Here is a 41,652-nt window from a genome sequence, read left to right as displayed (position 1 = left end):
CCACTTTCATTAGCTAAAGCATTAGCAAAGTCTGAACTTTGTTTTAGCATTTTAACTATTTCATCACCTAAAGCATTAGTAGTTAATTCAACACTTCCTGAAGCATTAGAGATTTTATTTCTAAAATCTAAGCTTTTGTATTCTTCAAATATTTTATGAATAACATTCATATCAGAACCTACTCTAGCTTGTAAAACATCAAGAAGTTTATTTAGAACATTTTTAAGTTCAATCAGTTGTGGGTTTCTTGGATTAGCGGTAATTCTTGCTGTTAGATTACCACCTTCTACAACTGATACGGTTTGAACTGATTCTTTAACGGCTTGATTGTCTTGTTCTAAACCTTTTTTAGTAGCAAGGATGTTTTCGTTGATAGCACTTGAGATTTGTCCAAATTCATCATTGCTTTTTACCTCTATAGTAGAAACATTTTTTGTTTTATGATTGATGAAGTCAAAGAATGAAGTTAAACCTGTTTGGATAGCTGCAAGTGGAGAGAGGTATTTTGATACGATGAAATAAAGGAGAATGACGCTAATAATAACCACAATAATGACAACAATAGCTTGAATAAATGCGACTTTATGAATAGGTCCATTTATAATATCAGCGCTTTCGGTAATACAAGCTGTATAAGTAAAAATTTTGGCACAAGTTCCAAGTCTTTCTTGTCCTTCTAATCCATAGGTGAAAAAATTATAATCTCCGTTAGCTTTATATGCATTTAAAACAGGAGAATGATCAATGGATGGATTTAATAATTCTTTATTGGTTGCTGCAAATATTTTATTTTCTCCATCAAATAAAAATGTATTTCCAGGAGTTGCTGCAAATGCCTCTTGTAAATTTTCTGATAGTATATCTACAGCTACTACCCCTATAAATTTACCATCTTTATAAAGAGCTTTAGAATAAGTGAGCACATGTTTATTACTCACAGGATCTAAGTATACAGGATTAATATAGATCTGATTCGTTTTTAAGGCTTCTTGATACCATTTTCTTTCTCTTGCATCATAATTATTAGCTTTGCCATTAATTATTGCATTTACTTTCTTATCGTCACTTTCTTTTTGGCTGACTATACTATTTCCATTATTTAGTCCAATATAAACAGCTAATGCATCTGAGCTATGGCGATAATTTTTTAGTATAGGTGCAACATTATTAAAAATTTCTTCTTGCGTTTCTAATGAAGACATAGGTAAACTTTGAATATCTTGCACTAAATTATTAAGAGTTGATAAATTTTCGGTTCTAAAATCTTTAACCGTTGATTGTGCAACTCGAAGCAAGTTTGATTGATTAATGAGTGTACTTTCATATAAAGACTGTTTTGTAAAGTAGAAGCTCACAATACCTAAAATAATTAAGGCAAAAATTGCAATTAAATTTGCAATAAGTGAAAGTTTGATTTTTATACTATTCATTCTTTTCCTTTTTTTGTATTTATTTTTAATTTAGAATTAAATCTAGTATTATTCTATCAAAAAATATAAAATATTTTTTGATTTTTATCTTGAAAATTTAAAAATTTAATTATATTAATTGAGAACCATATCAAAAAGTAGCATTTAGTATAAAATAATAAAATATTTAGTTAAAAATTGAATTGTATGAAATTTATATTTATAAAGGATTAGAATGGCTTATACGATCATAGAGGTAGAAAGAAAAACAGGAGTTTCTAGTAGAACACTTAGGTTTTGGCTAGATAAAGGTTTATTTCCCTTTGTGGAAAAAGATAAAAATGGAGTGCGTTATTTTAGTGAAAAAGATTTAGAATGGGTGATTTGGGTGGATTGTTATAGACAAATTGGCATGAGTATCGAGGATCTTAAAAGATATATTTTTTTATGTGCTAAGGGTAAAGATACGGCAAAAGAGAGATTAGAGATTATTTTAAAATTAAAAGAAAAAACACTAAAGGATATGAAAAAATTGGAGAATATTATAAAAAAACTTGATTTTAAAATAGATTATTATGAAAAAATGGTTATGGAAAATAAAGATGAGCTAAATCCTTTAAGTAAAGATTATATTAAACGAAAAAAACGAGTAAAAATTTAAAAATATTTAATTTTATTCTTGACTTACACCAGATGTTAGGTTTTATACTTTTAATTAACATGTATAGAAAAATGTTTTTAATAGTTAAGAACTATTAGTTTTTAATAAAAAATAAAAAAGGAAAAACAAATGCAAAAAAGAAAATTAAGAAATTTGGAAGTGAGCGTCTTAGGACTTGGTTGTATGGGTATGAGCTTTGGTTATGGAGAAGCTAAAGATGAAAAAGAGATGATAACACTCATTCATAAGGCAAAGGATCTTGGTATTGATTTTTTTGATACAGCCGAAGTTTATGGTCCTTTTATTAATGAAGAATTAGTAGGCAAAGCAATAAAACCTTTTAGAAATGAAGTGATATTAGCGACAAAATTTGGCGTTAGGATTGAGGGTGCTAAGCAAATTGTTGATAGCACACTTAGTAAAATCAGACAAAGTTTAGAAGGTAGTTTGAAGCGTTTGCAAACAGATTGTATAGATCTTTATTATCAACACAGGGTTGATACAAATGTTCCAGTTGAAGAAGTTGCTAATTTAATGAGCGGGTTTTACAAAGAAGGAAAAATTAAGGCTTGGGGTATGAGTGAAGCAGGGGTGCAAAGTATTAAAAAAGCTCACGCAGTATTTCCGCTTAGTGCGGTTCAAAGTGAGTATTCTTTATGGTGGAGAGAACCAGAAAAAGAACTTTTAAAAGTTTTGGAAGAATTAAATATAGGTTTTGTTCCTTTTTCTCCTTTAGGAAAAGGATTTTTAGCAGGTAAATTTGATGCAAATTCTACTTTTGAAAATAATGACTTTAGATCACAAGTTCCACGTTTTAAAAGCGAGAATTTAAAAGCTAATTTGGATTTAGTTTATGCATTAGAAGATATAGCAAAAGCTAAAAATGCTACTTTAGCACAAATTGCTCTTGCTTGGGTTTTGGTGCAAAAAACATTTATTGTGCCTATTTTTGGAACAACAAATTTACGAAGGTTAGAAGAAAATATTAATGCTGTTAATATTGATTTTACTCAAGAAGAATTAAATCATTTAAAGAGTATTTTAGAAAAAATAATAATCAAAGGGGATCGGTATGCCGGTGAAGCAGCTCTTAGAGTTGGGAAATAAAAAGTTTGGTTTATTTCTTATTGTAATGGTTTTATGTAGTTTTGTTAAAGGAGTGTAAATGCAAGAACTTGAAAGTAAAGGAATTCATGGAAGTTTTAAAGGCGATAGTAAATTTTTTAGCAAAAATGTAAAAGTTTCTATGATGTTTAAATCAAATCAGTGGAGAAATTTTAGTGGAGCTTTGGTTGAATTTGAAGCCAGTGCTAGAAGTGTATGGCATACTCATCCTCAAGGACAAACCTTAATCGTAACAGAGGGTGAAATCATCACAAAAGTTCCAGGTCAAAAAGCCTTTATAGCCAAAAAAGGCGATGTGATAAGCTGTCCTATAGGAGTAAAGCATTTTCATGGTGCGACTAATACAAGTAGTGGAGCACACATAGCACTTACAGGCGAGAAAGAAGGTAAAAATGTAGAATGGCTTGAGCTTGTAAGTGATGAAGAATATGAAAATGCCTTAAAAGAAGCAAGAGAGTAAAGAAATTTGTAAATAAAACGCAAAAATTTTATAAAAACTTTTATGTTTTTTGGAGTATTTTAAATGCTCTTTTTTCGCAAATTTTAAAAACCACAAAGGATAAAACCATGCAATTAAGACAAAAAGCAAGAGAAATTTTTGAAAAACTCTTAGGAGGAGCAAAAAAGGATCAATTTTTTGCAAGTGATAAAGAGTATTTTATCAATCACATAAATTTTACTTTTGACGAGAGTTTTGTAAAAGCAAATTTGGATACACAAAAATATTTTTTAATCACCCTTGCTTCTACTTTAGCAGTAGGTGGAAAAATAGAGTTTAAAGCTTTACTTCAAGGTGCAATCAAGAATGATATAAGTCCTATTGTCATCAAAGAAGTGATTTATCAAGCTACGCCTTATGTGGGTTTTGCTAGAGTATGTGATTTTTTAAGTCTTTGTAATAAAGCATTTAAAAAACTAAATATTGCCTTATCTTTGACTTCACAAGACACCACTACGCAAGAAAATCGCAAAATAAAAGGCAGGGAAATACAAAATGCTATTTTTGGTGAAGCCAATATCACTAAAATGATAGAATCTACCCCAGAAGATAAAGCTTTTATAAATGATTTTTTGAGTGCGAATTGTTTTGGAGACTACTATACACGCACAGGACTTGATCTAAAAACTAGGGAGCTTTTAACCCTTGTATATCTTATCTCACTTGGTGGGCTAGACAATCAAGTAAAAGCTCACATACAAGGCAATCTTAACATGGGGCAAAGTAGAAAAGATTTGCTAAATATCATTGCAGCTCTTATTCCATATATTGGCTATCCAAGGGCTTTAAATGCAATTGCTGTGTTAGATAGCTTGACTTTATAATTTTTTATGTTAAAAATTTATGTTGCATTTTTATTGAATGAAAGGATTAAAAAATGGAATTTAAAACTTTATTAAATATAAAAGAAAAAAGATTACAAGAATGTCAAGAATTGATAAAAAAACTTGAAAAGGAAAGAAGCAATTATGAAATTACAAATTGTAAAAATATAAAAGAAATAAATATAAAATTAGAAAAATTGATAAAAAAAGAAATTTTATTTTTTGAAAATTTAGAATATGAAAAATTTAAAAATAATCCCCAAGAATTTGATGATTTAGAAGATGAAATTTATTTTTATTTTGATTTATATATGATAAATATTTCCAAGCCAGAGTTAAAAGAGCTTGAGTTTAACTCTAAAGTTGAATTTAAAAAATATGAGGAACGTTATGAAATAAGAAAAGATAAAAAAGATTTTATTAAACTTTCAAAATCAATTTTGCAAACTTCAAAAGATTTATTTCAAGTTGCAATTTTGGCTGGATTTTCCATAATTATTTTTATACTCATTCTACATTTTTTGCAAACAAAAACCATTCCTTTTTTGGATAGCCAAAAGGCAACTGCTTTGGCAATTACAGGAGTTTTATTTGGAGGAATTTTTAGTTTTTTCTACACGGGAATATTTTCTTTTTCAAGAGAACTATATAAACAATATTTTAAAATACCAAAAAGAATCCCTTTTATAATTTATATCACTTCATCCATTATCACTTTTATCACATTACAGAAACCTAATATATTATTATTAATATCTATTGTTATTGTATTTATAGTTGCAAATGGTGCATTATATTTTTTTGGAAAAAAATATAGAATTTCATCAAATAACTTTGAAATTTTTGCAACACAAACAATGTTAATATTTGTAATATATATAGCTATTGCTATTATTAGTGTTTTTATCATCATTAAATCTCAAGAAATTAACTATCGTTATCTTGGTTTTGGTTGTTTCATTATCTTTATATTTTTTAGTCTTCAATTGTGTTTTAAAGACTTTAAAAGTTTTAATTTTTTTGCTTTTATTAATACTGTTATCTTATTTTTATCTATTATATTTTTAAATGAAAATATTACTTCTTATTTGAAAATAGGCAATTTTAAGGCAGAAGAAATGACACTAAGTAAAAATAAAATTGTAAAAAATAAATTATTAGATAATAACATCAGCTTTATTGAAAATGAAGAAGGTTTAAAAGTAAAAGATTTATATATTCTTTCAGATGCAAAAGATGTATATTATATACAAAGCAAAAAAGAAGAAAATAAGAAACTAAAAAAGTCATTTCTAATAGATAAAAAATATGTTTTAGATAAAGATTTTTGATAAAAAAGGAAAGTTAAAGTGCAAAGTATAAGTTAAAATATTTTACTTTAGTATAAATTGCACTTATTTTTAAATATATCAGTTTAAAAAAACTTAAAGACTATAAAAATGCGAAATAAAAGTAGTTTTTATTAAAGAAGAATAAAATAACTTTACAATTTTCTTAAAATTTTGCAATATTTTTTTACATTTTTTCGATAAGAAAAAAGCTTAAAGTCATTCTTTTTTGCTACAAATTTGGTGTTTTTGTGAAATAAATTTTCAAGCTTTTTTCTTGTTTTTTTAATTTGTTCAAGTGAAGTAGTATTAAAAGAATTTAAGATAATTTTTATTTCTTTTTGCTTTAAAAAGTTTAGAATATCAGTATTTTGTTTACCTAGCCAAATTTCAAAACCAAATTTAAGTCCGACTTTAAAACTAAGCATATCAAAAAGTGTTTCACGCATAGAATTTAACAAATAATTTGACATTATAAATTGTTTTCTTAAAAGAGCTTTTTCTAATTTTGTAAAAGTAAAATAAAACTCATTGCATATTTCATCAAAATCTTTTTCTGTTGGTTTCTTAATGCAAAAAGCATTCTCATTTTGAGTTTTCTTAAATCTTTGATCTTTATCTATAAGCGCTTTGCTTAAAGGTTCAAATTTATAATAATGTTTCAATGATTTTAAGGGGATAAATTTAAAGTCTATTCTCACTCCATTTTTAAAAATTACCAAAAAACTCACCCAATTTTTAGGCAAATCAGCTTTATAGAATTCAAAGCTTTCAGGCGCTTGATAAAATAAAATTTTTCCAAAATTTTTAATAAATTTAGGTAATTTTGCTTTTTTGATATCTTTGCTTTTGTTTAGGTTTAATAATTTTCTCAAATTTTTAGATTTTAGAAAAAATGAAATATCATAATCTTGATATTTATCCTTTTTAGCTTTCTTATTTACTCTTGAACCTTCAAGTGTTATAAGACGAATTTGTTTATAAATAAAAGCAATATTTTTAATTTTTTCTAAAATTCTTTTTTCGCTTTGCATCTAAAAATTCCTTTTTTTAAAAATCTTAAAAGTTTTATATTTATATAATAATGATTTTTATCCATTTTGATATATTTTAAAAATATTAAATTTTCATAAATTCTTTTATATTTTAAAATTTCTAAAGATTTTTATCATTATAAAAAAATACGTTAAAAAATCAAAAAATTTTAACACATCAAGTATTTTTCTAATTTTTAAAAAATTATTTTCTCTCTTGACTTATAGCTACTCTAATGTTTTATAATTATAAAAAATCAAAAAAGGAGCAAAAATGCAATACAAAATTTTAGAAAACAATCGCATCGCAAGTAAAGGTTATGCAATGCTTAGCAAGGATGCGAAATTTACACCCTTTGAATTTAGCCGCCACGCTATTGGCGATAATGATATTTTGATTAAAATCCTATATGCAGGCATTTGTCATAGCGATATTCACACCGCAAGAAGCGAGTGGGGAGAAGCTACTTATCCTTGTGTACCTGGGCATGAAATAGCAGGAGAAGTTATCGCTGTGGGTAAAAATGTGAGTAAATTTAAAGTAGGAGATTACGCAGGGGTTGGTTGCATGGTAAATTCATGCGGTGAATGCGATGCTTGCAAACGCTCACAAGAGCAGTTTTGCGAAAATGGCAAAACCATCTTTACTTACAATAGTTGCGATGTATTTCATGGCAATGAAAACACTTATGGGGGCTACTCAAACAACATAGTTGTAAGTGAAAAATTTGCCATTTGTGTGCCAAAAAATGCACCGATGGATAAGGTTGCACCTTTGCTTTGTGCGGGCATTACCACTTACTCGCCTTTAAGATTTTCTAAGATAAAAGAAGGTTCAAGCGTTGCTATAGCAGGATTTGGCGGACTTGGTATGATGGCTGTAAAATACGCTGTTAAAATGGGTGCAAAGGTTAGCGTTTTTGCTAGAAATGAAAACAAAAAAGCCGATGCTTTGGCTATGGGTGTAAGCTCATTTTACACAAGCTGCGATAAAAACGCCGTAAAAGAACGCTTTGATTTAATCATCTCAACTATTCCAACGCCTTATAATCCTGCAATTTATTTGGATTTACTTAAATTTGGTGGCGAAATGGCTATAGTTGGCTTACCTCCTGTGGAAGATAAGGTAAATATAGGCATAAACGAGCTTGTACATAAGGCAGGTAAGAAGGTTTATGGTTCGTTAATTGGCGGTATTACTGAAACTCAAGAAATGCTTGATTTTTCTTTAAAACATGGAATTTATCCAGAAACCGAGCTTATTACCCCACAAGAAATCGATAAAGCTTATGAAAATCTAACCTCAGGAAAGGCTAAATTTCGCTATGTTATTGATATGACAAAAGAATAATTTAATACTTATCAAAAACTACATCGCTAATGTCAAATCCTCTTTGCTTAGCGATGTCTAAAAGCTCTTTTGTGCTTTTTTCATCTATTATATTTCTTGCTAAAATCCAAAGATATTTTTTATCAGGACTACCCACAATGGCAACTTTATACTCGCTATCAATAAAAATGATTTCATAATTTACTCTATTAAAAAGGTTCATAAAGATATTAAATCTCACTGCTAATTGTCTATTTGAAACGATTTTTGCCTTACCTTTTATGCTTGAAATTTCATTTTCTTTACTGCAAAAATTTTCAATTTCTACATAAGGAATGCCATTTTTATATTTAAGCTCGTATTTTGCCTTTGAATTTAGGCAAGATTTTTGAAAAAAAGCAGGTTTTCTAGCCATTTCAAGCCATTCTCCCATATAATTTTGTAAAGAAAGTTCGCCAATTAATTCAAGCATTTTTTTCCTTTTTGTCTTTCTCGCCCCATTTGCACATAGCTTGTAAGATAGGAATTAAACTTTGTCCGCGTTTGGATAAGCTATATTCTACCTTGGGTGGAATTTGAGCGTATTCTTTTCTGATAATTAAACCATCGTTTTCTAGTTCTCTTAAGGTATTGGTTAAAGTTTTAAAAGATATGGAGCTTAAAAAGCGTTTGAGTTCATTATAACGCACGATTTCATAGCGAAATAAGCAGTATAAAATACTCATTTTATATTTTCCATTAATTAATGCTAGAGTATAGTTAAATCCACATTCTTCGAAATTGCACTGAGAATTCTCTTTAGTCATTTAACATTCCTTTAGTATAGTATCTTACTTTATTTTCTGTATTGAAAATGATATTATGCTAAGTTATAATTGTATCATAAAATTTAAAAAAGGATAAAAATGAAAAATATACTCTTGCTTAATGGTGCTAAAGAATTTGGAAGTTCAAAAGGACAGCTTAATTTAACATTGCATAATCATGCTTTAGAAATTTTAAAAACATTAGGATACGAAGTAGATCAAACTCACATAGATCAAGGATATGATCCTAAAGAAGAGATACAAAAATTTATAAAAGCTGATGCTGTGATCTATCAAATGCCAGCTTGGTGGATGGGCGAGCCTTGGATAGTTAAAAAATATATCGATGAAGTGTTTGGTTTGGGTGCTGGAGTGCTTTTTAAAAATGATGGAAGAACTCATGAAAATCCTAGTAAAAACTACGGAAAAGGTGGTTTAGATCATGGTAAAAAATACATGTTTTCTCTCACTTGGAATGCACCTCTTGAAGCCTTTAATGATAAAAATGAATTTTTTGAAGGAAAGGGTGTAGATATGGTGTATTGGCATTTGCATAAGGCTCATGAATTTATAGGTATGAAAGCTTTACCAACTTTTATGTGTAATGATGTGGTAAAAAATCCTCAAGTGGAAAAATATCTAAACGAGTATGAACTACACTTGAAAAAAATTTTTTAAAAAATTTGACTTAAAAATTTCAAGGTGTAACATTGACTCGAACAAAGTATTTGTATATCTTGCTTGTTTTAGCTATGTTTTTATGGGGCTCATCTTGGCCTACTTCTAAGATTTTATCAGCTTATGCTGATACTTCTGTGATTACTTTTTGGCGTTTTTTCTTTGTTTTGCTAGGTTCTTTGATGGTATTAGGCTTTTTAAGAATTCCTTTAAGGCTTGAAAAATCTATTTTAAAATGTGTGCTGATAGCAGGAATTTTAAATGGGCTTTATACTTTTGTATTTTTTATTGCCATTAAGCATGGTTTAGCTGGAAAAGGCGGTGTTTTGGTTACAACTATGATTCCTATTTTTTCTTATTTGATATTTATGATAGCAATATTATTTCAAAAAGATAAAAAATCAACTCACAAGATCACAAAGAGTGAAATTCTAGGCTTATTTTTAGGTTTATTATCTGGATTTTGTTTGTTAAATTTAGGGAGTTTAGAAGATTTATTTGGTAAATTTAATATTTTGTTTTTAACTTGTTCTTTTATTTGGGCTTTGATAGCAGTGTTTAATCATAAAGCCAAAGGAGCTCACCCTTTGGCGATTAACTTTTATATTAATCTCATTTCTGTTTTAATGTTTTCTTGGGTATTGTTTGATGTAAAAAGTTATGAAATTTTTCATTTTGAATTTAAATTTTGGATCAGTATGTTTGTCGTGGCTTTTTTATCAACTATTATAGGTACTAGTATTTATTATTATGGGATTCACATTTTAGGGAGTGTTAAGGCAAATTCTTTTGTTTTAATCACTCCTGCTAGTGCTTTAATTTGTAGTTATTTTATACTAGATGAGGTGCCAAATGCACTTACCTTGTTAGGTTGTGCCTTGGCTATAGGTGCTATATATTTTATCAATATTTATGGTAAAAAAGCTTAAATCAAATTTTCAAAATCAAGATTGATTTTTTGATCCATAGCTTTAAATTTCATTTCTCTTTGTTTATAAAGCTCTAAAGCTTCTTGCATACTAATGCTTTGAAATTTAAAGCTAGAGCCTAACTTAGCTTGTGCGAGTAAGCTTAGATCATTTTCTATAACCGTGGCTATTTTTGTATAACCTCCTGTGCTTTGTCTTCCTGCCATTAAAATGATAGGAATACCACTTTTTGGCACTTGTATGCTTCCAAAAACCGCAGGATCTGAGATGATATCTGCTGAGTTTTTATGCTCTATACTTTCGCTAGATTCTGCATAAATTGCCATTCTATCGCTTTTTAAACCTACTTTATAGCTAGTATTTAAAAAAGTATCTATGCCTTTTTGAGTAAAAGCATCTTCATTTGTTCCTAAAATAACGCGTATAATAGGCTCTTTAGAGCTTTTAAAAATAGGATTTTCACATTCTCTAGCTTCTAAATTAAAAGGTATAAAAGTATCATTAGTTTTTAAAATATCATCTTTTTGTAAAACCCTTCCTTTAAAAATTCCAACTCCCATTTTAGCATCGCTGGATTTAGAGTTTAAAAAACTTTTTACTTCAAAACCACCTGCTATACATAAATATCCACGAAAACCTATTTTTGCTAAACCGAGTTCTAAAATATCGCCTTTATTTGCTTTATATACCTTGTAAGTTTTGATTTTTTCCTTATTAAGCTTTGCCTCAAATTCAGCTCCACTTAAAACAAAATAATTCTCATCTAAAAATTCGTATTTTCCACCTTTTAAACAAAGCTCAATTCCTGCTTCATTTTGTTTGTTTCCAAGTAAGATATTTGCTATTCTTAAAGCATCTTCATCCATAGCTCCACTTCTTGCTATGCCAAATTTAGCAAATTTTTTTCTACCAAAGTCTTGCAAACTTGAATTTATAGATGCTTCAATGATTTTTATACTCATAAATTTCCTTTTGATAGACTTTTTTAGCAACTTGCTCTTGGATATCGAAAAATTCATCTTTTGAAATGGCTTTAAATTTTAAAAACATACCCGCTTTTAAAAGAGTGGGATTTTTTTCATCTTCTTTATCAAAAAGTTCCAAAGGTGTTCTAGCAATGATTTGCCAACCCCCTGGGCTTGATATAGGATAAACTCCTGTTTGCTTATCAGCTATGCCTACACTTCCAGCTTCTATTTTTGCTCTAGGGCTTGAAAGGCGTGGGGTAAAAAGCCTTTCGTTCAAACCTCCAAGATAAGGAAAACCTGCCATAAAACCTAGCATAAAAACAAGATAATAAGGCTTAGTGTGAAGAGATACAAGCTCTTCTTTTGAAATTTGATTGTGTTTGCACACAAATTCTAAATCCAGTCCAAATTCTTCATCATAACAAAGTGGAACTTCTATACAAAGACTTGAGTTTTGCTCCGTAAGTTTAATATCCTTTTTAATTTTTTCTAAAAAATCAAGCAAAGAATTTAAAGAAAGTATACAAGGATTAAAATATATAAGCAAGCTTGCATAAGCACTTACTAACTCATCAATCCCATAAATTTCACCTTCTTTTAGGGCTTTTTGTATCCTTTGTTCCGTGCTTAAAACATAAGCATTGATTTGAGGTGAAATTTCTTGCTCAAAACGTAAAATCAAAGCCTTGCTTCCGCTAAAATGCACACTAAACATTGCTAAAACCTATATAAAATTTTCCAAAGCACAAATTTGAATTTGTTCTTTTTCTAAATTTTCTTTGATTTTTTTAACAAATTCTAAAGCTTTTACATTATCCCCATGAACACAAATGCTATCCGCTTTTAAATCAATTTCTTTGCCATTTATGCTTGTAACTTTGCTTTCTTTTATCATTTTTATCACGCGTTTGATAGCTAAATTTTCATCGTGTATTAATGCCCCTTCTAATTTTCTTGAAACTAAAGTGCCATCATCATTATAAGCACGATCTGCAAAAACTTCATTAGCATATCTTAAACCTTTTTTCTTAGCCGCTTCATTCATAGCAGAATTACTAAGCCCTAGAAAAATAATATTTTCATCAAAACTCGCCACTGCCTCACAAAGTGCTAAGGCTAAATTTTCATCAATAGCTGCCATATTATAAAGTGCACCATGGGCTTTAAAATGCTGTATTTTCATACCTTTTGCCTTGGCAAAGCCAAATAAAGCTCCTAGTTGATACAAGGCATAGTTTTTAGCCTCTTCAAAGCTTATTTGCATATTGCGTCTTCCAAAACCCAAAAGATCAGGATAAGATGGGTGTGCTCCTATGCAAACACCATTTTGCTTGGCTAAAATTAAGGTTTTATCCATCACACAAGGATCACCCGCATGAAAGCCACAAGCGACATTTACTGAACTTACAAATTTTAAAATTTCTTCATCCATTCCCATTTTATAGGCGCCAAAACTTTCCCCTAAATCACTATTTAAATCCACTTTGAACATTATTTGACCTTGTATATTTAATTATTGATTTTATTATATCTAAAGAAGAAATTTAAATAAGCTAAAAGTATTGAAAAATAAATAAAAAAGTTACAATAAGTAAAAATAATATTTTAAGCAGGCTAAAACCTGCTTAATTTTAATCCTTCCTTGTTTTTGCATCAACTACGAATAAAGGTTTATAGAGCAATTTAAATCCGCTAATAAAACTTAAAGTATCGTCACTTGTAAGCCAATTGATAAATTTTTTAGCTTCAGTATAATTGACATTTTTGCAATGCTTAGGATTTGTTGCTATAACAGAATAAAAATTTTTAAGGCTATCATCACCTTCATTTACAATGACTAAACTTGGATTTCCTTTTTCACTGGCTTCATATTTGATATAAGTGCCACGATCAGTTAAAATCACACCTTTTTTTTCTTCAGCGATTTTAATGCTTGCTAGCATACCTTGTCCACTTTGTTGATACCAGTTTTCTTTTTCAGGCACACCACCAAGATCTTTCCAAAGACTTTTTTCTTTATTATCAGTACCTGATTTATCGCCTCTTGAGATGAAAGTGAGTTTTTCATTTTTGATAAGTTCTAAGCTTTCTTTTAAATTTTTACCTTTAAATTTAGAAGCTAAAGATTTATCTGCGATGATGATAAAATCATTATACATCACAGGCGTTCTATCCACACCAAAACCTTTTTTCATAAATTCTTTTTCAGCTTTTGGAGAATGCACAAAAAGCACATCAGCATTGCAATCTTCACCCATTTTTAAAGCCGCACCCGTTCCTACTGCAACCCATTTTAAGGTATTGCCGCTTTCTTGTTCATAAAGAGGCTTTAGAGCATCTAAAAGTCCTGTATTGTCAGTGCTTGTTGTGGTTGCCATTTTAAGTTCTGCTGCACTTGCACTTAAAGTTAAAGCAAGAGCTAAAGAAATGATTTTTTTCATTTTTTCTCCTTATAAATTTACATAAAAAAATATTTTAGCATAATTATGCTAAAATTACTTATTTTAAAAAGGATATTTTTGGATTATATTTTTGATGGTTTTAAACAAGCTTTATTTTTACTTTTTAATGCTGATGAAAGTGTAATTTCAGCTATAAAAACTACACTTTTAAGCTCAAGTATTTCTATAGTTTTAGCTTTGCTTATAGGTTTTCCTTTAGGATTTATCTTAGGTTTTTTTGATTTTAAATTCAAACGCTTTATAAAACTTATCATAGATACTAGCCTTTCTTTTCCAACAGTTGCAGTAGGACTTATACTTTATGCACTGATTTCAAGTCGAGGACCTTTGGGAGAATTTGGATTGCTTTTTACTATAAAGGCTTTAATTTTAGGGCAGTTTATTTTAGCACTTCCTATAGTGATCGCACTTTTTTCAAATTTGATAGAAAATATGAATAAAAAACATTTTTTACTTATAAAATCTTTTCACCTAAGTCCTTTAAAACTTGTTTTAATGATGATTTATGAATTACGTTTTGCCTTAATTAGCGTCGTTGCGCTAGCTTATGGACGCATTGTAGCAGAAGTAGGAGTAGCGATGATAGTGGGTGGAAATATCAAATACGACACTAGAACCATAACCACAGCTATTTCACTTGAAACCAACAAAGGCGAATTTGCTAGCGGTATAGCTTTGGCTTTGGTTTTAATTCTCATTGCCTTTTGTTTAAATTTCATCACACATAAACTCAAAAGAACATAAAATGATAGAAATTTCTAATCTTTTTTTCAACTATCAAAACAAAGAAGTTTTAAAAATTAAAAATTTAAAACTTGATACTAGTAAAATTAGCATCTTAATGGGAACGAATGGAAGTGGAAAATCTACATTTTTAAGAATATTAAAATTTTTAGAAGGAGATTTTTCAAAAAATATTTCTTATTTTGGAAATTTTAAACTTAATAATAAACAAAAGCGTGAAATTTATTTGCTTTTTCCAGAGCCTATTTTGTTAAATCGTAGCGTAAGGGCAAATTTTTTATTTACTTTAAAAACTTATGGGATTAAAGAAGATATCGAAGAACGTATAAAAGAAAGTTTGATGTTTTTAAATTTAGATGAAAGTCTTTTAAGTAAATATCCTAATGAACTTTCATCAGGACAAAGTCAAAAAATAGCTTTTGCTATAGCTTTAAGCGTAAGAGCGAAGTATTATTTACTTGATGAACCGAGTGCTTTTTTGGATAAAAATACTACGCTTTTATTTAAAAAAGCTATTCTTAAAATGCACGAAAATTTCAATACAGGTTTTTTAATCGCAAGTCATGATAAACATTTTTTAGATTCTTTGGCTCAAAAAAAACTTTATTTACACAGTGGAGAAATTTTAGAATTTGAAAATACTAATGTTTTTGAGCTAGAAAATCAAGGTGTGAAATTTTGTAATTTTATAGATTTTAGTAATTGTAAAAAATATAAAGATTTTAAAAAACCTCCAAGTAAAATTGCTATTGATCCTTATAAAATTTCTTTTTTTAATTCTAAAAATATCCCAAAAAATAATTATGAGTTTATTTTAGAAAAATGTTATATTATAGCACTTAGAAGTAGGAAAAGTGATGTTTTTATAAGGGTAAGTTGTATGGATAAAATTTTAGAATTTGCTTTAGAAAAACAAGAATTTTTAAAATTCGATTTAAAATTATACGAAGAACTCAGTCTTTATTTTTATGAAGATGCAATATGTTTCTTAAATTAACATACATTATAAAATTTAAATAAAATATTACAAATATTCCCATTTTTTATAAAATTTATCTTAATTATTTTTTAAATTTGTATTTAATATAAATAAACTCTTATATAATGTTTAAAAATAACCATAAAGGAGTTTTTATGCTTAATCAAAATAATCAAGAGCTTTTTAAGCCAAGTAAAGAATTTTCTCGTAATGCTCGTATAAAAAATTTATGTGAATACTATGATTTATGCGATGAAGCCAAAGAAGATTTTGAAGGTTTTTGGAAAAGACAAGCACTTGAGAAGATCGAGTGGTTTTCGCCTTTTTCAAGAGTGCTAAATGAGGATAAAGCTCCATTTTATAAATGGTTTGAAGGTGGAACTTTAAATGTAAGCTATCAATGTCTTGATCGTCATATGAAAACAAGACGCAATAAAGCTGCTTTGATTTTTGAAGGTGAAATGGGGGATTATGAAGTTTATACTTATAGAAGATTATTGCATGAAACTTGCAAGGCAGCCAATTTGCTTAAAAAATTCGGAGTAAAAAAAGGCGATAGGGTTGTAATTTATATGCCTATGATTCCTCAAACAGCTATAGTAATGTTAGCTTGTGCAAGGATTGGGGCTATTCATAGTGTGGTATTTGGAGGGTTTTCTCCTGAAGCCTTAAGAGATAGAATTATAGATGCAGGAGCTAAACTTGTAGTAACGGCTGATGGTGCTTTTCGTCGTGGCAAACCTTATATGTTAAAACCTGCAGTAGATAAGGCTTTAAGTGAAGGGTGTGAAAGTGTAGAAAAAGTACTTATAGTTATACGCAATAATGAGCCTATAGAATATATTAAAGGAAGGGACTATGTTTATAACGAACTTGTGAAAAATGAGTCTTATAAGTGTGAACCCGAAATCATGGATAGCGAGGATTTGTTGTTTTTGCTTTACACTTCAGGATCAACGGGCAAGCCAAAAGGAGTTATGCATGCAAGTGCAGGATATATACTTTGGGCACAAATGACTATGGAATGGGTTTTTGATATTAAAGATTATGATAATTATTGGTGTAGTGCTGATGTGGGTTGGATTACAGGACATACTTATGTAGTTTATGGGCCTTTAGCATGTGGAGCAACGACTATAATGCATGAAGGAACTCCTACTTATCCAAATTCTGGGCGTTGGTGGAGAATGATAGAAGAGTATCAAATAAGCAAATTCTACACTTCGCCAACTGCCATAAGAATGCTTCATGCTGATGCGCCTGATGAGCCAAGAAAATATGATTTAAGTACGCTTGAAGTGCTTGGAACGGTTGGAGAGCCTATAAATCCTAGTGCTTGGAAGTGGTTTTATGATGAAATAGGGGGAGCTAAAAGTCCTATAGTCGATACTTGGTGGCAAACAGAAACAGGTGGACATATGATTACGCCTTTACCAGGCGCTACTCCTTTAAAACCAAGTTGTGCTACCTTGCCTTTGCCAGGAATTTTTGCAGAAGTTATTGATGAAGAAGGCAATAAAAAAGATGAAGGTGAAGATGGATTGCTTTGTATAACCAAACCTTGGCCTTCGATGATTCGTGGAATTTGGGGTAATGATGAACGCTATATAGAAAGTTATTTTTCTCAAGCTAGAAAAGATGGAAAAGCTGTATATTTTAGTGGCGATGGTGCTTTTTATGATAAAAATGGTTATATTACCATCACAGGAAGAACAGATGATGTGGTTAATGTTGCAGGACATCGTATAGGAACGGCTGAAATTGAAAGTGCTATTGCTAAACATCCAAGTGTAGCAGAATCAGCTGTAGTGAGTATTTTGGATGCGATTAAGGGCGAGTCACTGTTTGCTTTTGTGGTTTTAAGTCCTGCATCCAGTTGTGATCTTGGCGGAGCTATAGAAACTTTAAAGGAACTTAATGACATTTTAAGAGTAGAGATAGGACCTATAGCTAAAATAGAAAAAATTCTTTATACTCCAGGTTTGCCAAAAACTAGAAGTGGTAAAATAATGAGAAGAATTTTAAGAACTATAGCAAGAGGTGAAGAAATCAAACAAGATATTTCAACACTTGAAGATTCTGGAGTAGTAGAAACCATTGTTAAATTGGCTAAGGCCGAGTTTGAATAACCAAGGTAAAAAGAACTTTGCCTTGTTTTGTTGCATAAAAATTCATAAAAATAAGCTATAATGATAAAAAAATAAAAGGAAATTTTTATGCTTCAAACTTGTATTTTCCCTGCGGCAGGTTATGGGACGAGATTTTTACCTGCAACAAAAACTTTACCTAAAGAGATGTTGCCTATCTTAACTAAACCTTTGATTCATTATGGAGTTGATGAAGCTTTGGAAGCAGGAATGGAAAATATGGGCTTTGTCACAGGGCGTGGAAAAAGAGCTTTAGAAGATTATTTTGATATTTCTTATGAACTTGAGCATCAAATTTCAGGTACAAAAAAAGAATACTTACTTGATGAAATTCGTTCTTTAATCAATCGTTGTACCTTTACTTTTACAAGACAAAATCAAATGAAAGGTTTAGGTGATGCGGTTTTAAAAGGTAAACCTTTAGTTGGCGATGAAGCTTTTGGCGTAATTTTGGCCGATGATTTGTGTGTTAATGAAGAAGGCTTAAATGTTATGGCTCAAATGGTAAAAATTTATGAAAAATATCGCTGCACCATCATAGCTGTGATGGAGGTACCAAAAGAACAAGTTTCAAATTATGGAGTAATTTCTGGAAATTTTGTAGAAGAAAATCTTATTATGGTTAATTCTATGATAGAAAAACCAAGTCCTGATGAAGCTCCAAGTAATCTTGCTATCATAGGAAGATATATTTTAACTCCTGATATTTTTGGAATTTTAGAAAATACTAAAGCAGGAAAAAATGGCGAAATTCAACTTACCGACGCGCTTTTAACTCAAGCAACCAATGGTATGGTTTTAGCTTATAAATTTCAAGGGAAACGCTTTGATTGTGGAAGCGTAGAAGGCTTTGTAGAGGCGACAAATTATTTTTACGAGAAAAGTAAATGTTAAACAATACACTTTTTTTTAAGCAAAGTGAAATTCACACTATAAGTTCTTATGCAAATCGTATTAATGATGAGGTAAAAAGTGGAGATATAGGGTATTATCATCTTATTGACACAAGTTTGAATTTAATCGATAAGAGCTTGAAATTTATTCAAGATAAAGAATATGTAAAAAATGTCGTTTTAGTTGGAATGGGAGGTTCAAGTTGCGGTGTAAAAGCCTTGCGCGATATGCTTTTTAATGAAAAAAGTAACCAAAGAGAGCTTTTTATACTCGATAACACAAGCTCACATTCTTTTAATAAGACTTTAGAAAAAATCAAGCTTGAAGAAAGTTTGTTTTTAATCATCAGTAAAACAGGTAGCACTATAGAAGTCGTATCACTTTTTAAACTTCTTATTGAACATTTTAAACTTGATATGCAAGAATTAAAAAAATACTTTGTTTTTATTACTGATAAGGATTCAAAACTTCATAAAGAAGGTGAAAATTTAGGTATTAAATGCTTTTTTATCCCTGCAAATGTAGGAGGTCGTTTTAGCATACTTTCAGCTGTGGGTATAGTTCCACTTTGTTTTTGTGGCTATAATGCCAAAGCTCTTTTAGAAGGAGCTAAAGCTTGTTTTGAAGATTTTTTTACTCGCAAAAAAGATGAAATTTTACAAAAGGCTTATCATTATTGCACACACAAAAATGCCAATATCAATGTGCTTTTTTCATATAGTGATGCTTTTAAAGGCTTTAACGAATGGTATATCCAGCTTATTGCTGAAAGTTTAGGTAAAAAGCAAGGCTATAAACGCATAGGTTTAACTCCTGTTGCACTCATTGGAGCAAGAGATCAGCATAGTTTTTTACAACTCATCATGGATGGACCTAAAAATAAAACTGTAACTTTTTTAAAAATCAAAGACGCTCAAAAAGCACCTATTATCCCTGATATTCATTTTAAATTTTTAGATTCTTTAAGTAATAAAGTCAATCTTCACGAACTTTTAAACGCCCAATGTGATGCAACTATGCATGCTTTAATCGCCGAAAATTTGAGTGTTGATGTGATAGAACTTGAAAAACTTGACGCTTGGCATGCGGGATATTTGATGTATTATTATGAACTTTTTACTTCAACTTGCGGTGTTATGCTAGGGATTAACACTTATGATCAACCTGGTGTGGAAGTTGGAAAGTTGATCTTAAAAAATATATTAATTTCTTAATCAAAATTCATTAAAAAAAGAGTATAATAATTTTAAGTTAAAATTATAATAAAAATTTTTAATTAATAATAATTATTATTTAAGAATTTTATACTATAATTTTAAAAATCAAAAAAAGGAGTCAATCATGTCAGTTACAAAACAATTATTACAAATGCAAGCAGATGCTCATCATCTATGGGTTAAATTTCATAATTATCACTGGAATGTAAAAGGTTTGCAATTTTTTTCTATACACGAGTACACAGAAAAAGCTTATGAAGAAATGGCAGAACTTTTTGATAGTTGTGCTGAAAGAGTTTTACAACTTGGCGAAAAAGCTATCATTTGCCAAAAAGTTTTAATGGAAAATGCAAAAAGTCCAAAAGTTGCAAAAGATTGCTTTACTCCGCTTGAAGTCATAGAACTGATCAAACAAGATTATGAATATCTTTTAGCAGAATTTAAAAAACTCAATGAAGCAGCAGAAAAAGAAAGTGATACCACAACAGCTGCTTTTGCGCAAGAAAATATCGCAAAATATGAAAAAAGTCTTTGGATGATAGGCGCTACTTTACAAGGTGCTTGCAAAATGTAATTTAAGGGGCTTTATGCCCCAATTATACAAACTAGGTTATAATATCCTTTTTTAAAGGATAAAATTGAAAGTACTTAATTTTTTTTATGAAAATCACCCTAAATTTGAAGTAAGTTATGAAAGAAAAAATCAAATTTCAAAACCAAATATTATCATAAAAGGCCCACGATTTTGTGGTAAAAAAACGCTTATTTTTAATTTTTTATCTCAATTTAAAGCAAGTGAAATTTTGTTTTTAGATTTATATGATACACGTTTTGAAAAACAAAGTTTAGAAAGACTTTCTGATTTTCTGAATGAAAATTTACAAATTAAAATTCTTTGCCTTTATAATTTGGATTTTATTCCTAATTTAGAAAAAATTAAAATTCCCATCATCTTAAGTACAAATATAAAAGATTTAAATGTAAATGGGTTTGAAGAACTTGAACTTGATTATTTTGATTTTGAAGAATTTATTAGTGTAAGTAAGAAAAATTTACCTATAAATAATTTAGTAGGTCTTTTTTTGCAAAGTGGACGGAGTAAATTTGGAGAAAAAAACATACTTTTAAGACAAAGCTTTACTCTTTTAGAATTAGAAATTTTAAAGTATTTAGCTTTAAATTTGGGTCAGCAAATCAGTATTTCTAAGATATTTATAGAACTCAAAAAAAGATTAAAAACTTCAAAAGATAGTGTTTATCAAGCTATAAAAAAATTAGAAAATACTTATGTGATTTATACTTTAAAACATGATGAAAAAAAACTTCAAAAGATTTATTTTAAAGATTTTGGCCTAAGAAATAATCTTTGTATTTCAAAGGATTTTTCACATTTATTTGAAAATTTAGTTTTAAGCGAGTTGTTTAAATTTAAAGAAGAATTTTTTTATAACAAATACTTTAACTTTTATAGTCAAATATCTAAAATTGCTTATATTTCAAGTCCAACTTTAGATATTGATTTGATTAAATTACGTGCTAAGAAAATTTTACCAAAGGCTTTAGAACTTGGAATTTTTCATGTGATTTTTATCACTCTTTCAAGTGAGAATAGTTTTTTTGAGCAAGGGGTTAAATTTGAAATCATATCTTTTGATAAATTTTCACTTGGATTTTAGGCGTTGTTTGATTTTGTATCGTATTTTTCAAGGTTGTATCTTTTGATGATTTTTGTAATAAGATTGATATAATATCCCTTGTGTTCAGAATAAGAATCTAAAGTTTTAATAGCCTCTAGCCCTGTTATCTCTTTGCCTTCGCTTTCAAATTTAGCTCTTACATCGCGAAACTTTTCATAAGCAAAATGACGATTTAAATTTAAAACATAAGAGTCAACACTATCTTGCAGACTATCAAAAATTTTAATTTTGTGTTTTTTATCTGGATGTCTTAAATCAGGAATTAAACCTTTCTCACCCCAAGTCCATTCTCCAAAAAGATTGTTTGCTTCTCTTGCGAAGCGACTGGTACCTGTAGCACTTTCAACTAAAGCTTGGGCTATACCCATGGATTTTGGAATTTTTTGAATACGTTTTTTATATTCTGCAAAATCATAAAGATTTTCAATACGATATTTGTTTTTTATCATGATAAGTTTTTCAAGATTTGTTTGGTTTGAAGTCCTAAAGCCTGTTTTGTAAGCATCTTTAAAAAAGGCTTCGATAAAGGACCTTTCTTGTTCAATTTTTTTAAAGCTTTGATCAAACATTTCATTCATTTTTATAAAAAAAATTTGTCTTTTTTGATCTATATCAAGTTTGTAATATTCCTCTCCAAATCCATTCTTTAGATCATCAGCAGCAAAAAGTGGGATTAGAAAAAGACTAAGAAAAATTATAATTGGCTTCAAAACAATACTTTACCTTTCCTTTAAAAAACAATTCTTCATTTTTATATGCAAACCCTACCTCTTCACCACTTTTAGGAGTTATTTTAACTTTATTTTGTACTTTTTTATTTAAAAATGCCAGATAAAAACAAGCCCCCATTCCTGTGCCACAAGCTAAGGTTTCATCTTCAACTCCGCGTTCATAGGTGCGAACTTTTAAATGATTTTCATCTAAAATTTTTACAAAATTAACATTGGCATTATATTTTTGTCTCATTTTTTGACAAAGCATTGTATCAAATTCATCTAAATTTTGACAAAAATGTACTAGATGTGGAACTCCAGTGTCGCAAAGTTGCCAAGTTTTTCCTAATTCTTCAAAAGTATTTTGCACGCTTTTTATTTTGCCTAAAGATACTTCAACTTTATCTTGATTTACCTTTGCTTTTATTACTCCTGCACCGGTTAAAAAACTCATGTTAGGATTTATTTTGTTGATATGATGTGCAAAATGTGCCGCAGCCCTTGAGCCATTGCCACACATAGCAGCCCTTGAGCCATCGTTATTATAAAATTCCCATTCAAAGTCGTATTTTTCATGAGGTAATATCACGATAAAGCCATCCGCACCTATACCCTCATAACGATTACAAAGTTCTTTAGCTAAAGCACTTCTATCTTCTTTTCTATCAGCATTTGTTATGACAAAATCATTCCCACTTGCACAATATTTATAAAATTTCACATTTTTCCTTTAGAAATTTCTTGTATTACTTTAACACATTCTTGCATAAAATCGGCATAAGAATTAGTATTTTTAATGATAAAATCTGCTTTTTTAAGTTTTTCTTCAATATCTATTTGAGAATCAAGTCTTGCTTTTGCAGCTTCTAAGCTGAGCTTATCTCTTTGCATAATTCTTTTAAGGCTTAATTCTTTAGGTGTGTAAATTACAATGACTTTGCCTAAATTTTCATAAGCACCGCTTTCAAAAAAAAGAGGAATTTCTACAAAAAAAGCTTTATTTTCCTTATCTAGAATTTGCATTTGTTCTAAAATTTTAGCTCGAATTTTAGGATGAGTGAAATTTTCTAAGATTTTTTTAGCTTCTTTATTGTTAAAAACAATTTCTCCAAGGATTTTTCTATCGATTTTCTTTTCTTTTGTGAGCAAATTTTTTAAGCTAAAGGGAGAAAAAATCTTTTCAAGTTCTAAAGCATTTTCATCTAAAATTTTATGAGCGATTTTGTCTGCGCTAATGCTTTTAAAGCCTAAAGAATTCGCTATTTCTATAAAAGTGCTTTTACCACAAGCAATTGAAGCGGTTACAAAAAAAGCATTTTTCATCTTATGCCTTATTAAAACTTTTTTCGTTAAAATACCTTTTTAGTTCTTAAAGGAAAATAAATGAAAATTTCATATGAAGATGCGGGCGTAAGTATAAATAATGGAAATGCCTTTGTAGAGGCTATAAAACCTTTGGTTAAAGAAACTTTTAATGATAATGTTGTAGGTGGAATTGGTTCTTTTGCTGGTGCTTTTAGAATGCCAAGTGGTTTTAAAAAGCCTGTGATTTTAGGTGCAACAGATGGGGTTGGTACCAAGCTTCGCTTGGCAATTGATGCTAAAAAATATGATACTATAGGGCAAGATTTAGTAGCAATGTGTGTGAATGATTTGATTTGTAATTTTGCTACGCCTTTGTTTTTCCTAGATTATTATGCTACAGCCAAGCTTGAAGTAGAAGTAGCAAAGGCTGTTGTATCAGGCATTGCCAAGGGATGTAAGATGGCAAATTGTGCATTAATTGGCGGAGAAACTGCTGAAATGCCTGGAATGTATGCAAAAGATGATTTTGATCTTGCGGGTTTTGCTGTGGGTATGGCTGAAGAAGATGAGATCGATAGAAGTAAATTTGTTAAAAATGGTGATATTTTATTGGCACTTCCTAGTTCAGGACTTCATTCAAATGGTTATTCTTTAGCTAGAAAAGTACTTTTTGAAAGTTTAAAATTAAAATTTGATGACAAGATAGAGGGTAAAAATTTAATTGATATTTTGTTAGAACCTACAAGGATTTATGTGCGTGATTTTCTTACATTAAAGCCTTATATCAGTGCTCTAGCTCATATTACAGGGGGTGGTTTAGTAGAAAATTTACCACGCGTTTTACCTCGTGGTATGGGTGCAACTATACGCAAACATCATCTTAAAACTCCTGAAATTTTTTATATTATAGGACAGGCTGTAGAAGAAAGCGAAATGTATAGAAGCTTTAATATGGGAGTGGGTTTAGTAATGGTTGTAGATCCTTCTAATGTAAGTAGGGTTTTAGAAAATTCAGATGCCTTTATTATCGGCGAAATTTGCATTAATGAAGGTATTGTTTTAGAGTGAAAACAAATTATTATGATTATTTATGTGCTAAAATATATGTAATTTTGCCCATAAAAGCCCATAAAGACAAACTAAAATTTTATCTTTCTTATGTAAATAAGAAAGATAAAATTTTTAGAGTTAATGTGTGGAAATGGGCGGTTTTGATAAAAATTGCCAAAGATGATAAAACGAAATATTTTTGTTCGAATGTATTAAATAAAGGGTAAAAATGCACAATTTAAATGAAGCTTTGTTTCAAAAAAAGATAAAAGAAATTCGCTTAAAAGCAATAGCGAGTATTATTTGTGGGTTTTTAGGTATCATTCCTTATCTTGGAGTTTTATTTGCTCTTGCGAGTTGGATTTTATTTTTTATTGTGCTTTATGATTTAAAAATCTATGGCGGTGCTAAAAATTTGTTTAAGAATTTCCTTATTAGTGTAGGGATTGGATTTTTTGGTATTCTTATTAATATAAGTTCTTTATTTGTGATTTTGGAATCTAGAAATGGCTTTTTTGCTAACTTTTATTTTAATCAAGATTATGTGGTCATAGGCATTTTTTGCGTGCTTTTTGTTATTACTTTGGCTTTGATTTTTCCTTTTTTTAAAGCTTTTTCTTATGAAATCGCTAGAGTAACAAAGCAAAAGTATTTTATTTATGCTTTTAATACTTGTTTTTTAGGGCTTATTACTTTGATTATCGGCATAGGCTTGGTGTTTTTGCTAGCAAGTTTGGTTTTTTGGATTTTAGCGTGGGTCAAATTTAAAGAATTTGATGAGCAAGAACTTTCAAATTTAGGAGAAAGATTAGCAAAAGCACAAAAAAAGGTTTTTGATTTTGATTTAAAATGGATTAAAATCACAATGGCTTCATTTATAATTTTAAACTTGCTCGTTTTAACATTTTCGTTTATATTAGAAATTATTAGCTTTGAAGATCTTAGGTTTTACTACACAAAAAAAACTTTACTTTACACAGCCATAATCCTAGCTTTGCTTAGTGTGTTTTTGTTTTGTAAAAAGATAAAAAATTACAAACTTTTTATTTATTTTTTCATATGGCAAGGTTTAAGTGTTTTTGGTAGTTATCTTCTTTTTGTTCCTGATTTTATGGTAGATCAACAACCAGAAATTGTATATGGAAGTTTAAACATAATATTAAGTCTATGCCATATTATTTTTGCTTTTTTATTTTTTAAAATTTTGATTCAAATTACAAAGGAAAAACTTTTTTATCTTATTTTTGCATTTTATGTTTGCATAAAAATTTTGATAATATTAATTTTCTTTATTTTTATGATGGTTGATAACTATTATATATTTACAAAAAGTCCTATAAAGATGCTCATAGATAATTATAAATTACTTTTTCAAGTTGTTTATTTCGTTTCATTTTTAATTGTTTGGCTTATGCTTAAAGGACAAAAAAATGTAAAAATATGTTAGAATGATGAAAAAATACTATTTTACGTAGATGTTTATTAGGATATATTCGTATGTCTTAAAGCTCTTTATGGGGTGTTAAGTAATTATAATATTTAAAAATTAAAAAATATATAGTTTATCCACATTTTATAGTTTAACTTCTAAAAATTTGATCATCTCTTTTTTCATTTTTTAGAGCTAGAAAACATATGAGTGAAATTGCTTTAAAGTTAGTTAGAGCAGTTGATACTAAATATTTTGATAAGAAATTAAATAGATTGATTTTACTTAAATTAAAGACTTTTTGCCTCGTGATACAAAATTAAGTGATGAATTTTTAGTTAAATTGATATTAAATATGAAAAAATTATAAATATTAATACTTTTTCAAATAATAGTGAATATAGAGGGTTTGATTTTTTCACAAAAGATTTGGATAGAACTTGCAAAAAACTTTCTTCAATATTTATACTTTTAAATTTTTGATGCAAATCCTATTCAATATAGCATTGAGCAAAGTTCAAATAATAACAAAGCATTGCTTCTTTAGTGAGTATTTATAAAAGTTGGATTTAGTTGTTATTGATACAAGAAATTTGCATCTTTATGATATTTTGTAGTTTATGGATTTATTGGCGGAAGCTATGGAGTAAATTTGATAATTTAATAGTGAAGCCGGCTTAGCAAAAAGAATATAGAAAAATTTATAAAATTTTTACTTAAAAAATAGAAAAGAATTTAATAGATTTATTTTCTAGAAATATTGCTATTTTTGTAGTGTTTTGTTCTTTTGGCACAGGATTGGTTTGTGCTAGATAAAAGGCTACAAGCACATTTACAAGCATAGCGATAAGTAAAAGAGGAGTGGTTCGTTTTATAATATCCATTGGAGCTACTTTTGCAAATCCAGCTAAAGCTATGATTCCGCCTGCTATTGGTGAAGCTGCACGACCTAAACAAGATGCAATTTCTATAGGTAAAACTAGAGTAATAGGTGCAATGCCTAATTTTGTAGCTATATCAGGAGCTAGTTTTCCAAAAGCATTAAAAGCAGCAATTCCACTTCCCATAATCACTGTGGCAAAATAAACTAAAAAGCTTAAAATAGCTATACTCAAAAGAATTCCAAACCATGCAAAATTTCCTGTTCCAAGATTTGAAACCGCGTTAGCAAGGATATTAACTCCACCAAGTGCTTTAATGCCTTCAGCAAATACTCCAGCGGCGATGATTATGCTTACGACTGAGATAAAAATTTCAGCCATAGCTTTTAAAATCACCATCATATCTTCGCCTAATTTTCTAGCATTTCTGTGTCTTGCAAATTCAACAAGAAAAACTAAAGAAATGCTTACAAAATTTGCTGTCACAACATCGAGCTTGATAGTAAAAAAATATGCTGTAAATAAAAATACAACAGGTAACCAAGGAAAGAGTATGTAAAAAGTAGGGCATTTAGGATCAATGATTTGCGGAATTTCAACTTCATCATTTAAAACACCTTTTTCTTTATCTCTTTTATCAATCCAAGCAAAATAAAAAGGAATCAAGATGGCAATAACTACAACATAGGCAATCACACTATAAATTTGGTAATTTAAAAAAAGCCCTACGACATTATCACTTTGTCCTACCATATCTGCCATATTGATTGAATTTCCATCTTTTGGACCATAATCAAGTGCAATTAAAGAAAGCACGCATACAGCTGTAATAGGACGGATTTTAAGTGAGATTAAAACAGGATAAATACATGCTAACAAAAGCAAAAGCAATCCAGCATAGCTAGAAATGACAATTTTTAAAGCCATTCCAACAACAAAAGTTCCACTTAAAATCAAGTATTTATTTTTGATTTTTCCTAAGGGTTTATTTGCTAAAAAAGCAAGTTTTGCCGAAGCATTGATATGTTTCATATAAGCAGCAAAACCTGCCACACTCATGATAATAAGCCCTACTCCAGAAAGCTGGCTTTTAAAAGTCGCTGTGATAAAAGCATAGCTATCAAGTAAAACATTCAAAAAGCTTGCATGTTCTCTGCTCGGGGCTTTTGGTATAGGTGTTCCTGTGATGTAAAAAGCAAAAATAAGCAATATAATACCTGAAAGAAAAAATACAAAAATGGGATTGTATTTTTTAAGTATATAATAAGCAACGACAATTACCGCTAAAAGTGTAGAACATATCATAAAAATTGGCATGATTTCTCCTAAAGTTATTATTAGCTTTTATTTTATTTTAGCTAAATTTAACTAATAAATATTTTTCATTTGAAATTTTACTTATTTTTTGCATTATAAAATTAATAATATGTATAGTTTGGTTACTGAAAATTTTATGTTTGCATAAAAAATGATTTTTATATTATAATTATAAACAAATCATAAATATCAAAAAGGATCTAGTGTGGCAAGAATTTTGGCATTTGATATAGGAATAAGCTCTATTGGCTGGGCATTTAGTGAAAATGATGAATTAAAAGATTGTGGAGCTAGGATTTTTACAAAAGCTGAAAATCCTAAAACAGGAGAATCCCTAGCCTTACCAAGACGCCTTGCAAGAAGTGCTAGAAAACGCCTTGCTAGATGCAAAGCAAGGCTAAATCACTTAAAACATTTAATCGCAAATGAATTTAAGTTAAATTACGAAGATTATCAAAGCTTTGATGAAAGTTTAGCTAAGGCTTATAAAGGCTCTTTAATTAGCCCTTATGAGTTAAGATTTAGAGCTTTAAATGAGCTTTTAAGTAAGCAAGATTTTGCAAGAGTAATTTTACATATTGCAAAAAGGCGTGGCTATGATGATATTAAAAATAGCGATAACTAAGAAAAAGGCAAGATTTTAAAAGCTATCAAGCAAAATGAAGAAAAACTAGTAAATTATCAAAGTGTGGGAGAGCATCTTTATAAAGAGTATTTTCAAAAATTCAAAGAAAATTCCAAAGAATTTATAAATGCTAGAAATAAAAAAGAAAGTTATGAACGCTGTATAGCGCAAAGTTTTTTAAAAAATGAATTAAAACTTATTTTTAAAAAACAAAGAGAATTTGGCTTTTCTTTTTCAAAAAAATTTGAAGAAGAAGTGCTTAGTGTAGTATTTTATAAAAGGACTTTAAAAGATTTTTCTCATTTGGTGGAAAATTGTAGTTTTTTACTGATGAAAAAAGAGCGCCAAAAAATTCACCCTTAGCCTTTATGTTTGTAGTACTTACAAGAATTATCAATCTTTTAAACAATCTTAAAAATACTGAAGGAATTTTATATACAAAAGATGATTTAAACGCGCTTTTAAATGAAGTTTTAAAAAATGGCACTCTAATTTATAAACAAACAAAAAAAGCTTTTAGTTTTAAGTGATGATTATGAATTTAAAGGAGAAAAAGGAACTTATTTTATTGAGTTTAAAAAAATATAAAGAATTTGTAAAAGCTCTAGGTGAGTATAGTTTAAGCCAAGATGATTTAAATGAAATAGCAAAAGATATTATCCTTATAAAAGATGAGATTAAGCTTAAAAAGGCTTTAGCAAAATATGATTTAAATCAAAATCAAATTGATAGCTTAAGCAAATTGGAATTTAAAGACTATTTAATATAAGTTTTAAAGCCTTAAAACTTATCACTCCTTTAATGCTTGAAGGTAAAAAATACGATGAAGCTTGCAATGAGCTTAATTTAAAAATAGCAATCAATGAAGATAAAAAAGACTTTTTACCTGTATTTAATGAAACTTATTACAAGGATGAAGTAACTAATCCTGTGGTTTTAATGGCGATTAAAGAATATAGAAAGGTTTAAATACCTTACTTAAAAAATACGGTAAAGTGCATAAAATAAACATTGAATTAGCAAGAGAAGTAGGTAAAAATTACAGCCAAAGAGCTAAAATAGAAAAAGAGCAAAACGAAAACTATAAGGCCAAAAAAGACGCCGAACTTGAATGTGAAAAACTAGGCTTAAAAATAAATAGTAAAAATATTTTAAAATTAAGATTATTTAAAGAACAAAAAGAATTTTGTGTTTATAGTGGGGAAAAGATTAAAATTAGTGATTTGCAAGATGAAAAAATGCTTGAAATTGACCATATTTACCCTTATTCTAGAAGTTTTGATGATTCTTATATGAATAAAGTTTTAGTTTTTACCAAGTAAAATCAAGAAAAACTTAATAAAACCCCATTTGAAGCCTTTGGCAATGATAGAGTAAAATGGCAAAAATTGAAGTTTTAGCAAAAAACCTACCTACTAAAAAGCAAAAAAGAATTTTAGATAAAAATTACAAAGACAAAGAACAAAAAGACTTTAAAGATAGAAATCTAAACGATACTCGCTACATTGCAAGGCTTGTTTTAAACTACACTAAAGATTATTTAGATTTTTTACCTTTAAGCGATGATGAAAATACAAAGCTAAACGACACACAAAAAGGCTTAAAAGTACATGTAGAAGCAAAAAGCGATATGCTAACATCCGCTTTAAGGCACACTTGGGGCTTTAGCACTAAGAATAGAAACAATCATTTTCATCACGCCATCAATACAGCAATTATTGCTTATGTAAATAATTCTATCGTAAAGGATTTTTCAGATTTTAAAAAAGAGCAAGAAAGCAACAGTGCAGAACTTTATGCAAAAAAATTAGTGAATTAGATTGCAAAAATAAAAGGAATTTTTTGAGCCTTTTAGTGGTTTTAGGCAAAAGCTTTTAGATAAAATTGATAAAATTTTTATCTCAAAACCTGAGAGAAAAAAGCCAAGTGGAGCTTTACATGAAGAAACATTTAGAAAAGAAGAAGAATTCTATCAATCATACGGCGGAAAAGAAGGAGTTTTAAAAGCCCTAGAGCTTGGTAAAATCCGCAAAGTAAATGGTAAAATAGTTAAAAATGGCGATATGTTTAGAGTGGATATTTTTAAACACAAAAAGACAAATAAATTTTATGCTGTGCCAATTTATACTATGGATTTTGCTTTAAAAGTATTACCAAATAAAGCTGTAGCACGAAGTAAAAAAGGTGAGATAAAAGACTGGATTTTAATGGATGAAAATTATGAGTTTTGCTTTTCTTTATACAAAGATAGTTTGATTTTAATTCAAACTAAAGATATGCAAGAGCCAGAATTTGTTTATTATGAAAGGCTAGATAACTCAAATGCTAGCCTAACTGTTTCAAAACACGATAATAAATTTGAAATGCTAAGCAAAAATGAAAAAATATTGTTTAAAAATGCAAATGAAAAAGAAGTCATTGCAAAAAGCATAAGAATTTAAAATCTAAAAGTATTTGAAAAATATATAGTTTCAGTGCTTGGAGAAGTGACAAAGGCTGAGTTTAGACAAAGAGAAGATTCTAAAAATGAGTTACGATGAAACTCATAGTATAAATGGTGTTTTTACTCCTTTTTTAGGGCATTTTCAAAGTGCAAAAATCACAAAAGAGCAAATGAATGAGCTTATAAATTTGGCTAAAAAAGCAAGCTTAAATGATAGTAAAATATTGAAGCTGTTGCGGCGGCGTTGTATTTTAAAACTTTAGTTGGTGCTTCTTTTTCAAGAGATGAGCTTTGCTTTGAAAATTCTGCTTTAAATTATGGCTATGCAATCATTAGGGCTTGTATTATTAGAGCAATTTGATAAAATGGAATTTTTGCTTGGTGGCAAAAGTTAATAACTAAACTAATTTAACACTTTTTGATATAGATAGTCATGGAGAATTTAAATACAAAAATTCAAATAATGAAGAAATACAACTAAATAAAAAACAAGAAAAATATCATCAGCAAAATTTATTTGAATTTTAAGCAGTTTTAGAGGATTATAACCTCGCAGAATCCTGCAAGCTCTTTGTTTTAGTTCCTTTTTAAATTTCTTATGAGATTATAGCATAATATTTGCTATTTTTATCAAAAAACCTTGAATTTTCATTATCTGGTAAATGTGTATTTTACCATAAAGAAATTTAAAAAAGGGCCAAAAACCCTAGTGGATTGAAACTCCGCTAGGGCTAATTACTCTACTAAAAGGAGGTTGCAAATTTGAAACTTATTGAAATTTAGGGTTGATTAAAATCGAAATAAAATTATTTAAATAATTTTAAGGCATAAAGATAATATCCACTAAACTTTCATTTTCTAAAATTTCACATTCTTTTGGTACCACCATAAGGGCAGCTTTATTGTTAAGATTGTTTATAATCGCACTAGAGCCTTCTTTCTTACCTTCAAGATTGGCTAAAATGCGTCCATTTTTAAATTCCACATTACAAGCGACAAATTCCAAATAAGGTGTTTTTTTCTTGTAGCTTCCTTGTAAAAAGGCTTTGCAAATATAGTCTTTAGGCTGAAGTAACCAAGAGTTTAAAATCTCTCTTGCGTAAAGATTAAACATTACCATAGCCGAGTAAGGAAAACCTGGTAAGGCGATGATGAATTTTTCATTAGCCTTGGCTATTTTGATATGTCTGCCTGGTTTTATGTCGGCTTTATCAATGATGATTTCGTATTCTTTAACGGCTTTTTTTAAAAAGTCAAAATCCCCCATAGAAACCCCGCCTGTTGTAATCAAAATATCACAACTTTGCAAAGCACTTTCAAGGGTCGAAAAAGTAGCCTTTTCATCATCTTTTAAAAGAGGAAAAACCCTTGTATCGCAATTTAAATTTTTAGCTAAATTAGCTATGGCGATATGATTTGAAGAGCGGATTTGAGCGGGATTTTCTAAGGCTTCTCCTAGATCTTTGATCTCACTTCCACTACTTAAAACCCCTACAATAGGCTTTATAAACACACTAATGTGAAAAAATCCAAGTTCAGCCAAAAGAGCTATCTCGCTATAATTTAACCTTGTGCCTTTTTTGAGTAAAATTTCATCTTTTTTATAGTTTTCTCCTACCGCACGCACGGCAAAAGCTTGAGGAACTTTTTTTTCTATAAAAAGAGTATCATTTTCTACGCGTACATTTTCAACAGGGACTAAAGTATCGCTTCCTTCGCTCATGAGTGAGCCTGTAAAGGTTTTTACACAAGTGCCATTTTGCACGCTAAATTGTGGCATAGTGCCCGCAGGTGTGAGGCCTAAAATTTTTAAAGGCTTATCTTGATCTTCAAATTTGATCGCATAACCATCCATAGCCGAAGTTGGAAATTCGGGCTGATTTTTAGGTGCTTTTATGTCTTGAGCTAAAATGCGTCCTAAACACTCTGTAAGAGCTATTTTTTCAATCTTTTCATAAGTTTTAATATGAGAGTGTAAAATTTTTAAACTTTCTTCATAAGACATTAACATTTTTTATCCTTTTAAAAGTCCTGCACCGCAAAGTTTGGTTGATCTTTCTTTGGCATAAATTCTTTCTTTGTTTATCACATCATACTTCCAAATAGGTGCGCTTGCTTTAAAATCTTCAACAAATTCATTAAGGAGTTTAAGTCCTAATTTTCTTTGTTTGCTTAAAATTCCTGCAAAATAAGAGCTTTCATGAACCGCCACATCGCCTATAGAGTGAGCAAAAAGCAAGGTAATACCATCAAAATCTACTCTTTTTTGCCACTCATTAAACCATTTTTTTAAAAGCGGTTCATAAATATCAAAACTAAGTGCCTCAATGCCTTCTTCTTCACGCACAATACCACAAAAAGTCAGTAAAGCACCGCAGTTTTTATCCTTGGCAAATTCATACCATTGGCTATAAATTTTAGGAATATCTAAAGAACCTTGATAAAGTGTAAAATGTTTCATTTAACCCCCACAAACTGGCGGTAAAAGTGCTATTTTATCACCATCTTTTAACTTAGTGTTTTCATCAAAAATGATTTCATCGTTTAAAGATACGGCACAAAGTTCTAGCCATTCTTTTAAACTCTCATCTTTTTGCAAAATTTCTTTTAATTCTTTTAAATTTTTTACCTCAAACTCTAAATTGTCTTTATTTATGGGGCCTAAAAATTCCACTTTTACCATTTTATTCCTTTACTTCTAAATTTCCCATCATTCCTAAATCTTCATGTTCTAAAATATGGCAATGATACATTCTAAGTCCTTTAAAATCTTGTTTCATTCTAAGTCTTAACTCTTCATTAGGACGCACATTTATAGTATCTCTTAAGGCTCTAAATTCAGCTTTTTGAACTTTTCCATTGAGTTTTGATGAGATGAGTTCAAATTGTGTGCCGTGTATGTGGAAAGGATGATCCATGTGAGATTTGTTTATCACTATCCAGTCTTCAACTACTCCAAGCTTGGAGCTTAAATCAATGCGTTTTAAATCATAGCTTTTGCCATTGATTAAAAACATAGACGCAAGAGCGATTTTTAATTCGCTTTCACTTTTTCCCATCATACCATGCATTTGCATATGATCTTCACTCATGATTATTTCTTTAAATTCCTTAGGCTCTTCTAAAGGTTTGAAAATTTTTAAATTTTTTGGAAGTTCTAAATTTTCTTTTTTTAGGCTAAGATTAGCTAAAAATAGGGTATTAGGTTCTTCTTTTACCATCATTTTATCCCTATCATAATAAGCACTTTCTAGCTTAAATTCCCCCTCTTTTGGAGCATCGATTAAAACTTCTACGCGAGAAGCAGGACTTAAGAAAAGTTCTTCTTTATAAATAGCTTTTTCTATAAGTCCGCCATCAGTACCAACAAGTATAAATTTAGCTCCTTGTATGCGTAAATTTAAATATCTTGCCGCAGTAGCATTATAAATGCGTATGCGTTCGTTTGTGGCGAGTTTGATTTTGGGTTTAAATTGTCCGTTAATGAGTACAAATTCTCCTTCTCTACCATTTAGCCAATCATTTAAGTTGTTGTTTGGAATTTGAGCGTTTTCATCAAGACGCAAATCGCTAATCATCAAATCTTTTTCTTTTAAATGACTTAAAGCATCTTTTTTTGCTTTGATCACAAAAGCCCCTGCTAAACCCATAAAAACTTGTTTAGAAGCGGTATAATGAGGATGCGGATGATACCAGTAAGTTCCTGCGCTATCTTGAGGAATTTCAAAACGATATATTCTTTCTTCTCCTGCTAAGATAGGATCATGTGGGCTTCCATCTTGATCAGGTGGCACAGGAACGCCATGCCAATGTATAGTTGTAGCTTCTTTGAGTTTGTTTTTGACTAAAATTTCAAGTTTATCTCCTTCAAAAACTTCTATTTTTGGAGCAGGCACGAGGCCATTGTAAGTATAAAATAAGGTTTTTTTACCTTTGATAAGCTCTATATGATTTTCTTTGATTTCTAGGGTAGCACGAAAAATATTTTTTTCTTTACTTTCATTTTTGAGTAAAGGCAAGGCTTTTAAAATTTCTCCTTGGGGGAATTGTTTTGGATCTAAAAGCTTTAAATTTTTTGGAGCAAAGTTTATAAAAGAAGTATCTAAGTCATGATTTATAGAATGATTTTTATGCATGGAGTGCATATCGTGCATAGGATTTGCATAGGCTACACCCATACTTGCTAGAGTAAGTGCATTAAATTTTAAAAAATTTCTTCTATTCATTAGTTTTTCCTTTTGCTTAATTTTTTGTATTATAGTCATTATTTTTTTAACTTTAGTAAATATTTATTTTGAAAATTTGGTTTAATTTTGTTATGATTTTAGCAATTTAATCAAGGAAAAATAATGTTTTATGAAAAAATTCAAACTCCAGCTTATATTTTAGAAGAAGATAAATTAAGAAAAAATTGTGAGCTTTTAGCAAGTGTTGGTGAAAAAAGTGGTGCTAAAGTGCTTTTAGCTTTAAAAGGTTTTGCTTTTTCAGGAGCGATGAAAATTGTTGGAGAATACCTAAAAGGTTGTACTTGTAGCGGACTTTGGGAAGCAAAATTTGCTAAAGAATATATGGATAAAGAAATTCATACTTATTCACCTGCTTTTAAAGAAGATGAAATAGGTGAAATAGCCAGTTTATCTCATCATATAGTGTTTAATTCTTTAGCTCAATTTCATAAATTTCAAAGTAAAACACAAAAAAATTCCTTAGGTCTTCGTTGTAATGTTGAATTTTCTCTAGCCCCAAAAGAACTTTACAATCCTTGTGGAAGATACTCAAGACTTGGAATTCGTGCTAAAGATTTTGAAAATGTGGATTTAAATGTTATAGAAGGACTTCATTTTCACGCACTTTGTGAAGAAAGTGCTGATGCTTTAGAAGCTGTTTTAAAGGTCTTTGAAGAGAAATTTGGTAAATGGATAGGGCAAATGAAATGGGTGAATTTTGGAGGAGGACATCACATCACTAAAAAAGGCTATGATGTTGAAAAACTTATTGCTTTGTGTAAAAATTTCAGTGATAAATATGGTGTACAAGTTTATCTTGAACCAGGTGAAGCGGTGGGTTGGCAAACAGGAAATTTGGTTGCTAGTGTAGTAGATATCATAGAAAATGAAAAGCAAATTGCTATTTTAGATACTTCAAGCGAAGCACATATGCCAGATACTATCATCATGCCTTATACAAGTGAAGTTTTAAATGCTAGAATTTTAGCCACAAGAGAAAATGAAAAAATTTCAGACTTAAAAGAAAACGAATTTGCCTATTTACTTACTGGAAATACTTGTTTAGCGGGTGATGTAATGGGAGAATACGCCTTTGATAAAAAGCTTAAAATCGGCGATAAAATTGTTTTTTTAGATCAAATTCATTACACCATTGTGAAAAACACAACTTTTAATGGTATAAGACTTCCAAATCTCATGCTTTTAAATGCAAAAAATGAACTTCAAATGATAAGAGAATTTTCTTATAAGGATTATTCTTTAAGAAATTAGTATTATTTATAATTTGCATAAAATGTTAATTTTACTCGGAAGAGAATCAAAGATATAAATTTTTATGCAAAGTATTTTATTTTTTCAAATATAAAATCAACTCAAATATCTAATTTTCAATACTTTGGTATGATTTTTTAATATTTTAAATCCTTGTGGAATTTTATTGAAATTCAGTGATTTTTAAATTAAATAGTATTAAGATAAATCGATTTAAAAATCGGCTTTAAAATGAATATTAGGTATATTTTGCATAATATTCATTCAAGCAAAATTTAAAGCTATTTTTGAAAATTTTGAATGCATGGGGGCTTTAATGGATTTGGAAAAATTAAGATTAGCTAGAAGTCTTTATTATCAATGTCTAGGAGAGCTTTTTGTTTTTTCATTTTCTGAAGAAAGATTGTCAAAATTACAAGAGTATTTAAAGACAATGCAAGAATGTTTATTTGATGAAAATTTAAAATCAAATTTTGATATCTTGCTTAAGCATTTAGATGATGAAAATTCTATACAAGCATTTTTTAAAGAATATGATTTGCTTTTTTTAAGTCTTAAAAATAGCATTCCAACGACTTTTTCTTACATAGAAGAAGGTTTTGAAAATTCAAATCCTTTACTTTGCGTGCGTCAAATTTTAGTCAAAAGTAAAATAAGACGCAATGAAAAATTTTTTAAAGAAAGTGAAGATAGTGTTGGATTTTGTTTATTGTTGATGAGTGAATTTTTAAGGCAAAATGAAGATGATTTAGCCAAAGAGCTTTTTGAAAAAGTGATCAATAAAAGCATTGATGAGTTTTTAGGCGATGTTTTCATGAATAAAAATGCGAATTTATATAAGGAAATTGCAAGTATTGCATCGGTTTTTACGGAATTTGAAAGACTTTGCTTTGAAGTGGAAAAACCTGCAAAAATAAATTCTAAAAAAGTGCAAAACGATCTATCGCGTTCAGAATTTTTAAGAAGAGAAGCAAATAAACAAAGGAGGACTCGTGAAAAATCGCAGGGAATTTCTTAAAAAATCCGCTTTTGCCTTAGGGGCTGCTGGAGTGCTTGGTAGCACAACTTTAGCTCTAGCTAAAGATGAAGAAAGAAAAGATTTGGTTAAAGGTAAAAGTAAGAAAAAAGAAGTGCTTTTTCAAAGAAGTGCTAATTGGGAAAATTATTATATAAAGGCTGAGTAATGTCAAGTGTAGGTGAAAATATCAAGCTTACGCGTCGTTCTTTTCTTAAAATGGCAGCACTTTCAAGCCTAGCAACACCGTTGCTTGCTAGAAGTGAAACTTTAAGAGAAGCGAGTGCTGATGAGCTTAAAGAAGCTTATGAAGGTAGTAAAAAAGTAAAAACAGTTTGTACAGCCTGTTCTGTAGGCTGTGGGATTATTGCAGAAGTGCAAAATGGTGTTTGGGTGCGTCAAGAAATCGCTCAAGATCATCCTGTGAGTTCAGGTGGACATTGCTGCAAGGGATCTGATATGATCGATATGGTGCGTTCACATGTGCGTTTAAAATATCCTATGAAAAAAGAAAATGGAGAATGGAAACGCATAAGTTATGAGCAAGCTTTAAGTGAGATCGGAGAAAAACTAGCTGCTTATCGTAAAGAAAATCCTGAAAGTGTTATGTTTTTAGGTTCTGCAAAACTTAATAATGAACAAGCTTATTATATAAGAAAATTTGCAGCGTTTTTTGGAACGAACAATGTAGATCATCAAGCTAGAATTTGACACAGCGCAACAGTCGCCGGTGTGGCGAATACATTTGGTTATGGCGCTATGACAAACCATCTTGGAGACATTCAAAGAAGTAAATGTATCATTATCATTGGGGCAAATCCAGCGGTAAATCATCCTGTGGGTTTTAGACATTTCTTAAAAGCAAAAGAAAAAGGTGCAAAGCTTATCGTTGTAGATCCTAGATTTACAAAAAGTGCGGCAAAAGCGGATATTTACGCAAGAATTCGTCCAGGAACTGACATTGCTTTCATGTATGGAATGTTAAAAATCATCTTTGATGAAGGCTTAGAAGATACAAAATATCTTGATGAAAGAGTTTTTGGAATTGATAAAATTCGTGAAGAAGCAGCAAAATGGACAGCTGAAGAGGTGGAAAATGTTACAGGGATCTCTAAAGAACTTTTGGTGCAAATCACTCACGAAGTAGCTAAAAACAAACCAACTACGCTTATTTGGGCTATGGGTTTAACTCAACACACTGTAGGAACTTCAAATACACGTTTAGCACCTATTGTGCAAATGGTACTTGGAAATATAGGTAAATTTGGTGGTGGAGTTAATATCTTACGCGGACACGATAATGTTCAAGGTGCTTCAGATATGGCTTGTTTGAGCGAAAATTTACCAGGTTATTATCCTTTAAATGAAGCGACTTGGAGATACTATGCCAAAATTTGGGGTGTGGATTATGAGTGGCTTTTAGGAAATTTTGTAAGTAAAGATTGGATGCATAAAACTGGGCTTTCACTTGCTAGATGGTGGGCAGCGGCTTTAAATGGAAAAGATGGAAATGATGCTATCGATAACGCAGGAACGCCTTTAAAAGCTTTAGTAGTTATGGGAAATGGTATCACTTCGACTGCACAACAAGCTAAGGTTAAAGAAGGTTTGGAAGCTTTAGAGCTTTTAGTTTTAGCCGATCCTTTTGTAAATGAAGCAGGGATTATCGCAGAAAGAAAAGATGGAATTTATCTTTTACCTGCAGCAACACAGTTTGAAACAAGCGGAAGTGTAACAGCTACAAATCGTAGCGGACAATGGAGATTTAAAGTTGTAGATCCACTTTATGAAAGCATGGAAGATCAAGAAATTTTATTTGAGCTTGCTAAAAAATTAGGCTTTTATGAAGACTTTACTAAGACTTTACGCGATGAAAAAGGTGAGATTGTTTGGCCTGAAAATGCAACAAGAGAAATTGCAAAAGCAGTTAGAAGTATAGGACTTAATGGTTGGAGTCCTGAAAGGCTTAAAAAGCATACTTTATACTGGGATAAATTTGATGAGGTAACTTTAGAAGGAAAAGACGAAGTTGCTGGCGAGTATTACGGGCTTCCTTGGCCTTGTTGGAGTGATAAGCACCCAGGTTCTCCTGTACTTTATAATACCGACATTGAAGTAGCAAAAGGTGGTATGGGCTTTAGAAATAATTTTGGACTCGAGTATGAAGGAGAGAGTTTACTTGCTAAAAATGCACCTTTAAATTCACCTATTGATACAGGTTATCCACAAATTACTAAAGATAATATAGAAAAAGTTTTAGGCATTACTTTAAGTGCCCAAGAAAAAGAAAAAATGGGATCAACTTGGTCTTATGATGATAGCAATATCATAGCAACTAAATGTATAGAAAAAGGCATAGTTCCTTATGGAAATGCTAAAGCTAGAGCTGTAGTTTGGACTTTTAAAGATAAAATTCCACTCCACCGTGAGCCTTTACATTCTCCAAGAAACGATTTGGTGCAAAAATATCCAAGTTTTGAAGATCAAAAAGCACTTTACCGCGTGGATACTAAATTTGTTTCTGTGCAACAAGCTAAGGATTATTCTAAAGAATTCCCGCTTAATCTTGTTACCGCAAGACTTGTGAATTTAAATGGTGCAGGTATGGAAAATAGAGCATCTATGTATCTAACGCGTTTAACACCTGAAATGTTTTGTGAGATCAATCCTGAATTAGCAAAAGAGCAAGACATTAAAGCAGGAGATATGATTTGGGTGCATTCTCCAGAAGGCACTAAAATTCATGTAAGAGTGAAGGTTAATCCAGGTGTAGCAAAAGATATGATTTTCTTGCCTTTCCATTTTACAGGAGTTATGCAAGGCGTGGATTTAACGCACAATTTCCCAGAAGGAACTAAGCCTTATGCAAGCGGAGAAAGTGCTAATACGGTAACAAATTATGGTTATGATATTATGTGTCAGATTCCAGAGACTAAAGGTGGGCTTTGTAGAATCAGTAAGGATGGAAAATGAGTAAGATAAATTTTGCAAATTTAGAAAAAGAACGCTTGAAATTCTTTTGTGATAATGAGCGTTGTATTGATTGTAATGGTTGTGCGGTAGCTTGTGATGAAGCACATGAGCTTCCTATTCATATTCGCCGCCGCCGTGTGATTACTTTAAATGAAGGAATTCAAGGAAAAGAAGTTTCAACTTCTATTTCTTGTATGCATTGTGATGATGCTCCTTGTTCTATCGTTTGTCCTGTGGATTGTTTTTACATCCGTGCTGATGGTATTGTTTTGCACGATAAAGAAATTTGCATAGGTTGTGGATATTGTCTTTATGCTTGTCCTTTTGGTGCACCACAATTTCCAAAAGATAGTGTTTTTGGAAATAAAGGCATTATGGATAAATGTACTATGTGTGCAGGTGGCCCTGAAGCAACGAATTCAGAAAAAGAAAGAGAACTTTATGGTCAAAATCGTATCGCAGAAGGAAAAGTTCCTGTATGTGCTGCGATGTGTTCGACAAAAGCACTTTTAGTAGGTGAAAGTTCTAAAATAGAAGAGATTTATCATAATAGACTTATGAATAGAAATTATGGCATTCCAAATCCTTCAGAAAGTTTGGAGTGGAAGATTGCTTACACAGGAAAGGAACGCTTATGAGAAAAGTATTTGTAACGCTTTTGTTAAGCGTGGT

At 30.0% G+C, this 41,652-nt stretch carries 39 protein-coding genes and 2 pseudogenes (1 of these 41 only partly in view); 25 read left to right on the top strand and 16 right to left on the bottom strand.

Going from position 1 to position 41,652, the window contains the following annotated elements:
- The coding region (locus tag ELQ11_RS05530; RefSeq protein ID WP_134225187.1) for a methyl-accepting chemotaxis protein at positions 1-1,430 on the bottom strand (1,430 nt) is incomplete at its 3' end.
- Between the two features lie 214 nt (positions 1,431-1,644).
- Here ELQ11_RS05530 and ELQ11_RS05525 point away from each other — a divergent pair.
- From ELQ11_RS05525 to ELQ11_RS05505, 5 genes are all read left to right on the top strand, one after another.
- Positions 1,645-2,070 carry a MerR family transcriptional regulator gene (locus ELQ11_RS05525; protein WP_052858453.1) on the top strand — a complete coding sequence of 142 codons (426 nt, stop codon included), beginning with the start codon at positions 1,645-1,647 and terminating at the stop codon, positions 2,068-2,070.
- A gap of 129 nt (positions 2,071-2,199) precedes the next feature.
- Positions 2,200-3,177: an aldo/keto reductase gene (locus tag ELQ11_RS05520; protein WP_134225186.1), complete on the top strand. Its 978-nt coding sequence runs from the start codon at positions 2,200-2,202 to the stop codon at positions 3,175-3,177.
- A gap of 58 nt (positions 3,178-3,235) precedes the next feature.
- On the top strand, positions 3,236-3,655 hold the full coding sequence (locus tag ELQ11_RS05515; RefSeq protein ID WP_134225185.1) for a cupin domain-containing protein: 420 nt from the start codon (positions 3,236-3,238) through the stop codon (positions 3,653-3,655).
- Positions 3,656-3,762: 107 nt separating this feature from the next.
- Positions 3,763-4,518, top strand: coding sequence for a carboxymuconolactone decarboxylase family protein (locus tag ELQ11_RS05510; protein WP_126211367.1), 756 nt, complete (start codon positions 3,763-3,765; stop codon positions 4,516-4,518).
- A gap of 53 nt (positions 4,519-4,571) precedes the next feature.
- Entirely contained in the window at positions 4,572-5,849 is a 1,278-nt protein-coding gene (locus tag ELQ11_RS05505) for a hypothetical protein (RefSeq protein WP_134225184.1), read from the top strand.
- 152 nt (positions 5,850-6,001) lie between these two features.
- Here ELQ11_RS05505 and ELQ11_RS05500 read toward each other — a convergent pair whose 3' ends face one another.
- Entirely contained in the window at positions 6,002-6,880 is an 879-nt protein-coding gene (locus tag ELQ11_RS05500; protein WP_134225183.1) for an aminoglycoside 6-adenylyltransferase, read from the bottom strand.
- Positions 6,881-7,154: 274 nt separating this feature from the next.
- Between ELQ11_RS05500 and ELQ11_RS05495 the strand changes: the two genes are divergently transcribed.
- Complete coding sequence (locus ELQ11_RS05495) at positions 7,155-8,231, top strand: NAD(P)-dependent alcohol dehydrogenase (RefSeq protein ID WP_126264466.1); 1,077 nt, start codon at positions 7,155-7,157, stop codon at positions 8,229-8,231.
- A gap of 1 nt (position 8,232) precedes the next feature.
- Here the strand turns inward: ELQ11_RS05495 and ELQ11_RS05490 are convergent, their stop codons facing one another.
- Positions 8,233-8,682, bottom strand: coding sequence for a lipocalin family protein (locus ELQ11_RS05490; protein WP_052950172.1), 450 nt, complete (start codon positions 8,680-8,682; stop codon positions 8,233-8,235).
- Positions 8,675-9,016: a helix-turn-helix domain-containing protein gene (locus tag ELQ11_RS05485; protein WP_002867086.1), complete on the bottom strand. Its 342-nt coding sequence runs from the start codon at positions 9,014-9,016 to the stop codon at positions 8,675-8,677. The genes ELQ11_RS05490 and ELQ11_RS05485 overlap by 8 nt, the downstream gene beginning before the upstream one ends.
- 99 nt (positions 9,017-9,115) lie before the next feature.
- Here ELQ11_RS05485 and ELQ11_RS05480 point away from each other — a divergent pair, with 99 nt between their 5' ends.
- Both ELQ11_RS05480 and ELQ11_RS05475 read left to right on the top strand, forming a co-directional pair.
- On the top strand, positions 9,116-9,694 hold the full coding sequence (locus tag ELQ11_RS05480) for an NAD(P)H-dependent oxidoreductase (RefSeq protein WP_002867872.1): 579 nt from the start codon (positions 9,116-9,118) through the stop codon (positions 9,692-9,694).
- A gap of 32 nt (positions 9,695-9,726) precedes the next feature.
- On the top strand, positions 9,727-10,623 hold the full coding sequence (locus ELQ11_RS05475) for a DMT family transporter (protein WP_052950173.1): 897 nt from the start codon (positions 9,727-9,729) through the stop codon (positions 10,621-10,623).
- Here the strand turns inward: ELQ11_RS05475 and ELQ11_RS05470 are convergent.
- The 4 genes from ELQ11_RS05470 to tupA all read right to left on the bottom strand — a co-directional run bounded on the left by ELQ11_RS05470 (position 10,620) and on the right by tupA (position 14,032).
- Complete coding sequence (locus tag ELQ11_RS05470; RefSeq protein ID WP_072223697.1) at positions 10,620-11,585, bottom strand: biotin-dependent carboxyltransferase family protein; 966 nt, start codon at positions 11,583-11,585, stop codon at positions 10,620-10,622. The genes ELQ11_RS05475 and ELQ11_RS05470 overlap by 4 nt on opposite strands.
- Positions 11,566-12,306, bottom strand: coding sequence for a 5-oxoprolinase subunit PxpB (gene pxpB, locus ELQ11_RS05465; protein WP_126217935.1), 741 nt, complete (start codon positions 12,304-12,306; stop codon positions 11,566-11,568). The genes ELQ11_RS05470 and pxpB overlap by 20 nt, the downstream gene beginning before the upstream one ends.
- A 9-nt stretch (positions 12,307-12,315) precedes the next feature.
- On the bottom strand, positions 12,316-13,083 hold the full coding sequence (locus tag ELQ11_RS05460; protein WP_074486897.1) for a LamB/YcsF family protein: 768 nt from the start codon (positions 13,081-13,083) through the stop codon (positions 12,316-12,318).
- 139 nt (positions 13,084-13,222) lie between these two features.
- Entirely contained in the window at positions 13,223-14,032 is an 810-nt protein-coding gene (gene tupA / locus ELQ11_RS05455; protein ID WP_126217934.1) for a tungstate ABC transporter substrate-binding protein TupA, read from the bottom strand.
- A 78-nt stretch (positions 14,033-14,110) separates the two neighbouring features.
- Between tupA and tupB the strand changes: the two genes are divergently transcribed.
- The 7 genes from tupB to ELQ11_RS05420 all read left to right on the top strand — a co-directional run bounded on the left by tupB (position 14,111) and on the right by ELQ11_RS05420 (position 21,710).
- Positions 14,111-14,797, top strand: coding sequence for a tungstate ABC transporter permease TupB (tupB, locus tag ELQ11_RS05450; RefSeq protein ID WP_002871132.1), 687 nt, complete (start codon positions 14,111-14,113; stop codon positions 14,795-14,797).
- A gap of 1 nt (position 14,798) precedes the next feature.
- On the top strand, positions 14,799-15,794 hold the full coding sequence (gene tupC / locus ELQ11_RS05445; RefSeq protein ID WP_044780401.1) for a tungstate ABC transporter ATP-binding protein TupC: 996 nt from the start codon (positions 14,799-14,801) through the stop codon (positions 15,792-15,794).
- Positions 15,795-15,931: 137 nt separating this feature from the next.
- Positions 15,932-17,905, top strand: coding sequence for an acetate--CoA ligase (acs, locus tag ELQ11_RS05440; protein ID WP_070252615.1), 1,974 nt, complete (start codon positions 15,932-15,934; stop codon positions 17,903-17,905).
- 87 nt (positions 17,906-17,992) lie between these two features.
- Positions 17,993-18,817: a UTP--glucose-1-phosphate uridylyltransferase GalU gene (gene galU, locus ELQ11_RS05435; RefSeq protein WP_002871129.1), complete on the top strand. Its 825-nt coding sequence runs from the start codon at positions 17,993-17,995 to the stop codon at positions 18,815-18,817.
- Positions 18,811-20,031 carry a glucose-6-phosphate isomerase gene (locus ELQ11_RS05430; RefSeq protein ID WP_070210373.1) on the top strand — a complete coding sequence of 407 codons (1,221 nt, stop codon included), beginning with the start codon at positions 18,811-18,813 and terminating at the stop codon, positions 20,029-20,031. The genes galU and ELQ11_RS05430 overlap by 7 nt, the downstream gene beginning before the upstream one ends.
- A gap of 127 nt (positions 20,032-20,158) precedes the next feature.
- Entirely contained in the window at positions 20,159-20,608 is a 450-nt protein-coding gene (locus ELQ11_RS05425) for a Dps family protein (RefSeq protein ID WP_052858423.1), read from the top strand.
- A gap of 64 nt (positions 20,609-20,672) precedes the next feature.
- Positions 20,673-21,710 carry an ATP-binding protein gene (locus tag ELQ11_RS05420; RefSeq protein ID WP_072223695.1) on the top strand — a complete coding sequence of 346 codons (1,038 nt, stop codon included), beginning with the start codon at positions 20,673-20,675 and terminating at the stop codon, positions 21,708-21,710.
- Here the strand turns inward: ELQ11_RS05420 and ELQ11_RS05415 are convergent.
- Genes ELQ11_RS05415 through coaE form a run of 3 tightly spaced genes read right to left on the bottom strand, consistent with a single transcriptional unit; the run spans position 21,707 to position 23,767 of the window.
- Positions 21,707-22,441 (bottom strand): glucosaminidase domain-containing protein, encoded by a 735-nt coding sequence (locus ELQ11_RS05415; RefSeq protein WP_002871125.1) that lies wholly within the window; start codon positions 22,439-22,441, stop codon positions 21,707-21,709. The genes ELQ11_RS05420 and ELQ11_RS05415 overlap by 4 nt on opposite strands.
- A complete protein-coding gene (gene dapF, locus ELQ11_RS05410; RefSeq protein ID WP_088261269.1) occupies positions 22,416-23,165 on the bottom strand; it encodes a diaminopimelate epimerase in 750 nt (249 codons plus the stop codon). Before dapF ends, ELQ11_RS05415 begins: the two co-directional genes overlap by 26 nt.
- A complete protein-coding gene (coaE, locus tag ELQ11_RS05405) occupies positions 23,162-23,767 on the bottom strand; it encodes a dephospho-CoA kinase (RefSeq protein WP_072223693.1) in 606 nt (201 codons plus the stop codon). Before coaE ends, dapF begins: the two co-directional genes overlap by 4 nt.
- A gap of 60 nt (positions 23,768-23,827) precedes the next feature.
- On the opposite strand from coaE, the gene purM reads away from it, so the two are divergent.
- On the top strand, positions 23,828-24,817 hold the full coding sequence (purM, locus tag ELQ11_RS05400; RefSeq protein ID WP_072223692.1) for a phosphoribosylformylglycinamidine cyclo-ligase: 990 nt from the start codon (positions 23,828-23,830) through the stop codon (positions 24,815-24,817).
- A gap of 211 nt (positions 24,818-25,028) precedes the next feature.
- A complete protein-coding gene (locus tag ELQ11_RS05390) occupies positions 25,029-26,246 on the top strand; it encodes a hypothetical protein (RefSeq protein WP_002871122.1) in 1,218 nt (405 codons plus the stop codon).
- Positions 26,247-26,944: 698 nt separating this feature from the next.
- Here ELQ11_RS05390 and dcuC read toward each other — a convergent pair.
- Positions 26,945-28,426 carry a C4-dicarboxylate transporter DcuC gene (gene dcuC / locus ELQ11_RS05385; RefSeq protein ID WP_052950183.1) on the bottom strand — a complete coding sequence of 494 codons (1,482 nt, stop codon included), beginning with the start codon at positions 28,424-28,426 and terminating at the stop codon, positions 26,945-26,947.
- 205 nt (positions 28,427-28,631) lie between these two features.
- On the opposite strand from dcuC, the pseudogene cas9 reads away from it, so the two are divergent.
- Together cas9 and ELQ11_RS05375 are read left to right on the top strand one after the other, a co-directional pair.
- Positions 28,632-31,591, top strand: a pseudogene (cas9, locus tag ELQ11_RS05380) (type II CRISPR RNA-guided endonuclease Cas9).
- A pseudogene (locus ELQ11_RS05375) lies at positions 31,560-31,852 on the top strand (type II CRISPR-associated endonuclease Cas1); the annotation flags it as partial. The pseudogenes cas9 and ELQ11_RS05375, both read left to right, overlap by 32 nt.
- 462 nt (positions 31,853-32,314) lie before the next feature.
- On the opposite strand, the gene ELQ11_RS05365 reads toward ELQ11_RS05375, so the two are convergent.
- The 4 genes from ELQ11_RS05365 to cueO are packed head-to-tail and all read right to left on the bottom strand — an operon-like array spanning position 32,315 to position 35,720.
- Positions 32,315-33,505 carry a molybdopterin molybdotransferase MoeA gene (locus ELQ11_RS05365; RefSeq protein WP_072223688.1) on the bottom strand — a complete coding sequence of 397 codons (1,191 nt, stop codon included), beginning with the start codon at positions 33,503-33,505 and terminating at the stop codon, positions 32,315-32,317.
- A 3-nt stretch (positions 33,506-33,508) separates the two neighbouring features.
- Positions 33,509-33,955 (bottom strand): molybdenum cofactor biosynthesis protein MoaE, encoded by a 447-nt coding sequence (locus ELQ11_RS05360; protein WP_072223687.1) that lies wholly within the window; start codon positions 33,953-33,955, stop codon positions 33,509-33,511.
- Positions 33,956-34,177, bottom strand: coding sequence for a MoaD/ThiS family protein (locus tag ELQ11_RS05355; RefSeq protein ID WP_002932392.1), 222 nt, complete (start codon positions 34,175-34,177; stop codon positions 33,956-33,958).
- 1 nt (position 34,178) lies between these two features.
- The gene (cueO, locus tag ELQ11_RS05350; protein ID WP_072223686.1) at positions 34,179-35,720 is read right to left on the bottom strand and encodes a multicopper oxidase CueO; all 1,542 of its coding nucleotides are present in this window, start codon (positions 35,718-35,720) and stop codon (positions 34,179-34,181) included.
- 123 nt (positions 35,721-35,843) lie between these two features.
- Here cueO and nspC point away from each other — a divergent pair, with 123 nt between their 5' ends.
- The 6 genes from nspC to ELQ11_RS05320 all read left to right on the top strand — a co-directional run.
- Entirely contained in the window at positions 35,844-36,992 is a 1,149-nt protein-coding gene (gene nspC, locus ELQ11_RS05345; protein WP_072223685.1) for a carboxynorspermidine decarboxylase, read from the top strand.
- Positions 36,993-37,296: 304 nt separating this feature from the next.
- On the top strand, positions 37,297-38,010 hold the full coding sequence (locus ELQ11_RS05340; protein ID WP_072223684.1) for a molecular chaperone TorD family protein: 714 nt from the start codon (positions 37,297-37,299) through the stop codon (positions 38,008-38,010).
- Positions 37,985-38,176: a twin-arginine translocation signal domain-containing protein gene (locus tag ELQ11_RS05335; protein WP_002851537.1), complete on the top strand. Its 192-nt coding sequence runs from the start codon at positions 37,985-37,987 to the stop codon at positions 38,174-38,176. The genes ELQ11_RS05340 and ELQ11_RS05335 overlap by 26 nt, the downstream gene beginning before the upstream one ends.
- The gene (locus ELQ11_RS05330; protein WP_079264263.1) at positions 38,176-40,980 is read left to right on the top strand and encodes a formate dehydrogenase subunit alpha; all 2,805 of its coding nucleotides are present in this window, start codon (positions 38,176-38,178) and stop codon (positions 40,978-40,980) included. The genes ELQ11_RS05335 and ELQ11_RS05330 overlap by 1 nt, the downstream gene beginning before the upstream one ends.
- Positions 40,977-41,618, top strand: a complete 642-nt coding sequence (fdh3B, locus tag ELQ11_RS05325; protein ID WP_072223683.1) for a formate dehydrogenase FDH3 subunit beta — start codon at positions 40,977-40,979, stop codon at positions 41,616-41,618. The genes ELQ11_RS05330 and fdh3B overlap by 4 nt, the downstream gene beginning before the upstream one ends.
- A protein-coding gene (locus ELQ11_RS05320; protein WP_002867229.1) for a formate dehydrogenase subunit gamma crosses the window boundary here: on the top strand, positions 41,615-41,652 show its start. The gene runs 895 nt beyond the window's last position; the window shows 38 of its 933 coding nt (coding positions 1-38); its start codon is at positions 41,615-41,617; its stop codon lies off the right edge, out of view. Before fdh3B ends, ELQ11_RS05320 begins: the two co-directional genes overlap by 4 nt.

Source organism: Campylobacter sp. US50a, assembly GCF_004379015.1.
Classification (GTDB): domain Bacteria; phylum Campylobacterota; class Campylobacteria; order Campylobacterales; family Campylobacteraceae; genus Campylobacter_D; species Campylobacter_D jejuni.
The sequence above is the reverse complement of the archived record's forward strand: the minus strand, read 5'-3'. Positions and strand labels throughout refer to the sequence as shown.

Bases quoted from the DNA above. Each gene is read 5' to 3' on its own strand.
- ELQ11_RS05525 (WP_052858453.1), top strand. From the start codon at position 1,645: ATGGCTTATACGATCATAGAGGTAGAAAGAAAAACAGGAGTTTCTAGT.
- ELQ11_RS05520 (WP_134225186.1), top strand. From the start codon at position 2,200: ATGCAAAAAAGAAAATTAAGAAATTTGGAAGTGAGCGTCTTAGGACTT.
- ELQ11_RS05515 (WP_134225185.1), top strand. From the start codon at position 3,236: ATGCAAGAACTTGAAAGTAAAGGAATTCATGGAAGTTTTAAAGGCGAT.
- ELQ11_RS05510 (WP_126211367.1), top strand. From the start codon at position 3,763: ATGCAATTAAGACAAAAAGCAAGAGAAATTTTTGAAAAACTCTTAGGA.
- ELQ11_RS05505 (WP_134225184.1), top strand. From the start codon at position 4,572: ATGGAATTTAAAACTTTATTAAATATAAAAGAAAAAAGATTACAAGAA.
- ELQ11_RS05500 (WP_134225183.1), bottom strand. From the start codon at position 6,880: ATGCAAAGCGAAAAAAGAATTTTAGAAAAAATTAAAAATATTGCTTTT.
- ELQ11_RS05495 (WP_126264466.1), top strand. From the start codon at position 7,155: ATGCAATACAAAATTTTAGAAAACAATCGCATCGCAAGTAAAGGTTAT.
- ELQ11_RS05490 (WP_052950172.1), bottom strand. From the start codon at position 8,682: ATGCTTGAATTAATTGGCGAACTTTCTTTACAAAATTATATGGGAGAA.
- ELQ11_RS05485 (WP_002867086.1), bottom strand. From the start codon at position 9,016: ATGACTAAAGAGAATTCTCAGTGCAATTTCGAAGAATGTGGATTTAAC.
- ELQ11_RS05480 (WP_002867872.1), top strand. From the start codon at position 9,116: ATGAAAAATATACTCTTGCTTAATGGTGCTAAAGAATTTGGAAGTTCA.
- ELQ11_RS05470 (WP_072223697.1), bottom strand. From the start codon at position 11,585: ATGAGTATAAAAATCATTGAAGCATCTATAAATTCAAGTTTGCAAGAC.
- pxpB (WP_126217935.1), bottom strand. From the start codon at position 12,306: ATGTTTAGTGTGCATTTTAGCGGAAGCAAGGCTTTGATTTTACGTTTT.
- ELQ11_RS05460 (WP_074486897.1), bottom strand. From the start codon at position 13,083: ATGTTCAAAGTGGATTTAAATAGTGATTTAGGGGAAAGTTTTGGCGCC.
- tupA (WP_126217934.1), bottom strand. From the start codon at position 14,032: ATGAAAAAAATCATTTCTTTAGCTCTTGCTTTAACTTTAAGTGCAAGT.
- tupC (WP_044780401.1), top strand. From the start codon at position 14,799: ATGATAGAAATTTCTAATCTTTTTTTCAACTATCAAAACAAAGAAGTT.
- acs (WP_070252615.1), top strand. From the start codon at position 15,932: ATGCTTAATCAAAATAATCAAGAGCTTTTTAAGCCAAGTAAAGAATTT.
- galU (WP_002871129.1), top strand. From the start codon at position 17,993: ATGCTTCAAACTTGTATTTTCCCTGCGGCAGGTTATGGGACGAGATTT.
- ELQ11_RS05430 (WP_070210373.1), top strand. From the start codon at position 18,811: ATGTTAAACAATACACTTTTTTTTAAGCAAAGTGAAATTCACACTATA.
- ELQ11_RS05425 (WP_052858423.1), top strand. From the start codon at position 20,159: ATGTCAGTTACAAAACAATTATTACAAATGCAAGCAGATGCTCATCAT.
- coaE (WP_072223693.1), bottom strand. From the start codon at position 23,767: ATGAAAAATGCTTTTTTTGTAACCGCTTCAATTGCTTGTGGTAAAAGC.
- purM (WP_072223692.1), top strand. From the start codon at position 23,828: ATGAAAATTTCATATGAAGATGCGGGCGTAAGTATAAATAATGGAAAT.
- ELQ11_RS05390 (WP_002871122.1), top strand. From the start codon at position 25,029: ATGCACAATTTAAATGAAGCTTTGTTTCAAAAAAAGATAAAAGAAATT.
- dcuC (WP_052950183.1), bottom strand. From the start codon at position 28,426: ATGCCAATTTTTATGATATGTTCTACACTTTTAGCGGTAATTGTCGTT.
- ELQ11_RS05365 (WP_072223688.1), bottom strand. From the start codon at position 33,505: ATGTTAATGTCTTATGAAGAAAGTTTAAAAATTTTACACTCTCATATT.
- ELQ11_RS05360 (WP_072223687.1), bottom strand. From the start codon at position 33,955: ATGAAACATTTTACACTTTATCAAGGTTCTTTAGATATTCCTAAAATT.
- ELQ11_RS05355 (WP_002932392.1), bottom strand. From the start codon at position 34,177: ATGGTAAAAGTGGAATTTTTAGGCCCCATAAATAAAGACAATTTAGAG.
- cueO (WP_072223686.1), bottom strand. From the start codon at position 35,720: ATGAATAGAAGAAATTTTTTAAAATTTAATGCACTTACTCTAGCAAGT.
- nspC (WP_072223685.1), top strand. From the start codon at position 35,844: ATGTTTTATGAAAAAATTCAAACTCCAGCTTATATTTTAGAAGAAGAT.
- ELQ11_RS05340 (WP_072223684.1), top strand. From the start codon at position 37,297: ATGGGGGCTTTAATGGATTTGGAAAAATTAAGATTAGCTAGAAGTCTT.
- fdh3B (WP_072223683.1), top strand. From the start codon at position 40,977: ATGAGTAAGATAAATTTTGCAAATTTAGAAAAAGAACGCTTGAAATTC.